The sequence below is a fragment of the Pseudomonas sp. GL-R-26 genome (genome assembly GCF_019947365.1).
In the GTDB taxonomy this organism is placed as follows: domain Bacteria; phylum Pseudomonadota; class Gammaproteobacteria; order Pseudomonadales; family Pseudomonadaceae; genus Aquipseudomonas.
Genome location: NZ_JAGYGI010000003.1, coordinates 228054 through 285375, shown reverse-complemented (window position 1 = coordinate 285375; position 57322 = coordinate 228054). Strand labels below are relative to the sequence as shown.

The following is a 57322-nucleotide window of genomic DNA, read 5'->3' as shown; positions in this document are numbered from 1 at the left end:
CGCCTCATTCCGAACTCCGTGGTAATTGTCCATGCGACTGACTACAAAAGGCCGATACGCCGTGACCGCCATGCTTGACCTGGCGTTGCACGCGCAGCACGGGCCCGTGTCCCTGGCCGATATCTCCGAGCGCCAAGGCATCTCCCTGTCCTACCTCGAACAGCTTTTCGCCAAGCTGCGCCGCAGCAACCTGGTGTCCAGCGTGCGCGGTCCGGGCGGTGGCTACCAATTGTCCCGCGACATGCAGGGCATCCAGGTCGCCCAGGTGATCGATGCGGTGAACGAATCGGTCGATGCAACCAAATGCCAGGGCCAGGGTGACTGCCACTCCGGTGACACTTGCCTGACTCACCACTTGTGGTGCGACCTGAGCCTGCAAATCCACGAATTTCTGAGCGGTATCAGCTTGGCTGACCTTGTGACTCGCCGTGAGGTGCAAGAAGTAGCCCAGCGCCAGGATCAACGCCGTTGCAACAGCAAGGCGCCACGCCTGGACAAGATTGAAGCGTCCGCCGTCGAATGACTGCCAGAGAGCTAGCGGCACGCCAGCCAGCCTGATTTAGGAGATAGTCCATGAAATTGCCGATTTACCTTGATTACTCTGCGACTACCCCGGTTGATCCGCGTGTCGCGCAAAAGATGAGTGAATGCCTGCTGGTCGACGGAAACTTCGGTAACCCGGCGTCCCGTTCCCACGTGTTTGGCTGGAAAGCCGAAGAGTCCGTCGAAAACGCTCGTCGTCAGGTGGCCGACCTGGTCAACGCCGACCCGCGTGAAATCGTCTGGACCTCCGGTGCCACCGAATCCGACAACCTGGCAATCAAGGGTGCGGCGCATTTCTATGCCACCAAAGGCAAGCACCTGATCACCACCAAGATTGAGCACAAGGCTGTCCTGGACACCATGCGCCAACTGGAGCGTGAAGGTTTCGAAGTGACCTACATCGAGCCTCGTACCGATGGCCTGGTGACCCCAGAGATGATCGAAGCCGAACTGCGCGACGACACCATCCTGGTTTCGGTCATGCACGTGAACAACGAAATCGGCACCATCAACGACATCGCAGCGATCGGCGAACTGCTCCGCTCCAAGGGCATCCTGTTCCACGTCGACGCCGCTCAGTCCACTGGCAAGGTCGAGATCGATCTTTCCAAGCTGAAAGTCGACATGATGTCGTTCTCCGCCCACAAGACCTACGGTCCTAAAGGCATCGGCGCCCTGTACGTAAGCCGCAAGCCGCGCGTACGTATCGAGGCGACCATGCACGGTGGTGGCCACGAACGCGGCATGCGTTCCGGCACCCTGGCGACCCACCAGATCGTCGGCATGGGTGAAGCCTTCCGCGTAGCCAAGGAAGACATGGCTGCCGAGAACGCACGCATCAAGGCGTTGAGCGACCGTTTCTACAAGCAGGTCGAGCATCTGGAAGAGCTGTACGTCAACGGCAGCATGGCCGCCCGCGTTCCGCACAACCTGAACCTGAGCTTCAACTACGTTGAAGGCGAGTCGCTGATCATGGCGCTCAAGGATCTGGCGGTTTCGTCCGGTTCGGCCTGCACCTCGGCGTCCCTTGAGCCTTCGTACGTACTGCGCGCCCTGGGCCGCAACGACGAACTGGCACACAGTTCGATCCGCTTCACCTTCGGCCGTTTCACTACCGAAGAAGAAATCGACTACGCCGCGCAGAAAGTCTGCGAGGCCGTTACCAAGCTGCGCGCTCTGTCGCCGCTGTGGGACATGTACAAAGACGGTGTCGACATTTCGAAAATCGAGTGGGCGGCACACTGATTTCAAGTCGCCGCAATCAGCCCTGTAAACTCAGGTTTCAGGGCTTCAAGAGCGACTCTCTGATGAGTGAGGATTAAGAATCATGGCTTACAGCGAAAAGGTCATCGACCACTACGAAAACCCGCGCAACGTCGGCAAGATGGACGCGGAAGACCCTGATGTCGGCACCGGCATGGTCGGCGCTCCGGCGTGCGGCGACGTGATGCGCCTGCAGATCAAGGTGAACGACGCCGGCATCATCGAAGATGCCAAGTTCAAGACCTACGGCTGCGGTTCGGCTATCGCTTCCAGCTCCCTCGCCACCGAGTGGATGAAGGGCAAGACCCTGGACGAAGCGGAAACCATCAAGAACACCCAGCTGGCTGAAGAACTGGCCCTGCCGCCAGTGAAAATTCACTGCTCGGTACTCGCTGAAGACGCCATCAAGGCCGCCGTTCGCGATTACAAGCAGAAGAAAGGCTTGATCTGATTTTCGAGTTTTGGCGACGAGTAAGGAGTCACCGATGGCTATCAGCATGACAGAAGCGGCTGCTCGACACGTGCGGCGCTCCCTCGACGGGCGCGGCAAAGGTGAAGGGATTCGTCTGGGTGTTCGCACCACGGGCTGTTCCGGCCTTGCCTACGTGCTGGAGTTTGTCGACGAGGTGGTTGCAGAGGACCAGGTGTTCGAAAGTCACGGCGAAAAAGTGATCATCGACCCGAAGAGCCTGGCCTACCTGGACGGCACCGAGCTCGATTTCGTCAAGGAAGGGTTGAACGAGGGCTTCAAGTTCAACAACCCCAACGTACGCGGTGAATGTGGCTGCGGCGAAAGCTTCAACATCTGAGGCTTGTCGTGGGTACTCCTTGTCATTTCGCTTTATTTGAGCTGCAACCGAGTTTCGATCTGGACCTCGATCAGCTGGCTACGCGCTACCGTGAGTTGGCGCGCAGTGTTCATCCGGACCGCTTTGCCGACGCTTCCGAGCGCGAGCAGCGGTTGGCGCTGGAGCAATCCGCGAGCCTCAACGAGGCCTACCAGACGCTCAAGAGTCCACCCAAGCGCGCGCGTTACCTGCTCGCCTTGAATGGTGGCGAGCTGCCGCTGGAGGTCACGGTGCATGATCCGGAGTTTCTGCTGCAGCAGATGGAGTTGCGTGAAGAGCTCGAAGACCTGCAGGACAGTGCCGACCTCAATGGCGTTGCCGTCTTCAAGCGTCGCCTGAAGGCTGCCCAGGATGAACTGAACCAAAGCTTCGCAGCTTGCTGGAACGATGCCGCGCACCGTGAACAGGCCGAACGCCTGATGCGGCGCATGCAGTTCCTCGACAAGCTCACCTACGAAGTGCGCCAGTTAGAAGAGCGCCTCGACGATTAACCCAGTGCCGCTCCGGTCGCACGCCTGATATACAGATAAGTCCTGATAACGATGGCCCTACTGCAGATCGCCGAACCCGGCCAAAGTCCTCAACCGCACCAGCGTCGTCTGGCTGTGGGGATCGACTTGGGCACTACCAATTCGCTGGTCGCTGCATTGCGCAGTGGTCTTTCCGAGCCACTTGCCGACGCAGAAGGGCGGGTCATCCTGCCGTCTGCCGTGCGCTACCACGCCGATCGCGTCGAGGTTGGCGAATCCGCCAAGCTGGCTGCCGCCACCGATCCGTTGAATACGGTGCTGTCGGTCAAGCGCTTGATGGGTCGTGGTCTGTCCGACGTCAAGCAGTTGGGCGATCAGTTGCCGTACCGCTTTGTCGATGGCGAGTCGCACATGCCGTTCATCGACACAATCCAGGGCCCGAAGAGCCCGGTCGAAGTCTCTGCCGACATCCTCAAGGTCCTGCGTCAACGCGCCGAAGCGACCCTGGGTGGTGAATTGGTCGGTGCGGTCATCACGGTTCCGGCCTATTTCGACGACGCTCAGCGTCAAGCCACCAAGGACGCGGCCAAGCTGGCTGGTCTGAACGTGCTGCGCTTGCTCAACGAGCCGACCGCGGCAGCCGTGGCTTACGGTCTGGACCAGCACGCCGAAGGCCTGGTCGCGATTTACGACCTGGGCGGCGGCACCTTCGATATTTCGATTCTGCGCCTGACCGGCGGTGTCTTCGAAGTTCTGGCCACTGGCGGCGACAGCGCCCTGGGCGGCGATGACTTCGACCACGCGATCGCCGGCTGGATCATCGAGAACGCTGGCCTGTCCGCCGACCTCGACCCGGGTACGCAACGCAATTTGCTGCAAACCGCCTGTGCAGCCAAGGAAGCCCTGACCAATGCTGCGGCCGTTGAGGTTGCCCATGGCGACTGGAAAGCCGAGCTGACCCGCGAAGCCTTCAATGCGCTGATCGAGCCGATGGTCGCTCGCAGCCTGAAAGCCTGTCGCCGCGCCGTGCGTGACTCCGGTATCGAGCTGGAAGACGTGCATGCCGTGGTCATGGTTGGTGGTTCGACTCGCGTGCCTCGCGTTCGTGACGCCGTCGCCGAAGCCTTCGGTCGTCAGCCGCTGACTGAAATCGACCCGGATCAAGTTGTAGCCATTGGTGCTGCGATCCAGGCCGATACCTTGGCCGGCAACAAGCGCGATGGCGGCGAACTGTTGCTGCTGGACGTGATTCCGTTGTCTTTGGGGCTGGAAACCATGGGCGGCCTGATGGAGAAGGTGATTCCGCGCAACACCACCATCCCCGTCGCTCGCGCCCAGGACTTCACCACTTACAAAGACGGCCAGTCGGCCATGGCCATTCACGTATTGCAGGGCGAGCGCGAGCTGATCAGCGACTGCCGCTCCCTGGCGCGCTTCGAGCTGCGCGGCATTCCGGCAATGGTGGCTGGCGCGGCGAAGATTCGCGTGACCTTCCAGGTCGATGCCGACGGTCTGCTCAGCGTTTCCGCCCGCGAACTGGGTTCGGGCGTTGAAGCCAGCATCCAGGTCAAGCCGTCCTACGGCCTGACCGACGGCGAAATCGCCAGGATGCTCAAGGACTCGTTCCAGCACGCCAATGACGACAAGGTTGCCCGCGTACTGCGCGAGCAGCAGGTCGACGCCCAGCGCCTGATCGAGGCGGTGCAGGCCGCTCTGGAGGCGGATGGCGAGCGCTTGCTCGACGCCGATGAGCGCATGGTCATCGACATGCAGGTGCAGGAGCTGACCGAACTGATGAAAGGTACCGATGGTTACGCCATCGAGCAGCAGACCAAGCGTCTGTCGCAAGTGACCGACGCCTTTGCTGCCCGCCGCCTGGACTCGACGGTGAAAGCCGCGCTGGCGGGGCGCAACCTGAATGAGATTGAGGAATAACGATGCCGCAGGTCATTTTTCTGCCACACGAGAAGTTCTGCCCCGAAGGCATGGTTGTAGAGGCTGAGACCGGTACGTCCATCCTCGAGCTGGCCCATGAGCACCATATCGAGATGGAAAGCGCTTGCGGCGGTGTCTGCGCCTGCACTACTTGCCACTGCATCATCCGCGAGGGTTTCGACTCGCTGGAAGAGGCTGACGAGCTGGAAGAGGACTATCTTGACAAGGCTTGGGGGCTGGAAGCTCAATCGCGCCTGGGTTGTCAGGCCAAGGTCGGTACCGAAGACCTGACCGTCGAAATTCCGAAGTACTCGCTCAACCACGCAGCCGAAGCAGCGCACTGATTCAAGGAATTGTCATGAAACTCAAGTGGACTGATGTGCTGGAGATCGCGATCCAGCTGGCTGAAAGCAAGCCCGACGTGGACCCTATGTCGGTCAACTTCGTCGATCTGCGTAAATGGGTGATGGAACTTCCCGATTTCGACGACATGCCTGAGCATTGTGGCGAAAAGATCCTGGAGGCCATTCAGGCCCACTGGATCGAAGAACGCGACTGAGCCACGCCGCAGGTTAGGCAATACCCGAGAACCCGCGTATAATTCGCGGGTTTAATTTTTCGTAAATTACCGTTTCTGGAGTTACACCATGGCTGTTCAACGTACTTTCTCCATCATCAAGCCTGACGCCGTTGCTAAAAACGTGATCGGCGAGATCACCACTCGTTTCGAAAAAGCTGGCCTGCGCGTTGTAGCTTCGAAACTGAAGCAACTGTCCAAAGCCGAAGCTGAAGGCTTCTACGCTGAGCACAGCGCTCGTGGTTTCTTCGGTGACCTGGTTGCTTTCATGATCTCCGGTCCGGTTGTCGTTCAGGTTCTGGAAGGCGAAAACGCTATCGCTCTGAACCGTGAGCTGATGGGCGCTACCAACCCTAAAGAAGCTGCTGCCGGCACCATCCGTGCTGACTTCGCTGACTCCATCGACGCCAACGCTGTACACGGTTCGGACTCCGAAGCCGCTGCCGCTCGCGAAATCTCGTACTTCTTCGCAGCTACTGAAGTAACCACTCGCTAAGCATTGGCTTAAGAGTGAAGGTGAATCCATGACTACATCGACTGTAAAAACTAACCTGCTGGGTCTGACTCAGCTGGAAATGGAAAAATTCTTCGACTCAATCGGGGAGAAGCGTTTCCGTGCCGGTCAGGTAATGAAATGGATTCACCACTTTGGTGTCGATGATTTCGATGCCATGACGAACGTCAGCAAGGCCTTGCGCGAAAAGCTCAAGGTTGTTGCTGAGGTCCGTGGTCCGGAAGTGGTCAGCGAGGACATCTCCAGCGACGGCACCCGCAAGTGGGTGGTGCGCGTGGCGTCCGGCAGCTGCGTCGAGACCGTGTACATTCCCCAGGGCAAGCGCGGCACCTTGTGCGTTTCGTCCCAGGCAGGCTGTGCCCTGGATTGCAGTTTCTGCTCCACCGGCAAGCAAGGCTTCAATAGCAACCTAACCGCCGCCGAAGTCATAGGCCAGGTGTGGATTGCCAACAAATCCTTTGGCAGCGTCCCGGCAACCGTCGACCGTGCCATCACCAACGTGGTGATGATGGGCATGGGTGAGCCGCTGCTGAACTTCGACAACGTCGTCGCGGCCATGCATTTGATGATGGACGACCTGGGCTACGGCATTTCCAAGCGCCGTGTGACCCTGTCGACCTCCGGCGTGGTGCCGATGATCGATGAGCTCTCCAAGCACATCGACGTCTCCCTGGCGTTGTCCCTGCACGCACCGAATGACGCATTGCGTAACCAATTGGTGCCGATCAACAAGAAGTATCCGCTTAAGATGCTGCTCGAGTCGTGCCAGCGCTACATGTCGAACCTCGGCGAAAAGCGCGTGCTGACCATCGAGTACACCTTGCTCAAAGACATCAATGACAAGGTCGAGCACGCGGTGGAAATGATCGAGCTTCTCAAAAACATCCCGTGCAAGATCAACCTGATCCCGTTCAACCCGTTCCCGCACTCCGGTTACGAGCGCCCGAGCAACAACGCCATTCGTCGTTTCCAGGATCAGCTTCATCATGCCGGCTTCAACGTCACCGTCCGCACCACCCGTGGTGAAGACATCGACGCGGCCTGTGGTCAATTGGTAGGGCAGGTGCTGGATCGCACCCGTCGCAGCGAACGTTATATCGCCGTGCGTGAACTCAACGCCGACAACGATGTAGCGCAAGACGCCGCGAAATAACCGAGAGAGGATCTCTATGTCCCTGCGCTTTGCGCTGCTTTTGCTGTTGGCCAGCCTGTGTGCTGGCTGCGTGCTTTCGGGCGACTACAACCCGATGAAGACCAGCAAGGGCCGTGATGAAGCGCGTGAGGCCTATGTGCAACTCGGTATCGGGTATTTGCAACAAGGCATGACCGAGCGCGCCAAGGTTCCGTTGAAGAAAGCGTTGGATCTGGATGGCTCCGACCCTGATGCCAACGCGGCGCTGGGGCTGGTGTTCCAGGCCGAGATGGAACCGGAACTGGCCGACGAGCACTTTCGCAAGGCGCTGTCTTCCCGTCCCGCCGATGCACGAATCCTCAATAACTACGGCAGTTTTTTGTTCGAGCAGAAACGTTACAACGAAGCCTACGAGCGCTTCGAACAAGCCGCTGCCGATACCCTGTATCCTGAGCGTTCGCGGGTGTTCGAAAACCTGGGCATGACCGCTGCGATGCTCGGTCAGCGGGATCTGGCCCAGCAACAACTGGAAAAAGCCCTGCGCCTGAACCACCAACAACCACGTGCATTGCTGGAAATGGCTGAGTTGTCTTACGAAGACAGGCATTATGTGCCCGCGCGTGACTATTACGACCGTTTTAGCCAGCTCTCCGAACAAAATGCACGTAGTCTATTGCTCGGCGTTCGGCTGGCAAAAGTGTTCGAAGACCGCGACAAGGCCGCAAGCAAAGGCCTGCAACTAAAAAGACTCTATCCCGGTACGCCGGAATATCAGCAATACCTGTCGGAGCAATGATGAAAGCGGCGCATCCCGAAGTTGTAGCAGCGAATCGCGTAAACCCCGGTGAGACTTTGCGCCAGGCCCGCGAAAGCAATGGCTGGTCGCTGGCCGAAGTGGCCCTCAAGCTCAACCTCACCACCACTTCCCTGAGCAATCTGGAAGCCGGCGCCTTCGACAAGCTGCCCGGGCATACGTTTGCCCGCGGTTACATTCGCGCCTATGCCAAATTGCTCGGCATGGACCAGGCCGTTCTGGTCCAGCAATTCGATCAATCCACCGGTACCGACTCTCAGGGCAGCAATGTTCACAGCCTGGGTCGTATTGAAGAGCCTGTGCGGGTTTCCCACACCATTTTGCGAATCGTCAGCCTGTTGTTGCTGGTCGCGGTGATCGGTGGCGGTTTCGTCTGGTGGCAGGATCAGACCTCGATGCGCACCAAGGACCTGATCGGTCTGGCACCGGAACACGTTGAAGTCGAAGGCGCCGACGGTACGACACAGATTCATCCGCTGGACGAGCCGGAAGACCAGGCCGTCGCGGAAGGTCAGGCCGAAGGCGGAACCGCCCTCGCGCTGCCACAGGCCGACGCTCCGGCTGAAGCACCAGAACAGGCTCAAGCGACTGCGCCAGTGGCCCCGGCAGCGCCGACCACGCCAGCCGCACCCGCGCACACTACCGCGCCTGTTGTCGCAGCGCCGGTTATCCCGGCAACTCCGGCTCCGGCAGCTCCAGTCGTTCCGGCTCCGGTGGCGACTGCACCGGCAGCCGCTCCGGCCCCTGCTCCAGTGGCAGCCGCGCCTTTGGCTGGTCAAGGCCAGGTTCAGGTGCAGTTCACCTTCGATTGCTGGACACAAGTGACCGACGGTAGTGGCAAGGTGCTTTTCAGCGGTCTCAAACGCAAAGGCGACAGTCTGGCAGTCAATGGCAAACCACCGTTTTCCGTGCGCCTGGGCTTTGCCCGCGGCGCTCAGGTCAGCTACAACGGCCAGCCGGTTGATGTCGCTCCGTTCACCAGTGGCGAGACTGCTCGCCTGAAGTTGGGTCAATAAGTCATGCACGGCGAATCTCCAATCAAACGTCGCGAATCCCGCAAGATCTGGGTCGGTAACGTGCCTGTTGGCGGCGATGCGCCTATCGCTGTGCAGAGCATGACCAACAGCGATACCAACGATGTCGCGGCCACTGTCGCGCAAATCAATCGCCTGGAAGCAGCTGGCGTCGATATCGTGCGGGTTTCCGTACCGGACATGGACGCCGCCGAAGCCTTCGGCAAGATCAAGCAGTTGGTCAAAGTACCTTTGGTTGCCGACATTCACTTCGACTACCGGATCGCTCTGCGCGTAGCCGAACTGGGTGTCGATTGCCTGCGGATCAACCCGGGCAACATCGGTCGCGAAGACCGCGTGCGTGCGGTGGTGGATGCCGCCCGTGACCGCGGGATCCCGATCCGTATCGGCGTGAACGCCGGTTCCCTGGAAAAAGACCTGCAGAAGAAATACGGCGAGCCGACCCCGGCGGCGCTGGTCGAGTCTGCCTTGCGCCACGTCGAGCACCTTGAGCGCCTGAACTTCCAGGACTTCAAGGTCAGCGTGAAAGCCTCCGACGTGTTCATGGCCGTCGAAGCCTACCGCTTGCTGGCCAAGGAAATCGTCCAGCCGCTGCACCTGGGCATCACCGAAGCCGGTGGTTTGCGTTCCGGCACGGTGAAATCTGCCGTGGGCCTCGGTATGCTGCTTGCCGAAGGGATTGGCGATACTATCCGCATCTCGTTGGCGGCCGACCCGGTCGAGGAAGTGAAAGTCGGCTACGACATTCTCAAGTCCCTGCACCTGCGTTCCCGTGGCATCAACTTCATCGCCTGCCCGAGCTGCTCGCGGCAGAACTTCGATGTGGTCAAGACCATGAACGAGCTGGAAGGGCGTCTCGAGGATTTGCTGGTGCCGCTGGATGTCGCGGTGATCGGTTGCGTGGTCAACGGCCCGGGTGAAGCCAAGGAAGCCCATATCGGCTTGACCGGCGGCACGCCGAACCTGATTTACATCGACGGTAAACCGTCGCAGAAGCTGACGAATGACAATCTGGTGGATGAGCTTGAACGCTTGATCCGCCAGAAAGCGGCCGAAAAGGTCGAAGCTGACGCTGCCGTTATTGCGCGCGGCTGAACCTGACTGAAGAGCCGAACGAATTTAAGGATTTAAAGTGAGCAAGTCATTGCAAGCCATTCGTGGCATGAACGACATCCTGCCCGAACAGACCCCTCTGTGGCGTCATTTCGAAGGCACCGTTTCGCGTCTGCTGGATAACTACGGTTACAAGCAGATCCGCATGCCGATCGTCGAGTTCACCGAACTGTTCAAGCGTTCCATCGGTGAAGTGACCGACATCGTCGAAAAAGAGATGTACACCTTCGATGATCGCAACGGCGACTCTCTGACCCTGCGCCCTGAAGGCACGGCGGCCTGTGTGCGCGCGGTGCTGGAACACGGCATCACCGGCGGCGGCCAGGTTCAGAAACTCTGGTACATCGGCCCGATGTTCCGCCACGAGCGTCCGCAGAAAGGCCGTTATCGCCAGTTCCACCAGATCGGTGTGGAGGTGTTCAACCTCGACGGTCCGGACATCGACGCCGAGCTGATCGTGCTGACCTGGCGCCTGTGGGGCGAATTGGGCATCCGCGATGCGGTCAAGCTCGAACTGAACAGCCTGGGCACCAGCGAATCCCGTGGTCGTTATCGCGAAGCACTGGTCGAGTTCTTGTCGCAACACCTGGACAAGCTGGACGAAGACAGCCAGCGCCGCCTGAAGACCAACCCGTTGCGCGTCCTGGACACCAAGAACGCCGAGACACAGGCGATTCTGGTCGATGCGCCGAAAATGGCCGACTACCTCGACGAAGAATCCCGCGTGCACTTCGAGGGCCTCAAGGCTCGCCTGGACGCCGCCGGCATTCCTTACGTGATCAACCCGAAGCTGGTTCGCGGGCTCGATTACTACAGCAAGACCGTTTTCGAATGGGTCACCGACAAACTCGGCGCCCAGGGCACCGTGTGTGCCGGTGGCCGTTACGACGGTCTGGTGGAGCAGATGGGCGGCAAGCCGACCGCCGGCGTTGGTTTTGCCATGGGCATCGAACGCCTGGTCCTGCTGCTGGAAACCCTGGAGCAGATCCCGCAAGAGATCTCCCGTCAGGTCGACGTCTACCTCTGCGCCTTCGGTGAAGCCGCCGAACTGGCCGGCCTGACCCTGGCGGAGCGCGTTCGTGACCAGTTGCCCAACCTGCGCCTGCAAGTGAATGCCGGTGCCGGCAGTTTCAAAAGCCAGTTCAAGAAGGCCGACAAGAGCGGCGCGCTGTATGCGCTGATCCTCGGTGACGACGAAATGGCCCAGCAAGTGGTAGGTTTCAAACCCCTGCGTGGCCAGGGCGAACAACAAAGCATTGCCTGGGATGCGCTTGCCGCTCACCTGGCCACCTGCGTCGTGCAGGGTTGAAGCTGTCTAAACAGCCGAATTAGCGATTAAGGAGTATTGGGGTGTCGAGTACCGAAGACGAACATGTGGCGGAATTGAAGGAATGGTGGTCACGCAACGGTAAGCCCCTGGTTACTGGCGGCCTATTGGCGCTGGTCATCGTGTTCGGCTGGCAGGCGTTCCACAAGTATCAGAGCAATCAGTCGCAAGGCGCCTCGATGCTCTATCAGCAATTGCTCGAAACCACGCTGACGCCTGATGGCAAGCCTGATGCGGCCCGTGTTTCGGACCTGGCCGGCAAGCTCAACAGCGAGTTCGGCGGCAGCGCCTACGCGCAGTACGGCAGCCTGTTCGTGGCCAAGGTTGCGGTTGACAGCGGCAAGCTGGACGACGCGGCCACCGAGCTCAAAGCAATTATCGCCAAACCGGCCAACCCGGCGCTGGGCGAAATCGCTCGTCAGCGTCTGGCCCAGGTACTCGGCGCGCAGAACAAGGCCGACGAAGCACTGAAGCTGCTCGAAGGCGATGCCGACAAGGCATTCCTGGCCACTCGCGAAGAGCTCAAGGGCGACCTGCTGGTGCAGTTGGGTCGTACCGACGAGGCGAGCGCGGCGTATCAAAAAGCCAAGGCGGCACTGTCGGATGAAGCGGCGGTCGGTGGCCTGCAAATCAAGCTGGACGACCTGGCCAAAGGGGATGCGTGACGTGATTCGTTGGAAACATGCAGCATTGCTGGCTCTGGCCATTTTGGCCGCGGGTTGCAGCAGCAACAGCAAAAAAGAACTGCCTCCGGCCGAACTGGTCGACTTCAAGGAAGAAGTGGTTCTGCACAAGCAGTGGAGTCGTTCGATCGGTGACGGTCAGGGCGAAACCTACAACATGCTGGTTCCGGCCATCGATGGCGATACCATCTATGCCGCCGACGTCACTGGCGTGTTGATGGCGATGGACCGCAACACCGGCGACGTCAAATGGAAGAAAGACCTCGAGCTGCCTGTCTCCGGCGCTGTTGGCGTAGGTTACGGTCTGGTCACCATTGGTACGATCAAGGGTGAAATCGTTGCCCTGGACGCGATCAACGGTGAAGAAAAGTGGCGCGCTCGCGTGTCCAGCGAAGTACTGGCACCGCCAGCCAACAACGGTGACGTTGTGGTGGTTCAGACCCAGGACGATCGTCTGATCGGCCTGGATGCCTCCACCGGTAACCGTCTCTGGATCTATGACAGCACGCCGGCGGTACTGACCCTGCGGGGTACCAGTGCGCCGATCGTGACCAACCGCCTCGCGGTGGCTGGCCTGTCGACCGGTAAAGTGGTTGCGGTGAACATCTCCAACGGTGTACCGGTGTGGGAACAGCGCGTAGCGATCCCGCAAGGTCGTTCGGAGCTGGAGCGCGTGGTCGATATCGATGGTGGCTTGCTGCTGTCGGGCGAGACGCTGTATGTCGCCAGCTATCAGGGGCGCGTTGCCGCTCTGGACCTGCAAAGCGGCCGTCAGCTCTGGCAGCGTGATGCTTCCAGCTATGCCGGTGTTGCCCAGGGTTTCGGTACCGTTTATGTGAGCCTGTCTTCGGGCACCGTTGAAGGCGTCGACGAGCGTTCCACCACAGCCTTGTGGAGCAACGACTCGCTGGCCCGCCGTCAACTGTCGGCTCCGGAAGTGTTCTCAAGCTACGTTGCAGTCGGTGACCTGGAAGGTTACCTGCACCTGATGAGTCAGGTGGACGGTCGTTTCGTCGGCCGCGAGCGCATCGACAGCGACGGCCTGCGTGCCCGTCCGCTGGTGATGGGTGACACGATTTATGTGTATGGCAACAGCGGCAAACTGGAAGCCCTGACCATCAAGTAACGACTATGCTTGGGGTTTAACCCCCAAGCGGCCCCGGTTTACTGGGGTTTGCAGCGCTTTCAAGCGTTGCCCCGAGCACCAGCCGCTGCCTCGCAGCGGCTTTTGTATTTTCTGAAATAACGAAGTGGAGAGCCGCATGGTTCCCGTAATCGCCCTGGTGGGCCGACCGAACGTCGGCAAGTCCACCTTGTTCAACCGCCTGACCAGGACTCGTGACGCCATCGTCGGCGACTTGTCCGGTCTGACCCGTGATCGCCAGTACGGTGAGGCCAAGTGGCAAGGGCGTTCCTACATTCTGATCGACACCGGCGGTATCTCCGGTGACGAGCACGGTATGGACGAAAAGATGGCCGAGCAGTCGCTGCTGGCCATCGAAGAAGCAGATGTCGTTCTGTTCCTGGTAGATGCCAAGGCCGGTTTCACCGCCGCCGACCAGATGATCGCCGAGCATTTGCGCAAACGTAACAAGCGTTCCTACGTGGTTGCCAACAAGGTCGACAACATCGACCCTGAAATGGCCCGCGCCGAATTCGCTCCGTTGGGCATGGGTCATGCGATTCCGATCGCCGGTGCTCACGGTCGTGGCATCACCCAGATGCTGGAAATCGCCCTGAGTGACTTCCCGAAAGACGACGACGAGTTGGAAGAAGGCGAGGAAGAAGACGTCGCCGAAGGCGAGGAAGCCAAGCGCATTCCTGGCCCAAGCGAAAAAGACGGGATCAAGATCGCGATCATCGGCCGGCCGAACGTCGGCAAGTCGACTCTGGTCAACCGTATGCTCGGGGAAGACCGGGTAATCGTCTACGACCAACCCGGCACCACCCGCGACAGTATCTACATCCCGTTCGAGCGTAACGACGAGAAGTACACGCTGATCGACACCGCCGGTGTGCGCAAGCGCGGCAAGATCCACGAAGAAGTTGAAAAGTTCTCCGTGGTCAAAACCCTGCAAGCGATCAAAGACGCCAACGTGGTGATCTTCGTGATGGACGCCCGCGAAGGCGTGGTAGACCACGACCTCAACCTGCTGGGCTTTGCCCTTGAGGCCGGTCGTGCGTTGGTCATCGCGATCAACAAGTGGGACGGCATGACGCCGAGCGAGCGCGACTTCGTCAAGATCGAGTTGCAGCGTCGTCTGTTCTTCGTCGAGTTTGCCGATATTCACTTTATCTCGGCACTGCACGGCACCGGCGTGGGCAACCTCTACGCCTCGGTACAGAACTCGTTCAAGTCCGCGGTTACCCGCTGGCCAACAAGCCGCCTGACCCAGATCCTGGAAGACGCGGTCAGCGAGCACCAGCCGCCGATGGTCAACAGCCGCCGGATCAAGCTGCGTTATGCCCACCTCGGTGGCGCGAACCCGCCGATCATCGTGATCCACGGCAACCAGATCGAGAAGGTGCCGAAGTCCTACGTGCGATACCTGGAAAACACGTATCGCCGTGTGCTGAAGCTGGTCGGTACGCCGATCCGCATCGAGTTCAAGGGTGGCGAGAACCCGTACGAAGGCAACAAGAACACGCTCACCGACCGTCAGGTCAACAAGAAGCGTCGTTTGATGTCGCACCACAAGAAGGCCGACAAGAAGCGTCGCGATAAGCGATAGAAGCAGCTGCAAGCTTCAAGCTTCAAGCTTCAAGTCAAAGCGAAAAGGGTCCTGTCCGGGCCCTTTTTTGCGTCTGGCGGTTTGACGCTTGACCACTTGTGGCTTGCAGCTTGAAACTTGCAGCTGCTCACCTGCAGGGAACCACCGATGATCACCAGCAAGCTGCCGAATGTCGGCATCACTATCTTCACTCAGATGTCTCAGCTCGCGGCACAGACCGGCGCGCTCAATCTGTCCCAGGGCTTTCCCGATTTCGCGGCCCCGCAGGCCCTGTGCGATGCGGTCGGCCGGCATATCGCCAGCGGCCATAATCAATATTCGCCAATGACCGGGCTGCCGGTGTTGCGTCAGCAGATCGCGGCGAAGATCGCCCGCAGTTATGGCGCACAGGTGGATGTCGATACTGAAGTGACGGTCACCCCCGGCGCGACCGAGGCGATTTTCTGTGCCATTCATGCGGTTATCCACAGCGGTGACGAAGTCATTGTGTTTGACCCGGCATACGACAGCTACGAGCCTTCGGTAGAGCTGGCCGGCGGTCGTTGCGTGCATGTGCAACTGGGCCTGAACGACTTCAGTATCGACTTCGAGAAGCTTGCCCAGGCACTCAGCCCGCGCACGCGGATGATCATTCTCAACACCCCGCACAACCCTAGTGGTGCGTTGATCAGCCGTGCCGAACTCGACCAGTTGGCAGCCTTGATCCGCGATCGCGACATTTATGTGATCAGCGACGAAGTCTACGAGCATCTGGTGTTTGACGGTGTGCCCCACGTCAGCGTGCTGGCCCATGAGGAGCTGTATCAGCGTGCATTCGTGGTCAGTTCGTTCGGCAAGACCTACCACGTCACCGGCTGGAAAACCGGCTATGTGGTCGCACCACCGGCCCTGACGGCGGAATTGCGCAAGGTGCACCAGTACGTCAATTTCTGTGGTGTGACACCGCTGCAATATGCCTTGGCCGATTTTATGGCCGAGCATCCTGAGCACGTGGAAGAGCTGCCGGGTTTCTATCAGGCCAAGCGCGATCTGTTCTGCGATCTGCTGGCGCCGTCGCGTTTCAGTTTCACCCGGGTGACCGGCACCTATTTCCAGTTGGTCGATTACTCGCAGATCCGTCCGGACCTCAATGACGTCGAGATGGCCCTGTGGATGACGCGCGAGCATGGTGTGGCGAGTATCCCGATCTCGGTGTTCTACCAGACACCACCGGTCGGCCAGCGCCTGGTGCGGCTGTGCTTTGCCAAGCGTGAGGAGACCCTGCGTGAAGCAGCGGAAAAACTATGCGTGATCTGAGTGCGTTGCCGAAGCTGACCGTTGCGCTGATCCAGACATCCCTGGCCTGGCACGACCGCCAGGCCAACCTCGAGCATTTCGAGCCGTTGCTGGAACAGGCTCGCGGCGCCGACCTGATCATTCTGCCGGAGATGTTCACCACCGGGTTCTCCATGGAGTCCGAGACCCTCGCCGAAGCGGAAAACGGTCCCACCAGCAAATGGCTGCGGGTTCAGGCGGCAAAGCTCGATGCGGTGATCACCGGCAGCGTGATCGTCCAGGCCGCCGACGGCAGTCATCGCAATCGCCTGCTGTGGGCACGCCCGGATGGCGAGGTGCTGCATTACGACAAGCGTCACCTGTTCCGCATGGCCGGTGAGCACAACCACTACACCCCCGGCGAGCGCCAGGTGCAGTTCGAGCTCAAGGGTTGGCGAGTGCGACCGTTGATCTGCTACGACCTGCGCTTCCCGGTGTGGAGCCGTGACGCTCAGGACACCGATCTGCTGCTGTACACCGCCAACTGGCCCGGCGCACGGCGCCAGCACTGGAACCGCTTGCTGCCGGCGCGGGCGATCGAGAACCTGTGCTATGTGGCGGCGGTCAATCGCATTGGCACGGATGGCAAAGGTTTTGCGTATACCGGTGACAGCCAGGTGCTGGATTTTCAGGGCGAGACGTTGCTCAGTGCGGGGGAGGCTGACGGGGTGTTCAAGGTGGTGCTGGATGCGGCAGAGCTGGCGGCGTATCGGCAGCGGTTTCCGGCGAATCTGGATGCCGATACCTTCGAGTTCACCTGAGATTTTTGTTGCCTGACAGACCGCTTTCGCGAGCAGGCTCGCTCCTACATTGGATCGGTGTGAACACGGTCACTGTAGGAGCGAGCCTGCTCGCGATGGGGCCGGGACAAACAACGCAAAAACACCGGCAAACAAAAAGGCCCCGAGGTTCACACCCCGGGGCCTTTTGCACTTCAGCGATGGCTTACGCCGCTTTAGCTTCCGGCTGGCTCAGCGAGCGGTTCAGTGCGCTGAACAAGGCCTTGAAGCTGGCGGTGGTGATGTTTTCGTCGATGCCGACGCCATGTACCGCACGTTCGCCGTTCACTCGCAGTTCAATGTAGGCGGCAGCCTTGGCATTGGTGCCCGCGCCGATGGCGTGCTCGTTGTAGTCCATGATTTCCACCGGTACCGGCAGGCCGGCCACCAGTGCTTCCAGGGCGCCGTTGCCCTTGCCGCGCCAGTGCAGGTTGGTCTCGCCCTGGCCTTGGCTGGCCACTTCCACTTCAACGGCGCTGTGACCGTTTTCTTCCTGCAGGCGATGGCTGACCAGCGCGTACGGGGTGTTGGCCTGCAAGTACTCGCTGTGCAGCAGCGCGTGAATTTGCTGGGCGGTCATCTCCAGGCCGAGGCGATCGGTTTCACGCTGTACAACCTGGCTGAACTCGATCTGCATGCGACGTGGCAGGCTGATGCCGTATTCCTGTTCCAACAGGTAGGCGATGCCGCCCTTGCCCGATTGGCTGTTGACGCGAATCACCGCCTCGTAGCTGCGACCGATGTCGGCCGGGTCGATTGGCAGGTAAGGCACTTCCCACATTGCATCGGGTTTCTGCTGGGCGAAGCCTTTGCGGATTGCGTCCTGGTGCGAGCCGGAGAACGCGGTGTGAACCAGGTCGCCGACGTACGGATGACGCGGGTGTACCTGGATCTGGTTGCACTCTTCGACGACTTTGCGCACACCGTCGATGTCCGAGAAGTCCAGCTCAGGGTGAACGCCCTGGGTGTAAAGGTTCAAGGCCACGGTCACGAGGTCGACGTTACCGGTGCGCTCGCCGTTGCCGAACAGGCAGCCTTCGACACGGTCGGCGCCAGCCATCAGGCCCAGCTCGGTGGCCGCAACGCCGGTGCCACGGTCGTTGTGGGTGTGCAGGCTGATGATCACGCTGTCACGACGGTTGATGTGACGGCCGAACCATTCGATTTGGTCGGCATAGATGTTCGGGGTCGCGCATTCCACTGTGGCCGGCAGGTTGAGGATCATCTTGTGCTCGGGCGTCGGGTTCCAGACTTCGATCACCGCGTCGCAGACTTCCTTGGCGAACTCCATTTCGGTGGCGCTGAAGGTTTCCGGCGAGTATTCGAAGGTCCACTCGGTGTCCGGCTGCATGGCCGCGTATTTGACGAACAGCTTGGCGGCGTTCACGGCGATGGCCTTGACCCCGTCCTTGTCCTGGTTGAAGACAATGCGGCGGAAGGAAGGGGAGGTCGCGTTGTACAAGTGAACGATGGCTTTCTTCGCGCCGCGCAGGGATTCGAATGTGCGCTCGATCAGGTCTTCACGGCCCTGGGTCAGCACCTGGATGGTGGTGTCGTCCGGGATGTGGTTGCCTTCGATCAGGGTGCGAACGAAGTCGAAGTCGGTTTGCGAGGCGGCCGGGAACGACGCTTCGATTTCCTTCACGCCGACCTGCACCAGGGTTTTCCAGAAGCGCAGCTTCTTGACGGCGTCCATCGGTTCGATCAGCGATTGGTTACCGTCACGCAGGTCGGAGCTGCACCAGATCGGCGCGGCGGTGATGGTTTTTGACGGCCAGGTGCGGTCCGGAATGTCGATGGTCGGGAACGCGCGGTATTTCGAAGACGGGTCTTTGAGCATGCTCATCAGGAAATCCTTATTGTGTTGGCCGAAAAAAGGCGGCCTGCCGGTGGATCAAAAGTTCTTGGGGTACGGCTTGGGACGAGACACCACGATTCAGCCCGGCAGTCGTGCACTGACGAGGCACAGGCTGCGGTGCTGGCGGAGCTGAATGAGGGTGTGAGAGGTTTTCATGCCTTCAACCCTAACCTTGGGGGGGAAGGTTGGCAAGCAGTCGAAAAAAATTGAGAGGAATACTCGTGAGCGGGTATTTATCGAGATTTTATTGCTGCAAATGATTGCGAAGATTGTGTTGTTTGCGCGAGGTTTGAGCAGTGCGCAATTGGTGTGGGGTGTGGCTGGACGACTTTCGGTGCCTGTGAAATTGCCATCGCGAGCAAGATCGCTCCCACAGGACAGCGCAATCCCTGTAGGAGCGAGCTTGCTCGCGATGAGGCCAGAGGCCTTATTCAGGGATCAGGGCTGAAACGCACCAATGAAGATAGCCGGATCGACCCGCGAATCGTTCAGGCTGATATTCCAGTGCATGTGCGGTCCGGTCGCGCGGCCGGTCGCGCCGACTTTGCCGACCACGTCACCGCGGGCCAATGGCTGCCCCACCTTCACGTCGATTTTCGACATGTGGCAGAACATGCTGATAAAGCCTTGGCCATGGTCGACGAACACCGTGTTGCCATTGAAGAAGTAGTTGCCGATCAGGATCACCTTGCCGGCGGCCGGGGTCTTGATCGGTGTACCGGCCGGCACGGCGAAGTCCAGTCCAGCGTGGGGGTTACGTTCTTCACCGTTGAAAAAACGGCGCACGCCGAACTTGCTCGATAGCGGCCCGCTCACCGGTTTGTCCAGTAGCAGGTTGCTCGGGGTGTTGGGGCTGAACGTGCGGTAAGCGGCAATCTGCTCGGCCAGTTCACGCTCGATGCGCTTGAGGTTTTCCGGGTCCGGATTGACCTGTTGGGTGTTCTTCAGGGTGATGCGCTGTTCCGGGTATTTTTTGTCGCCAACCGTAAAACTCAGATTACGACCGCCGCTGCTGACCGATTGAGCCCCCGGCTTGACCGTCAGCGGTAGGCCGACAATGGCCAGCCAGTTGTTCTGTTCCTTGACCACCAGCACTGGTTTGCCTTCATAAGTGGCTTTTGGCGCCTGGGCGGACGTGCCCAGGTTCAGCACGGCAACGCCGCCCGGGACCGGTTTGTTCAACTGGCGGGTGATGTAGCTGTCGGCATGGGCGTTGAAGGTCAGGAGCAGCAACAGCAACGGAGCAAAGAAACGCGGCATGGATCAATCCAGTAAAGAAAGGGTGACAGGCGTCAGGTGATTGTCTTCGACCCGCACTTGCAGTTCGCCTTCGCCCAGTTTGGCTTTCAGGCGCTGGCCGGTATGGGTTTGCGCGGCGTTGCGGATCGCGTTGCCGCGCTCGTCCAGCAAGATGCTGTAGCCACGGCCGAGGGTCGCCAGCGGGCTGACCACATGCAGTGTCTGCATCTGGCTGTGCAGTTGCAGGCGACGGTTCTTCAGCCCTTCGCGGATCGCGCGCGGCAGGCGTTCGGCCAGGCTGTCGAGGCGCTGGCGCAGCATTGCCAGTTGCCGGCCCGGATGTTGTGCGGCCAGACGGGTTTCCAGGCGGATCAAGCGTTCACGACGGGTGTTGAGGCTGCGCTCGAACGCGCGGCGCATGCGCATGTCCAGGTCATCCAGGCGTTGCGCTTGCTGTCGCAGACGCTCGCCGGGATGGCGCAGGCGCCGGGAAATGCCTTCCAGGCGCAGGCGGTCGCGCATCAAGCGGTCACGCATGCGCATCACCAGCCGTCGGTGCAGGCTTTCGACCCGACGCATCAGGTCGCTGGAGTCCGGTGCCAGCAATTCGGCGGCCGCGGAAGGGGTGGGCGCGCGAACATCAGCCACGAAGTCGCTGATCGACACGTCGGTTTCATGGCCGACCGCGCTGACAATCGGCGTCACACAAGCGTCTACGGCGCGGGCCACGGCTTCTTCGTTAAAGCACCAGAGGTCTTCCAGCGAACCTCCGCCTCGGGCCAGGATCAGTGCGTCGAAACCGCGGGCATCCGCCAGTTTCAGGGCGCGGACAATCTGCGCGGTGGCTTCGCGGCCCTGTACGGCGGTGGGGATCAGGGTCAACTGCACCTGCGGTGCGCGACGGCGGAACACGCTGATGATGTCGCGGATCACCGCCCCGGTGGGCGAACTGATGATGCCGATGCGTTGCGGATGCGCCGGCAGCGGCACCTTGCGTTCCGCACTGAACAGCCCTTCGGCGCTGAGCTTTTCCTTGAGTGCATCGAAGGCCAGGCGCAAGGCGCCATCGCCGGCCGGCTCCACGGTGTCGAGGATCAGCTGATAATCACCGCGCCCCTCGAACAGCGAGACCTTGCCACGAACCTTGACCGCCAGGCCGTCCTTCAAGGCCTGGCGAACCCGAGCGGCGTTCTGCCGGAACAGCGCGCAACGCACCTGGGCGCCGCTGTCCTTGAGGGTGAAATACACGTGGCCGGACGCCGGGCGGGCGAGGTTGGAGATTTCGCCTTCGACCCAGATGTTGCTGAACACGTCTTCGAGCAACACCCGCGCGCGGCCGTTGAGCTGGCTGACGGTCAGGACTTCGCGGTCCAGGCCGAGTCTTGCAAAGGGATCTTTAATCATGGGGCGCAGTTTAAAGGCATTCGGTGGTCAATCTCCATGTGTCAGCACAATTCCCTTGTAGGAGCGAGCCTGCTCGCGAATGCGTTGTGTCAGCTACATCAATTTTGAATGTTATGCCCATTCGCGAGCAGGCTCGCTCCTACAGGAGGTAAAGTCGTCGGCGGTATTCAAGGAAGATGGGAGAGTGAGTGTGTTCGAACTGTTGAACCAATGGCCCTTCGGCCCGCTGGACTGGCTGGTAATCGGTGCGGGCATCGCCCTGGCCTACATCGTGTTCGGCATCGCCGGTTTTGGCACCGCGCTGGTGGCGGGGCCGATTCTGATTCTGTTCATGCCGCTGTCGAAGATCGTGCCGTTGCTGGTGTTGCTCGATTTTGTCGCGGCATTCGGCAATCTGTTGCCCTCGCGGCGTGATGTGGCGAAACCGGAACTGCTGCGCTTGCTGCCGTGCATGGCTGTGGGGTGCACGCTGGGGGTGATTTTCCTGCTGAACCTCAAATCCGACCTGTTACTGCTGTTGATGGGGCTGTTTATCAGCGCCTATGCCATTTACAGCCTGTGGATCAAAACCCGACCAACACAGCTGTCCGCCCTGTGGGCGTTGCCGATGGGGACGTTGGGCGGAATGTTTGGCGCGTTGTTTGGCAGCGGCGGCTTTCTCTATGCGATCTATTTGAACAGCCGGTTGCCCAAGGAGGCGGCCCGGGCCACCCAGAGTGCGCTGATCAGTTGCAGTACGGTGGTGCGTCTGAGCCTGTTTGCAATCGCCGGTGTGTATGCCGATTTGCCGCTGTTGGTGCTGGCGGTTTGTCTGTTGCCGGCGATGGCGCTGGGGCTGTGGGTTGGCCGGAGGTTGACCATGCGTATGTCCCGCGAGGCGTTCGTGCGGCTGGTGACGTGGCTGGTGCTGGTCAGCGGGATTGCGTTGATCGGGCGTTACTTGAGCACTTAAAAATTCAACCTGTGGCGGGGAGTTGGTGTCAGAGAGCTATTTTGTGGCGAGGGAGCTTGCTCCCGCCCGGCTGCGCAGCAGACGCTTATTCATCCAGACCGGTTTAACTGACAGAAAGGCCAGGGCCGCTTCGCAGCCCAGCGGGAGCAAGCTCCCTCGCCACAATTATTTAGTCGTTGTACTGGCTCAACAACCGCTCCAGCCGTGCACTGAGGCGACGTTTGATTTCGGTCTCGATGTGCGGGGCGAAATCGTCGATCACGTCTTGCATGATCAACTGCGCGGCGGCGCGCAATTCGCTGTCCAGGTGCAGCAAGTCATCCGGGTTCTTGCTGGCGGCAGGCGCCGGCGTCGCCGCGGTGACGGGTTCAACGATAGGGGCAGGGGTTGTCGGTACGACGGGTGGCGAAGGCTCGCTCACGGTGTCGAACAACATCGGAATCTGTTCCTGGTCACCTTCCTCGACCGTATCGGTCAGCAGGGGCGGTTGCAGGTTGTCATCGCCGAGCAATTGGCGGATCGACTCAAGGTCGTCCAGCAGGTGCGCGGACTGTTGCAGCGGTTTTGGAGTGTCCATTGGAAGGCTCAGAGTCGCTGTAAACGGTGATCTTGCAGAGGATAGCCCTGTTCGCGGTAGAAACGGAAACTCTCCCGCGCGGCCGCTCTGATCGTCGGATCCTCCACCACCACTTCCGCCACCCGGGCGAACTTGTTGGCGAAGGCCGGGACTTTCAGGTCGAGATTGACCAGCAAATCCTGATGCTGACCGCAGTCATCGCCCAACCCCAGGACAATCAAACCCTCAGGTTCGCTGTCGGCGGGGCCGTGGGGCACGAAGCTTTCGCCCTTGAACGCCCACAGCCGCGCATCGAGATCGTCACGCTGGGCCGCGTCGCTGCAATGCAGGTAGATGCGGTGGCCCATGCGCCAGGCTTTCTCGGTGAGCTTGCAGGCAAAGTCCAGGCGTGCCGAAGGATCGGCGCTGGGCAGGATATAGAAGTCGACTTTGGTCATTGCGGTTCCAGAGCGGCAAGCGGCGTCACCGGAAAGTGACGCCGCCGCCCATCAACGGTTTCAGGCTTTGGCGCGGTCCAGCAAGTATTGGGTCAGCAGGGGAACCGGACGGCCAGTGGCACCCTTGTCCTTGCCGCCGCTGGTCCAGGCCGTGCCGGCGATGTCCAGGTGCGCCCAGTTCAGGTTCTTGGTGAAACGCGACAGGAAGCAGGCCGCAGTGATGGTGCCGGCCTTCGGACCGCCAATGTTGGCGATGTCGGCGAACGGGCTGTCCAGCTGTTCCTGGTACTCATCGAACAGCGGCAGTTGCCAGGCGCGGTCGTCGGCGGCCTTGCCGGCGCTCAGCAGTTGGTCGATCAGTTCGTCGTTGTTGCCCAGCAGGCCCGACGTGTGGGAACCCAGGGCAACCACGCAGGCGCCGGTCAGGGTCGCGATGTCGATGACTGCTTGCGGCTTGAAGCGCTCGGAGTAGGTCAGGGCGTCGCACAGCACCAGGCGGCCTTCGGCGTCGGTGTTGAGGATTTCCACGGTCTGGCCGCTCATGGTGGTGACGATGTCGCCCGGGCGCGAAGCGTTGCCGCTCGGCATGTTTTCGGCGCAGGCCAGAATGCACACCAGGTTGATCGGCAGCTTCAGTTCGAGCACGGCACGCAGGGTGCCGAACACGCTGGCGGCGCCGCCCATGTCGTACTTCATTTCATCCATGCCGGCGCCCGGCTTGAGGCTGATGCCGCCGGTGTCGAAGGTGATGCCCTTGCCGACCAGCGCGTACGGCTTCTCGGATTTCTTGCCGCCGTTGTATTGCATGACGATCAGGCGCGGAGGCTGGGCGCTGCCCTGGCCGACGGCGTAGAACGAACCCATGCCCAAGGCCTTGATCTTCTTCTCGTCGAGGACTTCGACTTTCAGGTCCTTGAATTCCTTGCCCAGGTTTTTCGCCTGCTCGCCGAGGAAGGTCGGGTGGCAGATGTTCGGCGGCAGGTTGCCCAGGTTGCGGGTGAAAGCCATGCCGTTGGCGATGGCAGTGGCGTGGGTCACGGCGCGTTGCACTTCGGCCTGGGCAGCCTTGATGGTCAGCAGGGTGATTTTTTTCAGGGCGCGGGGTTCGGCTTTCTGGCTCTTGAACTGGTCGAAGCTGTACTCGCCGTCCACCAGGGTTTCGGCCAGCAGGCGGGTCTTGCCGTAGCTGTCGCGGCCTTTTACGACCAGTTCATCCAGGGCCAGCACCGCATCGCTGCCGCCCAGGCCTTTGAGGGTATTGAGGATGCCGGCGATGATCTTGCGGAACGGGCGGTCACCCAGTTCGTCATCCTTGCCAACGCCCACCAGCAGCACGCGCTCGGCCTTGAGGTTCGGCAGGCTCTGCAGCAGCAGGCTCTGGCCAACCTTGCCGGCCAGGTCGCCGCGCTTGAGCACTGCGCTGATCGCGCCGCCGCTCAGTTCGTCGAGTTGTTTGGCAACAGCGCCGAGCTTGCGGCCTTCGCCAACGGAGACCACGAGAGTGGCGGTCTTCAACGTTTCGGGGTTGACGCTTTTTACAACCAGTTCCATGTCCGGGTCCCTGAATTGATGGTTATCACGCATGCGCCCGACACCTTATGTGCGTCGATTGCTTATAAACAGAAAGGCGCCAGGATCGACCGGCGACAAAGGCCGCAGTTTGAACCTCGCTACCGGCGGCTGACAACCCTCGGTTGTACGATCTTCAGCGCTTTCACAGGCTGCTTGAGCTTGCGCAGTGACAGGCGCACCCAATCACAGGATAATGCGCCATCTTTTTCGGCGGCTCTGCCTCGCGGGCTGTCCGATACGTTTGCTTGTTTGGCCGCCTTAGCCTGACAACCCTGGAGTGTCTGGTTTGATCGTCTTCCGTTATCTATCCCGCGAAGTCCTGTTGACCTTGAGCGCCGTCAGCGCCGTGCTGCTGGTCATCATCATGAGCGGTCGCTTCATCAAATACCTCGCCCAGGCGGCTTCGGGCCTGCTGGATCCGGGTTCGTTGTTCCTGATCATGGGCTATCGCCTGCCGGGTTTCCTCCAGCTGATCCTGCCGCTGGGGCTGTTTCTCGGAATCCTGTTGTCCTACGGGCGCCTGTACCTCGAAAGCGAAATGACCGTGCTCTCGGCCACTGGCATGAGCCAGCAGCGGCTGGTTTGCATGACGCTGTTCCCGGCCACCCTCGTTGCACTCATCGTGGCGTGGCTGAGCCTGAGCCTGGCGCCACAGGGGGCCAATCAGTTTCAGTTGCTGCTGAACAAACAGGATGCCCTGACCGAATTCGATACCCTGGAGCCTGGGCGCTTCCAGGCTTTGCGTGACGGTACCCGGGTCACCTATACCGAGCGCATGTCGGATGACCGCGTCAATCTGGGTGGTGTATTCATCTCGCAGAAAAACATCAGTTCCAATAACAAGGATCGCGGTATTTCCGTGTTGGTGGCGGAAAAGGGGCGCCAGGAAATTCGTCCGGACGGCAACCGCTACCTGATCCTTGATAACGGCTATCGCTATGACGGTAATCCGGGGCAGGCCGACTACCGGGCGATCAAGTACGACGAGTACGGTGTGTTGCTGCCAAAACCGGAAGTCAGCGACGAAGTCACCGACCGCGACGCGATGCCGACCAGTACGTTGATCGGCAGTGAAGACATTCGCATGCGCGCCGAGCTGCAATGGCGTATGTCTCTGCCGTTGCTGGTGTTCATCGTGACCTTGATGGCGGTGCCGCTGTCGCGGGTCAACCCGCGTCAGGGCCGATTCCTCAAATTACTGCCGGCGATTCTTCTTTATATGGCTTACCTGACCATTCTGATTGCCGCCCGCGGCGCCCTCGACAAGGGCAAGATCCCCGCGGTGATTGGCTTGTGGTGGGTGCACGGGATTTTCCTGTCCATCGGCCTGGGCTTGCTCTATTGGGAGCCCTTGCGCTTGAAGAGGGCGAGTCGCCGCAGCGCGCTGGAGGTGGCCCGTGGTTAAGCTGGATCGCTACATTGGTAGCAGTGTGTTCATGGCGATCCTGGCGGTGCTCGGGATCATTCTCGGTCTGGCGACCCTCTTTGCCTTCATCGACGAGATGGGTGAAGTCAGCGATACCTACACCTTGGTCGATGCGCTGAGTTATGTATTGTTGACCGCGCCGCGCCGGATGTACGAACTACTGCCGATGGCTGCGCTGATCGGCTGCCTGATCGGTCTGGGCAGCCTGGCCAGCAACAGTGAACTGACCATCATGCGTGCCGCTGGTGTGTCGATCGGCCGGATCGTCTGGGCGGTCATGAAGCCGATGCTGGTATTGATGCTCGCCGGTGTATTGGTCGGCGAGTACATCGCGCCACCTGCCGAAACCACCGCGCAGGCCAATCGCTCGCTGGCCCAGGGCAGCGGTGATGCACAGAGCGCCAAGCACGGTTTGTGGCACCGCCAGGGCGATGAATTCATACACGTCAACTCGGTGCAACCCAACGGCATTCTGTATGGCGTGACCCGCTATCGTTTCGACAACGAGCGGCACATGCTGTCGGCTAGCTTCGCCAAGCGTGCCGAGTTCGACACCGATCACTGGCAGCTGACGGATGTCACGACCACACTGTTCCACGAGCGCAACACCGAAGTGGTTTCGACCCCGCAAGAGCGCTGGGAAGTTGCGTTGAGCCCGCAGTTGCTGAATACCGTGGTCATGGTGCCCGAGTCGCTGTCGATCAGCGGCCTGTGGAGTTACATCCACTATCTGGCGGACCAGGGCCTGAACAATGGCCGCTACTGGCTGGCATTTTGGGTCAAGGTGTTGCAGCCGGTGGTGACTGCCGCTCTGGTATTGATGGCGATTTCCTTCATCTTTGGCCCTCTGCGTTCGGTGACCCTGGGTCAACGGGTGTTCACCGGCGTGCTGGTGGGCTTCACCTTCCGCATCGTTCAGGATCTGCTGGGGCCTTCGAGCCAGGTATTCGGCTTCCCGCCGTTGCTTTCGGTGCTGGTGCCGGCGGGTATTTGTGCCGTGGCGGGGCTCTGGCTGTTGCGTCGAGCAGGCTGACGGCAGGCATTTTCCGACCGCTTTGACGTTAAAAAACGCCCTTGTCGCAAGACCGGGGCGTTTTTGTAGGCGCCGTCTGACCTGCGAACGTGACGCTTGCGCCGCGGATCAGGTACAATTCCCGGCTATTTTTCGGCGGGCTATGCCTGCAGCCTTTTTGAGTGTTGATCCGTGAGTGATTTGAGTCATATCCGCAATTTCTCCATCATCGCCCACATTGACCATGGCAAGTCGACGCTGGCCGATCGCTTCATTCAGATGTGTGGCGGCCTCGCCGAGCGCGAAATGGAAGCCCAGGTCCTGGACTCCATGGACCTTGAGCGTGAACGCGGGATCACCATCAAGGCGCACAGCGTCACCCTGTATTACAAGGCTCGCGACGGTATCAACTACCAGCTGAACTTCATTGATACCCCCGGCCACGTTGACTTCACCTATGAGGTGAGCCGTTCGCTGGCTGCCTGTGAAGGCGCGCTGCTGGTGGTCGATGCCGGTCAAGGCGTTGAAGCGCAGTCGGTTGCCAACTGCTACACGGCAATCGAGCAGGGCCTGGAAGTGATGCCGGTGCTGAACAAGATCGACCTGCCACAGGCCGATCCGGACCGTGTTAAAGAAGAAATCGAAAAAATCATTGGCATCGATGCCACCGATGCGGTCACTTGCTCTGCCAAGACTGGCCTGGGCGTCGATGAAGTGCTCGAGCGCCTGGTCGCCACCATTCCTGCGCCGACCGGCAACTACGAAGATCCGCTGCAAGCGTTGATCATCGACTCCTGGTTCGACAACTACCTGGGCGTTGTTTCCTTGGTACGCGTGCGCCACGGTCGTGTGAAGAAGGGCGACAAGATCCTGGTCAAGTCCACCGGCAAGATCCACCTGGTAGACAGCGTCGGTGTGTTCAACCCGAAGCACACCCCTACCGCTGACCTCAAGGCCGGTGAAGTGGGCTTCATCATCGCCAGCATCAAGGACATTCACGGTGCGCCAGTGGGCGACACCCTGACCTTGAGCTCGACGCCGGACGTTGATGTACTGCCAGGCTTCAAACGTATTCAGCCGCAGGTCTACGCCGGTCTGTTCCCGGTCAGCTCCGACGACTTCGAAGACTTCCGCGAGGCGCTGCAAAAGCTCACCCTGAACGACTCGTCGCTGCAATACACGCCGGAAAGCTCCGACGCACTGGGCTTCGGCTTCCGTTGCGGCTTCCTCGGCATGCTGCACATGGAAATCATCCAGGAGCGCCTGGAGCGCGAGTACAACCTGGACCTGATCACCACGGCGCCGACGGTAATCTTCGAGCTGCTGCTCAAGACCGGCGAGACGATCTACGTCGATAACCCGTCGAAGCTGCCGGACCTGTCTTCCATCGAAGACATGCGCGAGCCGATCGTGCGTGCAAATATTCTTGTGCCGCAAGAGCACCTGGGCAACGTCATTACCCTGTGCATCGAAAAACGTGGTGTGCAGGTCGACATGCTGTTCCTCGGCACCCAGGTACAAGTGACCTACGACCTGCCGATGAACGAAGTGGTCCTGGACTTCTTCGATCGCCTGAAATCCACCAGCCGCGGCTATGCTTCGCTGGACTACCATTTCGATCGTTATCAATCGGCTAGTCTGGTGAAACTGGACGTGCTGATCAACGGTGACAAGGTCGATGCCCTGGCGCTGATCGTGCACCGTGACAACTCGCACTACAAAGGTCGCCAGCTGACCGAGAAGATGAAAGAACTGATTCCACGGCAGATGTTCGACGTGGCAATCCAGGCCGCCATTGGCGGGCAGATTGTTGCGCGGACAACCGTCAAGGCGCTCAGAAAGAACGTATTGGCCAAATGCTACGGTGGTGACGTCAGCCGTAAGAAGAAGCTGCTGGAAAAGCAAAAGGCCGGTAAGAAACGCATGAAGCAGGTCGGCAACGTGGAAATTCCACAGGAAGCCTTCCTTGCAGTGCTCAGGTTGGATAGTTAGGTCCTATGTCACTAAATTTCCCGCTGTTGCTGGTCATCGCCGTGTTCGTCTGCGGCCTGTTGGCGTTGCTCGATCTGTTGATCCTGGCCCCGCGTCGGCGTGCCGCCATCGCTTCCTATCAGGGCAGCGTCAGCCAGCCTGACATGGTCGTGGTCGAGAAGCTGAACAAAGAGCCGCTGCTGGTTGAATACGGCAAGTCGTTCTTCCCGGTGTTGTTCATCGTGCTGGTGCTGCGTTCGTTCCTGGTGGAACCGTTCCAGATTCCTTCCGGTTCGATGAAGCCAACCCTGGATGTCGGCGACTTCATCCTGGTGAGCAAGTTTTCCTACGGGATCCGCTTGCCGGTGATCGACAAGAAAGTCATCGAAGTCGGTGATCCGCAGCGCGGCGATGTGATGGTGTTCCGCTACCCGAGCGACCCGAACGTCAACTACATCAAGCGTGTGGTTGGTTTGCCGGGCGACACGGTTCGCTACACCGCCGACAAGCGCCTGTTCGTCAACGGTCAATCGATTGCCGAGCAACTGGTCGGCGCCGAGCCGGGCACGCTGGGCAGCGCTGAGCTCTACAAGGAAAAACTCGGTGCGGCCGAGCACATGATCCGCAAGGAAATGAGCCGCTACCGCGCAATGCCGGACCATTCGTGGACCGTGCCGGCCGGGCACTACTTCATGATGGGCGACAACCGCGACAACTCGAACGACAGTCGCTACTGGGATGATCCAAACATTCCCAAGGATCTGCTGGGCATGGTTCCCGACAAGAATATCGTCGGCAAGGCCTTCGCGGTCTGGATGAGCTGGCCGGAACCCAAACTCAGCCACCTGCCGAATTTCTCGCGGGTTGGCCTGATCAAGTAATCAAACACGGCGCTGTTGAACACAGCGCCGAATGCATTTCTGGAACCGGCAGATTCGGGGGCCAGAGGCATGAAAACAATGATATTCAGGACGTTATTTTTGAACACAGCGTTAATTGTCCCAAGCCTGCGCCGCCTCCTGGCAATGGCGGTGGAATCCAGCCACGAACTCAGCGTGGGTAAACCGTGAGCGTCTCCTTAAGCCGTCTAGAGCGTCAGCTCGGCTACACCTTCAAGGATCAGGAACTGATGGTCCTGGCCCTGACTCACCGCAGCTTTGCCGGGCGTAACAACGAACGCCTGGAGTTCCTCGGTGACGCCATTCTCAACTTCGTCGCCGGCGAGGCGCTGTTCGAGCGTTTCCCGCTGGCTCGCGAAGGCCAGTTGTCGCGTTTGCGCGCGCGACTGGTCAAAGGTGAGACCCTGGCCGTACTGGCCCGTGGTTTCGATCTGGGCGAATACCTGCGCCTGGGCTCGGGCGAGCTGAAAAGCGGCGGTTTCCGTCGCGAGTCGATTCTGGCCGATGCCCTCGAAGCGTTGATCGGTGCGATCTACCTCGATGCCGGCATGGAAATGGCCCGCGAGCGTGTGCTTGCCTGGCTGGCCGGCGAGTTCGAAGGCCTGACACTGGTCGACACCAACAAAGATCCAAAGACCCGCCTGCAAGAGTTCCTGCAGTCCCGTGGTTGTGAGCTGCCGCGTTACGAAGTGGTGGATATCCAGGGTGAGCCGCATTGCCGGACGTTCTTCGTCGAATGCGAAATCATCTTACTGAATGAAAAAAGCCGAGGTCAGGGTGTGAGTCGTCGTATTGCCGAACAGGTAGCGGCCGCCGCAGCACTGATTGCCCTGGGTGTGGAGAATGGCAATGACTGATACAAACGCAACTCGCTGTGGCTATGTTGCCATCGTCGGCCGTCCGAACGTGGGCAAGTCCACGCTGCTGAACCACATCCTGGGTCAGAAGCTGGCGATCACCTCGCGCAAACCGCAAACCACCCGTCACAACATGCTCGGTATCAAGACCGAGGGCGATGTGCAGGCGATCTACGTCGACACCCCCGGTATGCACAAGGGTGGCGAGAAGGCCCTGAACCGCTACATGAACAAGACCGCTTCGGCGGCGTTGAAAGACGTCGACGTGGTGATCTTCGTGGTCGACCGCACCAAGTGGACCGAAGAGGACCAGATGGTTCTCGAGCGCGTCCAGTACGTGACCGGCCCGCTGATCGTGGCGTTGAACAAGACCGATCGCATCGAAGACAAGGCCGAGCTGATGCCGCACCTGAGCTGGTTGCAGGAGCAGTTGCCGAATGCGCAGATCATCCCGATTTCCGCACAGCACGGGCACAACCTCGATGCACTGGAACGCGTAATCGCCGAGCACCTGCCGGAAAACGATCACTTCTTCCCGGAAGACCAGATCACCGATCGCAGCAGCCGTTTCCTCGCCGCCGAACTGGTGCGCGAGAAAATCATGCGCCAGATGGGCGCCGAGCTGCCGTACCAGATCACCGTTGAAATCGAAGAGTTCAAGCAGCAGGGCAAGACCCTGCATATCCATGCCTTGATCCTCGTCGAGCGCGATGGCCAGAAGAAAATCATCATTGGCGACAAGGGCGAGCGCATCAAGCGTATCGGCACCGAAGCGCGCAAGGACATGGAGTTGCTGTTCGACTCCAAGATCATGCTCAACCTGTGGGTCAAGGTTAAGGGTGGTTGGTCCGATGACGAGCGTGCATTGCGTTCGTTGGGTTATGGCGATCTGTAAAGCCGGACCCAAGTGATGTAACTGTAGGAGCGAGCCTGCTCGCGATAGCGGTCTGTCAGTCAACGAGTGTGTTGAATGTTAGTCCCTCATCGCGAGCAGGCTCGCTCCTACAGTGGTTTTGGGGTTGCCAGTAATATCTGCTTCTTCATCGAGATCTGCGATTTCCATGTCCCAGCCCATCGCCCAACCCGCCTACGTCCTGCACTCCCGCGCCTACCGTGAAAACAGCGCGCTGGTGGACTTCCTCACGCCGCAAGGTCGACTGCGGGCGGTGTTGCGCAGTGCGCGGGGCAAGGCCGGGACGTTGGCGCGGCCGTTCGTGCCACTGGAAGTCGAGTTCCGGGGCAAGGGCGAGCTGAAGAATGTCGGGCGCATGGAAAGTGCCGGGGTTTCCACCTGGCTCATTGGCGAGGCGCTGTTCAGTGGGCTTTATCTCAATGAGCTGCTGATTCGTCTGTTGCCCGCCGAAGATCCGCTCCCCTCGGTGTTCGATCATTACGCCGCCACCTTGCTGGCGCTGGCCGAAGGTCGCCCACTGGAGCCCTTGCTGCGCTCCTTCGAGTGGCGCTTGCTCGATGACCTCGGCTACGGGTTTTCCCTGACGACTGATATTCATGATCAGCCCATCGCGCCGGACGGTCTCTACCGTTTGCAAGTGGATGCGGGGCTGGAGCGGGTCTATCTGCTGCAACCGGGCCTGTTCAACGGCACCGAACTGTTGGCCATGGCCGAAGCCGACTGGTCCGCCCCCGGCGCCCTGTCTGCCGCCAAGCGCTTGATGCGCCAGGCGTTGGCCGTTCACCTGGGCGGCCGTCCACTTGTCAGTCGCGAGCTGTTTCGCAAGCCCTGATCACACCGTATGCTGTGCACCGAACTTTCTCTTCTACTGGAGCGCTTTCCGTGACCACCAGCACCCGTATTCTTCTTGGCGTGAACATCGACCACGTTGCCACTCTGCGTCAGGCCCGGGGCACCCGTTACCCGGACCCGGTCAAGGCAGCGCTGGACGCGGAAGAGGCGGGCGCCGACGGCATCACCGTGCACCTGCGCGAAGACCGTCGGCACATTCAGGAGCGCGACGTTCTGGTGCTCAAGGACGTGCTGCAAACCCGCATGAACTTCGAAATGGGCGTCACCGAAGAAATGATGCAGTTCGCCGAGCGCATCCGCCCGGCGCACATTTGCCTGGTGCCGGAAACCCGTCAGGAACTGACCACTGAAGGCGGCCTGGACGTGGCGGGGCAGGAAGCGCGGATCAAGGCCGCGGTCGAGCGCCTGTCGAAGATCGGCTCCGAAGTGTCGCTGTTCATTGACGCCGATGAGCGCCAGATCGAAGCCTCCCGCCGTGTCGGCGCGCCGGCCATCGAGCTGCACACCGGGCGTTATGCCGATGCCGAGACACCGACCGAAGTCGCCGAAGAACTCAAGCGTGTGGCCGATGGCGTGGCCTTCGGCCTGGCCCAGGGGCTGATCGTCAATGCCGGCCATGGCCTGCACTATCACAACGTTGAAGCCGTGGCGGCGATCAAGGGCATCAACGAGCTGAACATCGGCCATGCGCTGGTGGCCCATGCGCTGTTCGTTGGCTTCAAGTCGGCTGTTTCGGAGATGAAGGCGTTGATTCTGGCGGCTGCCAAAGCCTGAAGAACGACACCAAACCCTGTGGGAGCGGGCTTGCTCGCGAAAGCGGTTTATCATTCAACATCTCTGTTGGCTGGCACACTGCTTTCGCGAGCAAGTCGAATCGTCGCACCGCCGCTCCCACATTTGATCTCGGTTGTTCTGTTAGAGCGGTGAAGGCTCTTGAGCAGGCTTGGTCTTGTCGATCCCCGGAACAAGCAGTTTGCCCTCGGCGACCTGATCGCCTTCAAGCTGCGGCTGCGTGACCCAGGTCAGAATGTCGTAGTAGCGACGGATGTTCGCCACGAAATGCACCGGTTCGCCGCCACGGGCGTAGCCGTAACGGGTTTTGCTGTACCACTTCTTTTCCGACAGGCGCGGCAGGATCTTCTTCACGTCCAGCCATTTGTCCGGGTTCAAGCCTTCCTTGGCCGCCAGTTTACGCGCGTCATCCAGGTGGCCGCTGCCGACGTTGTAGGCTGCCAGGGCAAACCAGGTCCGGTCCGGTTCCTGAATCGAATCGTCGAGCTGGTCTTTCATGTAGGCCAGGTACTTGGCGCCGCCCATGATGCTCTGCTTGGGGTCCAGTCGGTTGGACACGCCCATGGCCTGTGCGGTGTTCTGGGTCAGCATCATCAGGCCGCGCACGCCGGTCTTGGATGTGACCGCCGGTTGCCACAACGACTCCTGGTACCCGATGGCCGCGAGCAGGCGCCAGTCGACTTTCTCTTTCTTGGCGTACGACTTGAAGTGCTGTTCGTACTTGGGCAGGCGTTGCTGCAAGTGTTGGGCAAACGTGGTGGCGCCCATGTAGCCGAGGACGTCGACATGCCCGTAGTAGCGGTCCTTGAGGCGTTGCAGGGTGCCGTTCTTCTTGACCTTGTCGAGGTAGTCGTTGATTTCGTTGAGCAGGCTGTTGTCGTCGCCCGGTGCGACGGCCCAGCTCTGGTTGCTGGCGTCACCGAGGTCGAAGGCGACCCGGATGTTGGTGAAGTACACCTGGTTCATTGCCACTTCGTTGGAGTCGACCAGTGTCAGGTCGATCTGACCTTCGTCCACCATGCGCAGGAGATCGACGACCTCGACCGCGTCAGACTCTTCGTATTCGATGCCGGGAAATTTCTGTTTCAGTTGCGCGAGCTGTTCGGCGTGGGTGCTGCCCTTGAGCACCATGATCTTCTTGCCCACCAGGTCTTTCGCATCGGTCGGTCGTGACTGACCGTTGCGGTAGATGATCTGTGGGGTGACTTCCAGGTAGGAGTGGGAGAAGCGCACCTGCTTCTTGCGTTCTTCGCTGCTGACCAGACCGGCCGCCGCCAGCACCGGGCCATTGGGCTTGCCGACCTGGTTGAACAGGTCATCGAGGTTGTCGGCGGTCTCGATCTTCAGCTCCACCCCCAGATCGTCGGCGAAGCGCTTCACCAGCTCGTATTCGAAGCCGGTTTCACCGTTGCGATCCTGAAAGTAGGTGGCAGGGCTGTTTCGGGTAACCACCCGCAGCACACCATCCTCCTTTACGCGCTCGAGCGTGTTGGGTTTATCAACACAGCCACCGAGCATCAGGAAGAGTCCGGTTGCGATCAGCCATTTGGCATACCGCGGACGCAAAGCCGTTGGGAAAAACATCTGCGCAGTATACGCAAAGGACCACGGGCGCCATATCTCGACAGTGAGGGGGTTGTCTGCTAGAGATCACAAAACCGGCAGAAACCCCGCAGGAATGGGCCTTTTCTGCATTTTGTTACAGTAAAAATAAGCTGTCGTCACACGCCCAATTAACCTGACTTTCGAGGCAGAAACACAGAACGACACCCGAGTGCAACCGTGCGTAGCGTTTCGGGTGATGTCGCGGGCTGTTTAGGCTAGAATGCACGGCCTCAAAGCACACCCCTTCCCGAGGCTGTCCCGAAGATGTTGATCCTGCGCGGCGCTCCTGCCCTTTCTGCCTTTCGCCACAGCAAACTCCTTGAGCAACTGAGCCAGAAGGTTCCGGCTGTCAGTGGCCTGTATGCTGAATTCGCTCACTTCGCCGAAGTTACGGGCGTCCTGACCGGCGACGAACAGCAGGTGCTTGCGCGCCTTCTGAAGTACGGTCCAAGCGTTCCGGTACAAGAACCGACCGGTCGTCTGTTTCTGGTGCTGCCGCGTTTCGGCACCATCTCTCCGTGGTCGAGCAAGGCCAGCGACATAGCCCGTAACTGTGGCCTGGCGAAAATCCAGCGCCTGGAGCGCGGTATCGCGTTCTACGTGGCCGGCCAGTTCAGCGACGCTGAAGCCCAGCTGATCGCCGACGGCCTGCACGACCGCATGACCCAGATCGTCCTGGGCAACCTCGAACAGGCCGCCGGCCTGTTCAGCCACGCCGAGCCAAAACCCCTGACCGCGATCGACGTGTTGGGTGGCGGCCGCGCCGCGCTGGAAAAAGCCAACACCGAGCTGGGCCTGGCCCTGGCCGAAGACGAGATCGACTACCTGGTCAACGCCTTCGTCGGCTTGAAGCGCAACCCGCACGACATCGAACTGATGATGTTCGCCCAGGCGAACTCCGAGCACTGCCGCCACAAGATCTTCAACGCCAGTTGGGACATCGACGGCCAGAGCCAGGAAAAAAGCCTGTTCGGCATGATCAAGAACACCTACGTGATGCACAGCGAAGGCGTTCTGTCGGCTTATAAGGACAACGCTTCGGTGATCGTCGGCTCCGTGGCCGGTCGTTTCTTCCCGGACCCTGAGACCCGCCAGTACGGCGCGGTGCAGGAACCGGTGCACATCCTGATGAAGGTCGAGACCCACAACCACCCGACCGCGATTGCCCCGTTCCCGGGCGCATCCACCGGTTCCGGCGGCGAAATCCGCGACGAAGGCGCGACCGGTCGCGGTGCCAAGCCGAAGGCTGGCCTGACCGGTTTCACCGTGTCGAACCTGCAGATCCCGGGCTTCGAACAGCCGTGGGAAGTGCCGTACGGCAAGCCTGAGCGCATCGTTACTGCGCTGGACATCATGATCGAAGGCCCGCTGGGCGGCGCTGCGTTCAACAACGAATTCGGTCGTCCGGCCCTGACCGGTTACTTCCGTACCTTCGAACAGTCGATCACCACCCCGCACGGTGACGAAGTTCGCGGTTACCACAAGCCGATCATGCTGGCTGGCGGCATGGGCAACATCCGTGAAGAACACGTCAAGAAAGGCGAGATCCTGGTCGGCTCCAAGCTGATCGTGCTCGGCGGCCCGGCGATGCTGATCGGCCTGGGCGGCGGCGCGGCTTCCTCCATGGCCACCGGCACCAGCTCGGCAGACCTGGACTTCGCGTCGGTACAGCGCGAAAACCCGGAAATGGAGCGTCGCTGCCAGGAAGTCATCGACCGTTGCTGGCAACTAGGCGACAAGAACCCGATCAGCTTCATCCACGACGTGGGTGCGGGCGGTCTGTCCAACGCCTTCCCGGAGCTGGTCAACGATGGCGACCGTGGTGGCCGTTTCGAACTGCGCAACATTCCAAACGACGAGCCGGGCATGGCCCCGCACGAAATCTGGTCCAACGAATCCCAGGAACGTTACGTTCTGGCGGTCGGCCCGGCTGACTTCGAGCGCTTCAAGGCGATTTGCGAACGTGAGCGTTGCCCGTTTGCCGTAGTCGGCGAAGCCACTGCTGAACCGCAGCTGACCGTGACCGACAGCCACTTCGGCAACAGCCCGGTGGACATGCCACTGGAAGTGCTGCTGGGCAAGGCTCCACGCATGCACCGTTCGGTGGTTCGTGAAAACGAACTGGGCGACGATTTCGATCCGTCGACCCTCGACATCGCCAACTGCGTCGAGCGCGTCCTGCATCACCCGGCCGTGGCCAGCAAGAGCTTCCTGATCACCATCGGCGACCGCACCATCACCGGCCTCGTGGCTCGTGACCAGATGGTCGGCCCGTGGCAGGTTCCGGTGGCCGACGTTGCCGTCACCGCCACCAGCTTCGACGTCTACACCGGTGAAGCCATGGCCATGGGCGAGCGTACTCCGCTGGCACTGCTGGACGCTCCGGCGTCGGGCCGCATGGCCATCGGCGAAACCCTGACTAACATCGCCGCTTCGCGCATCGGCAAGATCTCCGACATCAAGCTGTCGGCGAACTGGATGTCCGCTGCCGGTCACCCGGGTGAAGACGCACGCCTGTACGACACCGTGAAAGCGGTCGGCATGGAACTGTGCCCTGAGCTGGGCATCACCATTCCGGTGGGCAAGGACTCGATGTCCATGGCCACCCGCTGGAACGACGAAGGCGTGGACAAGTCCGTGACTTCGCCGATGTCCCTGATCGTGACCGGTTTCGCGCCAGTGACTGACATCCGTCAGACCCTGACCCCGCAACTGCGCATGGACAAGGGCACCACCGACCTGATCCTGATCGACCTGGGCCGCGGCCAGAACCGCATGGGTGCCTCGATCCTGGCACAGGTTCACGGCAAGCTCGGCAAGCAGGCTCCGGACGTCGATGACGCCGAAGACCTCAAAGCCTTCTTCGCGGTGATCCAGGGCCTCAACGCCGACGGTCACCTGCTGGCTTACCACGACCGTTCCGACGGTGGTCTGCTGACCAGCGTTGTCGAGATGGCGTTCGCCGGTCACTGCGGCCTGAGCCTGAACCTCGACGGTCTGGCAGAAACTTCGGCCGACATCGCCGCGATTCTGTTCAACGAAGAACTGGGCGCCGTGATCCAGGTTCGCCAGGACGCCACCCCGGACATCCTCGCGCAGTTCAGCGCTGCCGGTCTGGGTGATTGCGTATCGGTGGTCGGTCAGCCGATGAACAACGGCGAGATCAGCATCACCTTCAACGGCGAAACCGTGTTCGAAGGCCAGCGTCGTCTGCTGCAACGCCAGTGGGCCGAGACCAGCTACCAGATCCAGCGTCTGCGTGACAACGCCAACTGCGCCGAGCAAGAGTTCGACGTGCTGCTGGAAGAAGAGAACCCGGGCCTGAGCGTCAAGCTGAGCTACGACATCAACCAGGACATCGCCGCGCCTTACATCAAGAAAGGCATTCGCCCACAGGTTGCCGTACTGCGTGAGCAGGGCGTCAACGGTCAGGTGGAAATGGCGGCCGCGTTCGACCGCGCCGGGTTCAACGCGATCGACGTGCACATGAGCGACATTCTGGCCGGCCGTGTCGACCTGAACGAGTTCAAGGGCATGGTCGCTTGCGGCGGCTTCTCTTACGGCGACGTATTGGGTGCCGGTGAAGGCTGGGCGAAATCCGCGCTGTTCAACAGCCGTGCCCGCGATGCGTTCCAGGGCTTCTTCGAACGCAACGACAGCTTCACCCTCGGCGTGTGCAACGGTTGCCAGATGATGTCCAACCTGCACGAGCTGATCCCGGGCAGCGAGTTCTGGCCGCACTTCGTGCGCAACCGTTCCGAGCAGTTCGAAGCGCGTGTTGCCATGGTGCAGATCCAGGAGTCGAACTCGATCTTCCTGCAAGGCATGGCCGGTTCGCGCATGCCGATCGCCATTGCTCACGGCGAAGGTCATGCCGAGTTCTCCAGCGAAGAAGCACTACTGGAAGCCGATCTGTCCGGTTGCGTGGCGATGCGTTTCGTCGACAACCACGGCAAGGTCACCGAAAGCTACCCGGCCAACCCGAACGGCTCGCCGCGCGGGATCACCGGCCTGACCAGCCGCGACGGTCGCGTGACCATCATGATGCCGCACCCGGAGCGTGTGTTCCGTGCCGTGCAGAACTCGTGGCGTTCGGATGACTGGAACGAAGATGCACCGTTGATGCGCATGTTCCGTAATGCTCGGGTCTGGGTAAACTAAAAGCGGGTGAACTAAGCGCCGTGTACAAGCTCAGCTTTTTCGTTCCAACCAGTCACGTCGAAGACGTGAAGAGTGCCGTCTTCGCCGCCGGTGGCGGTCGAATCGGTGCTTACGACCACTGTGCATGGCAGGTGTTGGGCCTGGGTCAGTTTCGTCCACTGGACGGCAGTCAGCCGTTCATTGGCGAAGCGGGGCAGGTCGAGCAGGTCGAGGAATGGAAGGTTGAGCTGGTGGTGGCCGATGAGTTGATCCACTCGGTGGTGGCGGCTCTGAAACAGAGCCATCCCTACGAGACACCGGCTTATGAGGTGTGGCGGTTGGAGGATTTCTGATCTTCCTGGCTGCTGAAATGAGAAACCCGCTGAAAGAGATTTCAGCGGGTTTTTTGTTGCTCAGGATTCAGTGGTGTCAGTGAGGGCCTCATCGCGAGCAGGCTCGCTCCTACAGTGGTGCGGTGTACGCAGAGCAAATGTAGGAGTGAGCCTGCTCGCGATGGCGGCCTATCAGGCACCGAGGATCTAAACCTTGGCACTCACCTCACTGCGATTGACCAATGCTTCCAGCGCATCACTCAAGCTCGGCGCCTTGTCGCCAACCAACAGATGCCACACGCCACCTTCCAACTGGCTGACTCCCTGACAGCCCAGTGCTTTCAAATCACACTCCGACAACGCTTTGCCATTGGCCAGTTGCAGGCGAATTCGGGTCATGGCGATGCAATCGAGTTGCAGCACATTGTCACCACCGCCCAGGGCGCTGAGCCATTGCTGCGCCTCGGGTGTCACCACGGCGGCGGGTTTGGGTGCGTCGATTTCTGCCGCTGGTGACGACACCAAGGCCCGACCCAGCGCCGGCATCGCCAGGCGAATCTCATCGGCAATGGCATCGGCCATTGGCCCCACCACCACCTGCAAACTCCCGCCCTTGCCCGGACGCACCACGGCCATGGCGCCGAGAGCTTTCAGGTCGGTATCCGAGGCCTTGTTGCGATCCACCATGTCCAGGCGCAAGCGCGTAGTGCAGGCGCCGACGGTGATCAGGTTTTCGGCACCGCCCAAGGCCTTGATGTAAGCCCCGGCGCGCTCGTTGTCGGCAACTACAGTCTTCTCGACGGTGGCGGCATCTTCACGCCCCGGGGTTTTCAGGTCGAAGCGGCGGATACAGAAATCAAACACTACGTAATAGATCACGGCATACGCCAGGCCCACCGGGAACACCATCCAGCCGTTGGTGGACTTGCCCCAGCCAAGGATCATGTCGATGAAGCCGCCGGAGAAGGTGAAACCCAGGTGGATGTTCAGGGCATTGGTGATCGCCATCGACAGGCCGGTCAACAACGCATGCAGCAGATACAGCAGCGGCGCGAGGAACATGAAGGCGAATTCGATCGGCTCGGTGACGCCGGTCAGGAACGCGGTCAACGCCATCGACAGGAAGATCCCGCCCATCACCTTGCGCCGTTCCGGCAGGGCGTTGCGGTACATCGCCAGGCAGGCGGCGGGCAGGCCGAAGATCATCATCGGGAACATGCCGGTCATGAACTGGCCACCTTTCGGGTCGCCGGCGAAGTAGCGCGACAGATCGCCGGTCACCAGCGCGCCGGTGGTGGGGTCGGTGAAGTTGCCGAACACGAACCACGCCATGTTGTTGAGGATGTGGTGCAGGCCGGTGACGATCAGCAGGCGGTTGAACACGCCGAAGACGAACGCGCCGAAGCTGCCGCTTTCCATCATCAGCGTGCCGAAGCTGTTGATGCCGTGCTGGATCGGCGGCCAGATGTAGCCGAACACCACGCCCAGGCCCACGGCGGCGAACCCGGTGGCAATCGGCACAAAACGCCGGCCGCCGAAGAACGCCAGGTACTCCGGCAGCTTGATGTCCTTGAAGCGGTTGTACAGCGCGCCGGCCATCAGGCCGCTGACGATCCCGGCGAGCATGCCCATGTTGATGCTCGGGTCGAGCACCTTGAGGGTGGAGATCATCACCAGGTAGCCGATCACCCCGGCAAGCCCCGCCGTACCGTTGTTGTCCTTGGCGAAACCGACCGCGATGCCGATGGCGAAGATCATCGCCAGGTTGGCGAAGATCACCTGGCCGGCGTCGTGGATGATCGCGATGTTCAGCAGGTCGGTATCGCCCAGGCGCAGCAGCAGGCCGGCAATCGGCAGGATCGCGATCGGCAGCATCAGCGCGCGGCCGAGGCGTTGCAGGCCTTCGATGAAAAGTTGGTACATGGCGGTTCTCCGTGGATTCTTGTTGTTCTTTAGCTCAGAGGCCAATGCTGGTGACAGGCGTGACGCACCGCGCTGGCGCTGCTCAACTTGAGCAGGTCGTGGCTGATGCGCCGGCATTCGCTGGCGTCGAGATGACGCACGCGGTCCTTGATTTCACCGACCTGTACCGGGCTCACCGACAACTCACTGACGCCCAGGCCGATCAGCACCGGCGTGGCCAATGGATCGGACGCCAGTGCGCCGCACACGCCCACCCAACGGTTGTGCTGCGCCGCACCGGCGCAGGTCTGGGCGATCAGCCGCAACAGTGCCGGATGCAGCGCATCGACGCGCGCAGCGAGCCCAGCGTGGTCGCGGTCCATGGCCAGGGTGTATTGCGACAGGTCGTTGGTGCCGATGGACAGGAAGTCCGCGTGTTCGGCCAGTTGCTCGGCCAGCAGTGCGGCGGCCGGAACCTCGATCATCACCCCCAGCTCCGGGCGTTGCGCCAGGCCGAGTTCGCCGCACAAGGCATCGAGGCGCTGGCGGATGTGCAGCAGTTCATCGACTTCAGTGACCATTGGCAGCAGGATCCGGCAGCGTGACAACGGACGCAGGTGCAACAGCGCGCGCAGTTGCTGGTCGAGCAGTTCAGGACGAACCTGGGCCAGGCGAATGCCGCGCAGACCGAGCACCGGGTTGGCCTCAGCGGGCAGTGGCAGGTAGTCCAGTTGCTTGTCGCCGCCGACATCGATGGTGCGGATGATCACCGACTTGTCGCCCATGGCATCGAGCACCGCTTGATAGGCGTGGAGTTGTTCCTGTTCGTCCGGGGCGGTGTGGCGGTCGACGAAGAGAAACTCGGTACGCAGCAAGCCGACGCCGTCGGCGCCATTGGCCAATGCGTCTGCCGCTTCCGTGCTAGACGCCACATTGGCGGCGACTTCGATGCGCAGGCCATCGCTGGTCAGCGCAGGTGTGTGGGCCTGGGCCTGCTGTTCGGCCCGGCGTTGTTGCTGTTGCTGTTGCAGCTGGCGCACGTCGGTCAGGCGCTGTGTGCTGGGTGTCAGTTCGAGGCGGCCGCCGTCGGCGTCCAGCACCACCGGTTGCCCCTGTTGCTGATCGAGCAGCGTCGAACCCAGTGCGACCATGCACGGCAGACCTTTGCCCCGGGCCAGAATCGCGACGTGGGAGGTCGCGCCACCTTCGGCCATGCACAGCCCGGCGACGCCTTGCTGGCTCAGTTGCAGTAAATCGGAAGGCGTCAGTTCATGGGCCGCGACGATGGCGCCGGCCGGCACGTCGTAATGCCAGGTATCGCCGAGCAATGCGCGCAGTACCCGTTGCTTGAGGTCGCGCAGGTCGTTGGCGCGTTCGGCCAGCAGCGTGCTGCCGGTTTGCTGGAGGACTTCGCATTGCGCGTCGATGGCCTGGCTCCAGGCGTGGGTCGCGGCCGTGCCCTGGGCAATGGTTTGACTGGCGGCGTCCAGCAAGGCCGGGTCTTCGAGCAGCGCCAGGTGTGCGGCGAAAATCGCCTCCTCCGCGGTGTCCCTGTGTTTTTTCGCCAAGGCCAGCGTGTGTTCGATTTCGCTGCGCACCTGGCTCCGTGCCGCGTCCAGCACTTGCTGTTGTTGCAGCCGATCATGTTGGCCGGCATCCAGCGGCAGGCTGATCGCATTCAGGCGAAACAGAGGTCCGCCGACCAGGCCGGGTGCCGCGCAGACGCCGTGTAACACGCCGGCTTCGGCGGGACGATTGCGTTGGGCAATCGTTGCTGGCGCGGCAGCGTGGTGGTCTTCGGCCAGGGCTGTGGATAACGCGGTCAGCAAGGCTTGCAGCGCAGCTTCGGCATCCGGGCCATGGCAACTGACCTGGACCTCCGCCTGCTCGCCGATGGCCAGCCCCATCAGGCCGATCAGGCTGTCGCAGGTGGCCGACTTGCCGGCGAAATGCAGCTGCGATTTGCTTTTGAATCCTTGCGCGGTCTGACGGATCAACGCAGCCGGCCGCGCGTGCAGACCGCCACGGTGAGCAATGCGCACCAGACCGACAATCTCTGCGCCAGCAAACTCGGTATCCACCTGTGCGCTTGACGTCTGTCGACGAATAATGTGCAGCAGCGGCTCGCCGACCTTGACTGACTTGAGGGTGATGGGCCGTGCCTGAAAGTCCTGGCTGTTGGTGAGGATCAGCAGGCTGACCAGGCTTTTGCACTGTTGCGCGACCTTGTCGAGGTCGTAGCGCAGCAGCGGCTGGCCGTTGGCGACACGCGCGCCTTCCTTGACCAGCATCGAGAAGCCCTGGCCCTGCAACTCGACCGTGTCGAGCCCCAGGTGCAGGAGCAATTCCGCGCCGTTGTCGGCACGCAGGGTTACCGCGTGACCGGTGCGGGCGACATGCACCACCACGCCGGCGCAGGGGGCGTGGAGTGTGTCGTTGAGCGGATCGATGGCGATGCCGTCACCCATGGCGCCGCTGGCAAACACCGGGTCCGGGACTTTGGCGAGCGTGAGCACCGGGCCGCTGAGCGGGGCGCTTAAGGTCAGCTCTTTATTGTTGTTATGCATGGCTCGGTCTCATCAGGAAATCGTTTCGAGTCGGACTCAATGGGTGCGTGTCACTTTGCTCAGGTGTCGCGGCTGGTCCGGGTCCATTCCGCGGGCCACAGCCAGGCCGGCGGCCATCACGTAGAAACTCTGGATCGCGAGAATCGGGTCGAGGGCCGGGTGCTCGGCGCGGGTCAGGGTCAGGTCGCGTTCAAGCACGTCATCCGGCGCGGCCAGCAGGACACGGGCGCCGCGCTGGCGCATATCGGCGGCCAGGCTCAGCAAACCGGCCTGTTCGGCACCCCGTGGGGCAAACACCAGCAGCGGGTAGTTGTCGCCGATCAAGGCCATCGGACCGTGACGGACTTCGGCGCTGCTGAAGGCTTCGGCCTGGATCGCCGAGGTCTCCTTGAACTTGAGGGCCGCTTCCTGGGCGATGGCGAAACCGGCGCCACGGCCGATCACCATCAATCGCTGGCAATCGCGCAAGGCGTCGATGGCCGGGCTCCAGTCCTGTTGCGCGGCGTGGCGCAGGCCCTCGGGCAAGGCAGAACCGGCCTCGAGCAGTTCGGTGTCTTCTTTCCAGTGGCCAATCAATCGGGCGCTGGCGCTGAGGGTGGCGATGAAGCTCTTGGTCGCGGCGACGCTACTTTCGGTGCCGGCACACAGCGGCAGGCTGAATTCGCAGGCAGCTTCCAGCGGCGATTCTTCTGCGTTGACCATCGAAATGCTCAGGGCGCCGCGCTTGCGCAACAGGCGCAGGCTGTTGACCAGGTCCGGGCTTTGCCCCGATTGCGAAAAGGCGAATGCCACCTGGCCGCTGACCTTCAATGGCGCTTGCTGCATGGTCACCACCGACATCGGCAGCGATGCCACCGGGATGCCCAGCAGTTGCATGGTCAGGTAGGCGAAGTAGCTGGCGGCGTGGTCGGAGCTGCCGCGCGCCACGGTCATGGCCACTTGTGGCGGCTGACGACGCAGGCGCCCGGCGATCTCGATCATCTGCGGGTCGAGTTTTTGCAACTGGGCCTGCACGGCCTCGAACGAGGACAGCGCCTCTTCAAGCATTTTTGAAGTCAATGTCTTCTCCTTCGACCATCACGGCGGTCAGTTTCAGTGAGCGATCCAGCCGCACGCAGTCGGCCCAGGCCCCCGGTTGCAGGCGCCCGCGTTCGGTGATGCCGAGGTAGTCGGCGGGGAATTGCGACAGGCGCTGCGAGGCTTCGGCGATGGGCAGCCCGATCTTCACCAGGTTGCGCAGGGCCTGATCCATGGTCAGGGTGCTGCCGGCCAGGGTGCCGTCGGGCAGGCGCACGCCGCCCAGGCATTTGGTCACGGTGTGGCTGCCGAGCTTGTACTCGCCATCGGGCATGCCGGCGGCCGCAGTCGAGTCAGTGACGCAATACAGGCACGGAATCGAACGCAGGGCCACGCGGATGGCGCCGGGGTGCACGTGCAGCAAGTCCGGGATCAGTTCAGCGAATTTGGCGTGGGCCAACGCGGCGCCGACGATTCCCGGTTCGCGGTGATGCAGCGGGCTCATGGCGTTGTAGAGGTGGGTGAAACTGCTGGCACCGGCCTCCAGCGCGGCCACGCCTTCCTCGTAACTGCCCAGGGTGTGGCCGATCTGCATGCGAACGCCGCGGCTGCTGAGGTCGCGAATCAAGGCATCGTGACCGGCGATTTCCGGGGCAATGGTGATCACCCGGATAGGGGCGAGCGCCAGGTACGCTTCGACTTCGGCCATCAGCGCGGTGTGGGCGAAGTTGGGCTGCGCGCCGAGTTTGCCGGGGTTGATGTAGGGGCCTTCGAGGTGCACGCCGAGCACCCGGGCGCAGCCTTGGGGCCGCTGCTCACAGAATTCGCCGACGGCCTTGAGCACGCGCAAGATCTCTTCGTTCGGTGCGGTCATGGTGGTGGCCAGCAGCGACGTAGTGCCGAAGCGCACGTGGGTTCGGGTGATGGTTTCGAAGGCCGGCGTGCCCTCCATGATGTCTTTGCCGCCGCCTCCGTGAACGTGCAGGTCGATGAAACCCGGCAGCAGGTACGGCAGATCGTTGTCCGCCGGATCGCAGGGCTGGCCTTCGATCGACACGACTTTGCCGTGTTCGTGCACCAGTCGGCCGCGAACCCAGCCGTGGGCGGTGAGGATGTTGTCTTCGGACATGATCGGGATCTCGGTGTTTAGCGACACAGCTCTTTATCTACGGAGCTCTGCGACAAAGTCGTAGTAGTCGTTACGGCAATAGGTGTCGGTGACTTCGATGGGCGTGTTGTCCTCGAGGTAGCCGACCCGGGTCATCAGCAACATGGCGGTGCCGGGGGCGATGCCCACCAGTGCGGCGAACTCGTCCGAGGCGTTGATCGCCTGGATGTGCTGCAGGGCGCGGACAACCGGCTTGCCGATGCCGTCGAGGAACTCGTAGAGGGAATCGCCCACCGCCTGCGGTTTGGGAATGATCGAGGCGGGCAGGGTGCTCATCTCGATGGCCATCACCGTGTCGTCGGCCTTGCGCAGGCGTTTGAGGCGCGCAACCTTGTCGTTGGGCGACAGGCCGAGGCGGATCAGCTCTTCGTGGGTCGGCAGGGTAATTTCCCGCTCCAGCCATTGCGAGCCGGGCACGAAACCCTTGAGGCGGAGCATTTCACTGAAGCCGGAAAGGCGCGACAACGGTTGTTCGAGGCGCGGCGTGATGAAGGTGCCGGAACCCTGGTTGCGGCGGATCAGGCCTTGTTCGAACAACACTTCCAGCGCCTTGCGGGCGGTGACGCGGGAGATGCCCAGCGTCTCGCTCAGATTGCGTTCCGATGGCATCGCCTGCTCGGCTTTCCACTGGCCGGCGTGGATCGCCGCTTCCAGGTTGCGTGCCAGTTGCAGGTACAACGGCGTGGGTTGGGTGTCGTCGGGGCGCAGGGCCTGGAGATCGTTCATGGCGGGTGTCCGGGGCGGATATTGGAATGTTTTTGCCCGTGAATGGGCGAAAACTAATACCACTTGAATACCATGTCAACGTCAGGGTTTTGCTGTTTGTGTAGGAAAGCCTGCCTTGTCGGCCGATTGGAATGGGGGTTGGTTTGAAGTGGTATTAGTGGTGGGCTTTGAAGCGACAAAGATCGCAGCCTGCGGCAGCGCCTGCAGAGCGAAATGGTATTCACCCTGTGGGAGCTGCCGAAGGCTGCGATCTTTTGAATTTATTTTTTGCGGGCGACCAATGGTCGTGGGGGAATTACGGGCGGATTTCGATCATCGTGCCGTCCGGCACCAGGTTCCAGACTTCGCGCATGTCCATGTTGCGCATGGCGATGCAGCCGTCGGTCCAGTCCAGGGTATGGAACAGGTCTTCGGGGGTGTCTTCGCTGTCCGGGGTGCCGTGGATCATGATCATGCCACCGGGTTCGACGCCTTCACGACGGGCGCGGGCAGAGTCGCTGATGTTCGGATAGGAAATGTGCATCGCCAGGTTGAAGCGGTCGCTGACCTTGCGCCAGTCGACCCAGTAGAAACCTTCCGGGGTGCGCTTGTCGCCTTCCATCAGCTTGGGCCCCTTGGGGCGCTTGCCCAGGGAAATGCGATAGGTCTTGAGCGGCTTGCCGTCATTGATCAATTGCAATTGATGGGAAGACTTGAGAATCAGGATCTTCTCGATGACCTTGCCGTCCAGGGTTTCCACGGCAGAAGCCTGGGACACCGTGACGAACGACAAACAGAACAGGGCAAGCAACCAGCGCATTGAAACGATTCCCCAGGAGGTGTCGCGACTATTTATGTATAGAAGTTTTTGCAGGAGCTGCCGCAGGCTCGTGCCGCGTTCGGGCGGTCTTTCGGCGCCTTTGAGTGATGCCGAGATGACATCAGATAATGGCAGGCTGAGCAAGTGGCGGGATCGATTCAGACCGAACGGGATAGACCTCGGTCCGCCGGTCAGCGAAGAAGCATTCTAAGGTACGGCCCACCGTGCGGAAAGCCAGCTCATCCCATGGAATGTCCGCTTCGTCGAATAGTTGCACTTCCAGGCTCTCGGGGCCGGCAGAAAAGTCCAGGTCGGCCAGTTCGGCACGGAAGAACACATGCACCTGGCTGATGTGCGGCACGTCGATCAGGGTATAGATGCTCAGGTTGCGCACCCGGGCGCAGGCTTCCTCGGCGGTTTCGCGAATGGCGGCCTGTTCGATGGTCTCGCCGTTCTCCATGAAACCGGCGGGCAGGGTCCAGTAGCCGCGACGTGGCTCGATGGCCCGCCGGCACAGCAACACCTGGGTGCCCCAGGTCGCCACGCAGCCGGCGACGATGTTGGGGTTCTGGTAGTGAATGGCGTGACAGCTGTCGCAAACAAAACGCAGGCGCGAATCGCCTTCGGGAATGCGCTGGGTCACCGGGTTACCGCACTGGCTGCAAAATTTCATGCTGGGGTTCCTGAATGCTGCGCCTATCTTGGCGTGCGGCAGTGCCGGTCGGCAAGTTGTCGTTTCGCGACATGGGGCGGTTGCGGGGGTTGGGCGACCGCAGCGATTGGTGCATGATGCCGGGTAAGGCACAGATCGAGAACACTCATGCTGGATGAGCTACTGCATCGGGTTAGTAACCACACTCCACGCACACTGGAGACCGACCGTCGTTTTCCCGAGGCCGCGGTGCTGGTGCCCATCACTCGCAGTGACGAACCCGAGCTGGTGTTGACCCTGCGTGCCAGCGGCCTGTCGACCCATGGCGGCGAAGTCGCCTTTCCCGGCGGACGCCGTGACCCCGAAGACCCCGACCTGATTTTCACCGCCCTGCGTGAAGCCGAAGAAGAGATCGGCCTGCCGCCGGGGCTGGTCGAGGTGATCGGCCCGCTCAGCCCGCTGATCAGCCTGCATGGCATCAAGGTCACACCCTATGTCGGGGTGATCCCGGATTTTGTCGAATACCGGGCCAACGATGCCGAGATCGCTGCGGTGTTCAGCGTACCCCTGGAGTTCTTCCGCAAAGACCCCCGCGAACATACCCATCGTATCGATTATCAGGGCCGCAGCTGGTACGTGCCGAGCTATCGCTTTGGCGAATACAAGATCTGGGGGCTGACGGCGATCATGATCGTCGAGTTGATCAACCTGCTGTATGACGCCAAAATCAGCCTGCATCAGCCTCCCAAAAGCTTTATCAATATCTGACGCCATCGTTCGAATGGCCTGAATCCTGATTTCGCTGAAAAAAGCCTGCCTGAGCCTTGAGGAATACCACAATGAAATACCGCCTGGGCGACGCCCGCGTCGAAACCCATCCACAGAGCTGGGTCGCACCCAATGCCGTGCTGGTGGGCAAGGTCAAGCTGGATGAGGGCGCCAACGTCTGGTTCAACGCCGTATTGCGCGGCGACAACGAATTGATCCTGATCGGCAAGAACAGCAACGTCCAGGACGGCACCGTGATGCACACCGACATGGGCTACCCGCTGACCATCGGCACTGGCGTGACCATCGGCCACAACGCCATGCTCCACGGCTGCACCGTCGGCGACTACAGCCTGATCGGCATTAACGCGGTGATTCTCAATGGCGCGAAGATCGGCAAGAACTGCATCATCGGCGCCAATTCACTGATCGGCGAAGGCAAGGAGATTCCGGACGGATCGCTGGTCATGGGGTCGCCCGGCAAAGTGGTGCGCGAATTGACCGAGCCGCAAATCAGGATGCTGGAAGCCAGCGCTGCTCACTACGTGCACAACTCGCAGCGCTATGCCCGCGACCTGGCCGAGCAGGAAGAATGACTGCCACTGAACGTCCGGTAGCATCGCCCTGCGTGAACATTTGTGCGCTGGATGACGATGACATCTGCACCGGTTGCCAACGCACGGTGGAGGAGATTACCCGCTGGAGCCGCATGGACAACGACGAGCGGCGCAAGGTGCTGGGGTTGTGTCATGAGCGGGCCAAGTCCAGTGGGTTGATCTGGATGCTGCCTTCCAAATCCGATCGCTGAGTGGCGGAGCTTCTGTGGCGAGGGAGCTTGCTCCCGCTGGGTTGCGAAGCAACCCCAAAAATCTCAAGTGAATGTGCTGATTTCGGGGCCGCTACGCGACCCGACGGGAGCAAGCTCCCTCGCCACAGGTTATTTGTGTACCGAAGATGAAGTATCCTGTGCACAAAATTGACAGGTATTCCCACGCCTCATGCTCTTCCTGATCGCCTACATCAGCAGCGTCGTGCTGATCAACTACGCCTTTTCCACCGCGCCGCACCTGGACATCATCTGGTCGGCCTGGGGCGGGCTGGTGTTTGTGTTGCGCGACATGGTGCAAGCCCGATTCAGGCATGGCGCCCTCGCAGCGATGCTGGTGGCGCTGGTGTTGTCCTATGTCACCTCCGATCCGTCCATCGCCCTGGCCAGCGCCACGGCGTTCGCGGTTTCCGAGTGCATCGACTGGCTGGTGTTCAGCATTACCAAGCGTCCGCTGCATGATCGCCTGTGGATAAGTTCGGCCCTGAGCATTCCCCTCGATACCTTTATCTTTTTCGGCATGATCGACGCCCTGACGCCGGGGGTGATCCTCACCGCCCTGGGTTCGAAATTCGCCGGGGTCACCGCCGTGTGGCTGATCATGGCCTGGCGCCTGCGCAAACAGGCTGTCGTCGGCTGAAGTTCATGTAAAATGCCGCGCTTTCTCCCCATGGGAAGCGCGCATGGCGACGCGTCCCTCGATGATCCGCTCCTTGAGGACCTTCAGATGACCCGTATCGGAACTCCATTGTCGCCCACCGCGACCCGCGTATTGATGTGTGGCTGTGGCGAGTTGGGCAAGGAAGTGGTGATCGAGCTGCAACGCCTGGGCGTTGAAGTGATTGCCGTGGACCGCTACGCCAACGCGCCGGCCATGCAGGTGGCGCACCGCAGCCACGTGATCAACATGCTCGATGGTGCCGCCCTGCGCGCCGTGATCGAAGCCGAGAAGCCGCACTTCATCGTCCCGGAAATCGAAGCCATCGCCACCGCGACTCTGGTGGAGCTGGAAGCCGAAGGCTTCACCGTGATTCCGACCGCCCGCGCCGCGCAGCTGACCATGAACCGCGAAGGCATCCGTCGCCTGGCCGCTGAAGAGCTGGACCTGCCGACCTCGCCGTACCACTTTGCCGACACCTTCGAGGACTACAGCAAAGCCGTTGAAGACCTCGGGTTCCCATGCGTGGTCAAGCCGGTCATGAGTTCTTCGGGCAAGGGCCAGAGCCTGCTGCGCAGCGTCGATGACGTGCAGAAAGCCTGGGACTACGCCCAGGAAGGCGGCCGTGCCGGTAAAGGTAGGGTGATCATCGAAGGCTTCATCGATTTCGACTACGAAATCACCCTGCTGACGGTGCGCCACGTCGGCGGCACCACCTTCTGCGCGCCGGTCGGCCACCGTCAGGAGAAGGGCGACTACCAGGAATCCTGGCAGCCCCAAGCCATGAGCCCGGTTGCCCTGGCTGAATCCGAACGCGTCGCCAAGGCTGTGACCGAAGCCCTGGGTGGCCGTGGTCTGTTTGGCGTCGAGCTATTCATCAAAGGTGATCAGGTGTGGTTCAGCGAAGTCTCGCCACGCCCACACGACACCGGCCTGGTGACCCTGATCTCCCAGGACCTGTCGCAGTTCGCCCTGCACGCCCGCGCGATTCTGGGCCTGCCGATCCCGTTGATCCGTCAGTTCGGGCCTTCGGCCTCGGCGGTGATCCTGGTGGAAGGGCAGTCGACCCAGACCGCTTTCGCCAACCTGGGTGCCGCGCTGAGCGAACCGGATACCGCGTTGCGCCTGTTCGGCAAGCCTGAAGTCAACGGCCAGCGCCGCATGGGTGTGGCCCTGGCGCGCGACGAATCGATCGAAGCCGCCCGCGCCAAGGCGACCCGTGCTTCGCAGGCGGTTGTCGTAGAGCTGTAAAAACTTCGTGGGCCAGCCTGTATCCCCTGTGGGAGCGGGCTTGCTCGCGAATGCGATCTGACATTCAGCAATGTTTTCGACTGACACACCGCCTTCGCGGGCAAGCCCGCTCCTACAGGGTCGGTGCCAGGCATCAGGTCTGGGTCGACCTATAATTTGTGGATGCTCAAGTTCCTTCATCAAAGCTTCAGGCCTGTACCCATGAATTCCCAAAGCATCATCGTCCCGAAAATCTCCACCCTGCCGGTGCACGAACCCCGGGCCCGGGCCGTCGTGCGCTGGCTGGTGCGCAAGAATATCATCGAGGAAGAACTGACCACCTGTGGCCGCACCGGCAACCGCATGGCCCATGCCATCGCCGACGGTGCCCGCGCAGTGGTCCTGCACCCTGAAGCCCTGCCGTTCGGCGAGCCGATCAATGGCCTGGAGATCATCACCAAGCGCTGCATCTATACGCCAGCCAAGGGTTTCCTTGAAGAGGCGGGCTGCGCCGAGTGCCGCAAGGAAGTGGGTGAAGCCCTGTTCGAAAGCCTGGAAGACTGGATGCCGGGGCGTACCGACAACTTCACCTGCCCCGAATGCGGGCATGAAGACGACATCAACGGCTTCCTGTTTCTGCAGGAATGCGGCTTCTCCAACCTCGGTTTCATCTTCAACAACTGGGCTGAAGCCGGGTTCAAGCAGAGCTTTATCGATGAATTCGCCGATTGGCTCGATCAGCCGGTCAGTTGGGTGAAAGTCGAATTGTAGGCGGCGCCAATCTCCGTATGTCAGTAATGCCAATAATAGACAGAGTTTTACATTGAACCCGAGGGGGTGTCTGACTATAATGGCGCGCTTCCATTTTCCCGCTCGGGAGCCCCCGCGATGCTGCGTATCAGCCAAGAAGCTCTGACATTCGACGACATTCTCCTAGTGCCCGGTTATTCCGAGGTGCTTCCTAACGAAGTCAGTCTCAAGACCCGCCTTACCCGTGGCATCGAGCTGAATATTCCACTGGTTTCCGCCGCCATGGACACCGTCACTGAAGCCCGTCTGGCAATCGCCATGGCTCAGGAAGGTGGTATCGGTATCATCCACAAGAACATGACCATCGAGCAGCAAGCTGCCGAAGTCCGCAAGGTCAAGCGTTACGAAGCCGGTGTGGTCAAGGATCCGATCACCATTGAAGCCGACGCTACCGTGCGTGAGCTGTTCGAACTGACCCGCATGCACAATATCTCCGGCGTTCCGGTGCTGCACAATGGCGACCTGGTCGGCATTGTCACCTCCCGTGACGTGCGTTTCGAGAACCGTCTGGAAGCCACTGTCCGTGAAGTGATGACGCCTAAAGAGCGTCTGGTCACGGTCAAGGAAGGCGCCGACAAGAACGATGTGCGCGAACTGCTGCACAAGCACCGCATCGAACGCGTGCTGATCGTCGACGACAAATTCGCTCTCAAGGGCATGATGACCGTCAACGACATCGAAAAAGCCAAGGCTTACCCGCTGGCCAGCAAGGACGATCAAGGTCGTCTGCGTGTTGGCGCTGCAGTCGGCACCGGTAAAGACACCGGCGATCGCGTTGCCGCGCTGGTCGCTTCCGGCGTTGACGTGGTGGTGGTCGACACCGCTCACGGTCACTCCAAAGGCGTGATCGACCGCGTTCGCTGGGTCAAGCAGAACTTCCCTGAAGTGCAGGTTATCGGCGGCAACATCGCCACCGGTGCTGCCGCCAAGGCCCTGGCCGAAGCTGGCGCTGACGCAGTCAAGGTCGGTATCGGCCCTGGCTCGATCTGCACCACCCGCATCGTCGCCGGTGTCGGCGTCCCGCAAATCAGTGCCATCGCCAACGTTGCCGCTGCCCTTGAAGGCACTGGCGTTCCGTTGATCGCCGACGGCGGTATCCGTTTCTCCGGTGACCTGTCCAAGGCCATCGTGGCCGGTGCTTCCTGTGTGATGATGGGCTCGATGTTCGCCGGTACCGAAGAAGCGCCGGGCGAGATCGAACTGTTCCAGGGCCGTTCGTACAAGGCTTATCGCGGCATGGGTTCGCTGGGCGCCATGTCCCAGGCTCAAGGTTCCTCCGACCGTTACTTCCAGGATTCCTCGGCAGGCGCCGAGAAGCTGGTTCCGGAAGGCATCGAAGGGCGTGTGCCGTACAAGGGCACCCTGAGCGCGATCATCCACCAGTTGATGGGCGGCCTGCGTTCCTCGATGGGCTACACCGGCAGTGCCGACATCGAAGAGATGCGCACCAAGCCTGAGTTCGTGCGGATCACCGGCGCCGGCATGGCCGAATCCCACGTTCACGACGTGCAGATCACCAAGGAAGCGCCAAACTACCGCGTAGGTTGAGCCTTCAAGCAACAAGCTAAGCAACCGGGGCTGTTTTATTCAGCCCCGAGTTGTTTCTGAATCACGACTGTTTCCGAATTTTTTAGACGAGACTGAATCATGGCCCTCGACATTCACGCTCACCGCATCCTGATCCTCGACTTCGGTTCCCAGTACACCCAGCTGATCGCCCGCCGCGTGCGTGAAATCGGCGTGTACTGCGAACTGCACCCGTTCGACATGGACGAAGATGCGATCCGCGAATTCGCTCCTAAAGGCGTCATCCTCGCCGGCGGCCCGGAGTCGGTTCACGAAGCCAACAGCCCGCGCTGCCCACAAGCGGTTTTCGATCTGGGCGTGCCGGTCTTTGGTATCTGCTACGGCATGCAGACCATGGCCGAGCAACTGGGTGGCAAGGTTGAAGGTTCCGAACTGCGTGAGTTCGGTTATGCCCGCGTTGACGTGGTCGGCAAGAGCCGCCTGCTCGACGGCATCGAAGACCACATCGACGCCGACGGCCTGTTTGGCCTCGACGTGTGGATGAGCCACGGTGACAAGGTCACCCGCATGCCGGAAGACTTCCACATCCTGGCCAGCACCCCGAGCTGCCCGATTGCCGGTATGTTCAACGATGCTCGCGGCTACTACGGCGTGCAGTTCCACCCGGAAGTGACCCACACCAAGCAGGGCGGTCGCATCCTGTCGCGCTTCATCCTCGACATCTGCGAGTGTGAAGCCCTGTGGACCCCGTCGAAAATCGCTGAAGACGCCATCGCCCAGGTTCGCGCCCAGGTTGGCACCGACAACGTCCTGCTCGGCTTGTCCGGCGGTGTTGACTCCTCGGTAGTTGCCGCACTGCTGCACAAAGCCATTGGCGACCAGCTGACCTGCGTGTTCGTCGACAACGGCCTGCTGCGCTTGCACGAAGGCGAGCAAGTGATGGCCATGTTCGCCGAGAACATGGGCGTCAAGGTGATCCGCGCCAACGCCGAAGAGCAGTTCCTCGGCAACCTGGCCGGCGAAGCCGACCCGGAGAAGAAGCGCAAGATCATCGGCCGTACCTTCATCGACGTGTTCGATGCCGAATCCTGCAAGCTGGACAACATCAAGTACCTGGCCCAGGGCACCATCTACCCGGACGTGATCGAGTCGGCTGGCGCGAAAAGCGGCAAGGCCCACGTGATCAAGTCGCACCACAACGTGGGTGGCCTGCCGGAAGAAATGAACCTCAAGCTGGTTGAACCCCTGCGCGAGCTGTTCAAGGACGAAGTCCGTCGTCTGGGCCTGGAACTGGGCCTGCCGTACGACATGGTCTACCGTCACCCGTTCCCGGGCCCGGGCCTGGGCGTGCGCATCCTCGGTGAAGTGAAGAAGGAATACGCCGACCTGCTGCGTCGCGCCGACCACATCTTCATCGAAGAACTGCGCAAGGCCGACTGGTACCACAAGGTCAGCCAGGCATTCGTAGTGTTCCAGCCGGTGAAATCGGTTGGCGTGGTTGGCGATGGCCGCCGTTACGCCTGGGTCGTGGCCCTGCGTGCCGTGGAAACCATCGACTTCATGACCGCGCGTTGGGCACACCTGCCTTACGAACTGCTGGAAACCGTCAGCGGCCGCATCATCAATGAAATCGAAGGCATCTCCCGCGTCACCTATGACGTGTCGAGCAAGCCGCCAGCGACCATTGAGTGGGAATGATCGAATTGAACCTGTGAAACCAGGTTCAAACCGATAGTGCCAAGCGAAGCCCCGGGTCGAGAGACCCGGGGCTTTTTGCGTTTCAAGGGACGCGTGTGGGTTTCAAGCCATTGCGGCGCAGTGCATCCGAAAGGTCGGCCAGGCTGGCAAATTGCTTATTATTGATGCTGCCCCACTGTGGGCGCTCGATGCACACGCCTGTGGCGTCGGAGTGGATCAGTGTGCGCACCAGTGAGCCGTCCCGGGTGCGGTGAACCAATTCGAGCTGGTTGCCGTACTTCTCGATGCTGAACATGCCCGGTTGATTGAGTGCAGCCTCGAGTACCAGTTCCCTGGCAAGCTCTGGGGATTCCACTTGCAGGAGCAGGTCGTTCTTGATGATGAACTCGGTGTTGTCTGTACGGCTGGTTCCGGATTCTCCCGGATCTTGCTCAATGCTCGTGGGCTGGGCGACCTCGGCACTTTTTACCCGCAGTCCGATGCCTCCTTCCAGTTCACTGACGCCCGCGACGCCTTCCCAGGTATTGGAGTGGGTATTGCCAACCAAGGCAATCCAGCGATGAGGGCCTCTAGCGGCCTGGTCAGCTTCGATGATGATCTTGGCAAAGTAATTCATCATTTTGTGCCGGTGGGCGTGTGCTGCCTCGAACATGTTATCGACGCGATAGCTGGCGGCACAGTCGATCGCCTGCACGCGAATGTGGTTTTTCTGCGCGGCCTTGACCACTTTCATAAAGGTGAATCGGCCAGAGGGATCGGTGTGATGACCTGCATCGAGTTTCTTGAGATAACTTTTCAGGTTTTTCGACATTACGCCGCTCCTGTTGAAGACATCCAGGTCCGCCTGATGGAAGTCGTTGAGCAGGTGTTCCATGTACAAGGTCTTGACCTTTTGTTTGCTGAGTATTTCCATGTTCTCGATCAGGAACTGCTTGCTGCCAATACTGGAGTGGCTTTCGCCGACTACCAGGGCGGGTGACTCTTCGAGCAGCGTCTCGATGATGTCCTTGGTTCGGCTCACCGGGCCAAAGGTCGGAATGGTCGGCCTGGGAGGGAGT

General features: G+C 60.8%; 54 protein-coding genes (1 of these 54 running past the window's edge). 39 read left to right on the top strand and 15 right to left on the bottom strand.

All coding sequences use genetic code 11. The features are described from left to right. The first annotated feature begins 31 nt into the window (after positions 1-31). From iscR to KGA96_RS05890, 19 genes are all read left to right on the top strand, one after another. Positions 32-523: a Fe-S cluster assembly transcriptional regulator IscR gene (gene iscR / locus KGA96_RS05980; RefSeq protein WP_003227911.1), complete on the top strand. Its 492-nt coding sequence runs from the start codon at positions 32-34 to the stop codon at positions 521-523. A gap of 50 nt (positions 524-573) precedes the next feature. After that, positions 574-1788 carry an IscS subfamily cysteine desulfurase gene (locus KGA96_RS05975; protein WP_046040910.1) on the top strand — a complete coding sequence of 405 codons (1215 nt, stop codon included), beginning with the start codon at positions 574-576 and terminating at the stop codon, positions 1786-1788. An 82-nt stretch (positions 1789-1870) separates the two neighbouring features. Continuing rightward, complete coding sequence (iscU, locus tag KGA96_RS05970) at positions 1871-2257, top strand: Fe-S cluster assembly scaffold IscU (RefSeq protein ID WP_007974006.1); 387 nt, start codon at positions 1871-1873, stop codon at positions 2255-2257. A gap of 34 nt (positions 2258-2291) precedes the next feature. Continuing rightward, positions 2292-2615 carry an iron-sulfur cluster assembly protein IscA gene (gene iscA / locus KGA96_RS05965; protein ID WP_003227904.1) on the top strand — a complete coding sequence of 108 codons (324 nt, stop codon included), beginning with the start codon at positions 2292-2294 and terminating at the stop codon, positions 2613-2615. Positions 2616-2623: 8 nt separating this feature from the next. Then, complete coding sequence (gene hscB, locus KGA96_RS05960) at positions 2624-3145, top strand: co-chaperone HscB (protein WP_046040913.1); 522 nt, start codon at positions 2624-2626, stop codon at positions 3143-3145. Positions 3146-3196: 51 nt separating this feature from the next. Beyond that, positions 3197-5059 carry a Fe-S protein assembly chaperone HscA gene (gene hscA, locus KGA96_RS05955; protein ID WP_046040915.1) on the top strand — a complete coding sequence of 621 codons (1863 nt, stop codon included), beginning with the start codon at positions 3197-3199 and terminating at the stop codon, positions 5057-5059. Positions 5060-5061: 2 nt separating this feature from the next. Continuing rightward, positions 5062-5403 (top strand): ISC system 2Fe-2S type ferredoxin, encoded by a 342-nt coding sequence (fdx, locus tag KGA96_RS05950; protein ID WP_007982752.1) that lies wholly within the window; start codon positions 5062-5064, stop codon positions 5401-5403. 14 nt (positions 5404-5417) lie between these two features. Further along, entirely contained in the window at positions 5418-5618 is a 201-nt protein-coding gene (gene iscX / locus KGA96_RS05945; RefSeq protein WP_007973999.1) for a Fe-S cluster assembly protein IscX, read from the top strand. Between the two features lie 88 nt (positions 5619-5706). Continuing rightward, on the top strand, positions 5707-6132 hold the full coding sequence (gene ndk / locus KGA96_RS05940) for a nucleoside-diphosphate kinase (RefSeq protein ID WP_007916882.1): 426 nt from the start codon (positions 5707-5709) through the stop codon (positions 6130-6132). A 28-nt stretch (positions 6133-6160) separates the two neighbouring features. After that, entirely contained in the window at positions 6161-7303 is a 1143-nt protein-coding gene (gene rlmN / locus KGA96_RS05935; protein WP_046040918.1) for a 23S rRNA (adenine(2503)-C(2))-methyltransferase RlmN, read from the top strand. A 16-nt stretch (positions 7304-7319) separates the two neighbouring features. Next, on the top strand, positions 7320-8078 hold the full coding sequence (gene pilW / locus KGA96_RS05930; RefSeq protein ID WP_223512016.1) for a type IV pilus biogenesis/stability protein PilW: 759 nt from the start codon (positions 7320-7322) through the stop codon (positions 8076-8078). Continuing rightward, the gene (locus KGA96_RS05925; protein ID WP_223466635.1) at positions 8078-9112 is read left to right on the top strand and encodes a helix-turn-helix domain-containing protein; all 1035 of its coding nucleotides are present in this window, start codon (positions 8078-8080) and stop codon (positions 9110-9112) included. The genes pilW and KGA96_RS05925 overlap by 1 nt, the downstream gene beginning before the upstream one ends. Before the next feature lie 3 nt (positions 9113-9115). Continuing rightward, positions 9116-10225 (top strand): flavodoxin-dependent (E)-4-hydroxy-3-methylbut-2-enyl-diphosphate synthase, encoded by a 1110-nt coding sequence (gene ispG, locus KGA96_RS05920; RefSeq protein ID WP_003185136.1) that lies wholly within the window; start codon positions 9116-9118, stop codon positions 10223-10225. A 37-nt stretch (positions 10226-10262) separates the two neighbouring features. Further along, positions 10263-11552 carry a histidine--tRNA ligase gene (gene hisS / locus KGA96_RS05915; RefSeq protein WP_046040930.1) on the top strand — a complete coding sequence of 430 codons (1290 nt, stop codon included), beginning with the start codon at positions 10263-10265 and terminating at the stop codon, positions 11550-11552. A gap of 41 nt (positions 11553-11593) precedes the next feature. After that, positions 11594-12235, top strand: coding sequence for a tetratricopeptide repeat protein (locus tag KGA96_RS05910; protein WP_046040932.1), 642 nt, complete (start codon positions 11594-11596; stop codon positions 12233-12235). Continuing rightward, positions 12228-13379: an outer membrane protein assembly factor BamB gene (bamB, locus tag KGA96_RS05905; RefSeq protein ID WP_223512014.1), complete on the top strand. Its 1152-nt coding sequence runs from the start codon at positions 12228-12230 to the stop codon at positions 13377-13379. The genes KGA96_RS05910 and bamB overlap by 8 nt, the downstream gene beginning before the upstream one ends. Positions 13380-13515: 136 nt before the next feature. Next, a complete protein-coding gene (gene der / locus KGA96_RS05900) occupies positions 13516-14985 on the top strand; it encodes a ribosome biogenesis GTPase Der (RefSeq protein ID WP_046040936.1) in 1470 nt (489 codons plus the stop codon). 147 nt (positions 14986-15132) lie between these two features. Continuing rightward, entirely contained in the window at positions 15133-16281 is a 1149-nt protein-coding gene (locus KGA96_RS05895) for a pyridoxal phosphate-dependent aminotransferase (RefSeq protein WP_223512012.1), read from the top strand. Next, positions 16269-17060: an amidohydrolase gene (locus tag KGA96_RS05890; RefSeq protein ID WP_046040937.1), complete on the top strand. Its 792-nt coding sequence runs from the start codon at positions 16269-16271 to the stop codon at positions 17058-17060. The genes KGA96_RS05895 and KGA96_RS05890 overlap by 13 nt, the downstream gene beginning before the upstream one ends. Positions 17061-17244: 184 nt before the next feature. Here KGA96_RS05890 and leuA read toward each other — a convergent pair whose 3' ends face one another. The 3 genes from leuA to xseA all read right to left on the bottom strand — a co-directional run bounded on the left by leuA (position 17245) and on the right by xseA (position 21579). Continuing rightward, the gene (gene leuA, locus KGA96_RS05885) at positions 17245-18924 is read right to left on the bottom strand and encodes a 2-isopropylmalate synthase (RefSeq protein ID WP_046040940.1); all 1680 of its coding nucleotides are present in this window, start codon (positions 18922-18924) and stop codon (positions 17245-17247) included. Between the two features lie 450 nt (positions 18925-19374). Further along, complete coding sequence (locus KGA96_RS05880) at positions 19375-20196, bottom strand: peptidoglycan DD-metalloendopeptidase family protein (protein WP_223512010.1); 822 nt, start codon at positions 20194-20196, stop codon at positions 19375-19377. Positions 20197-20199: 3 nt separating this feature from the next. Continuing rightward, a complete protein-coding gene (xseA, locus tag KGA96_RS05875; RefSeq protein ID WP_223466630.1) occupies positions 20200-21579 on the bottom strand; it encodes an exodeoxyribonuclease VII large subunit in 1380 nt (459 codons plus the stop codon). A gap of 184 nt (positions 21580-21763) precedes the next feature. Between xseA and KGA96_RS05870 the strand changes: the two genes are divergently transcribed. Continuing rightward, positions 21764-22531 (top strand): sulfite exporter TauE/SafE family protein, encoded by a 768-nt coding sequence (locus KGA96_RS05870; protein ID WP_223512008.1) that lies wholly within the window; start codon positions 21764-21766, stop codon positions 22529-22531. Between the two features lie 169 nt (positions 22532-22700). On the opposite strand, the gene KGA96_RS05865 is transcribed toward KGA96_RS05870, so the two are convergent. From KGA96_RS05865 to KGA96_RS05855, 3 genes are read right to left on the bottom strand one after another with little or no spacing between them, the layout of a single operon-like run. Next, the gene (locus KGA96_RS05865) at positions 22701-23108 is read right to left on the bottom strand and encodes a DNA polymerase III subunit chi (protein WP_223466628.1); all 408 of its coding nucleotides are present in this window, start codon (positions 23106-23108) and stop codon (positions 22701-22703) included. 8 nt (positions 23109-23116) lie between these two features. After that, positions 23117-23545: a DNA polymerase III subunit chi gene (locus KGA96_RS05860; RefSeq protein ID WP_046040948.1), complete on the bottom strand. Its 429-nt coding sequence runs from the start codon at positions 23543-23545 to the stop codon at positions 23117-23119. Positions 23546-23605: 60 nt separating this feature from the next. Beyond that, a complete protein-coding gene (locus tag KGA96_RS05855) occupies positions 23606-25096 on the bottom strand; it encodes a leucyl aminopeptidase (RefSeq protein WP_223466641.1) in 1491 nt (496 codons plus the stop codon). 307 nt (positions 25097-25403) lie between these two features. Here KGA96_RS05855 and lptF point away from each other — a divergent pair, with 307 nt between their 5' ends. The 8 genes from lptF (at position 25404) to pdxJ (ending at position 33821) form a co-directional block, all read left to right on the top strand. Further along, positions 25404-26522 (top strand): LPS export ABC transporter permease LptF, encoded by a 1119-nt coding sequence (lptF, locus tag KGA96_RS05850; protein WP_046040950.1) that lies wholly within the window; start codon positions 25404-25406, stop codon positions 26520-26522. Next, on the top strand, positions 26515-27576 hold the full coding sequence (gene lptG / locus KGA96_RS05845; protein WP_046040952.1) for an LPS export ABC transporter permease LptG: 1062 nt from the start codon (positions 26515-26517) through the stop codon (positions 27574-27576). Before lptF ends, lptG begins: the two co-directional genes overlap by 8 nt. A gap of 171 nt (positions 27577-27747) precedes the next feature. Beyond that, complete coding sequence (gene lepA / locus KGA96_RS05840; protein ID WP_223512006.1) at positions 27748-29547, top strand: translation elongation factor 4; 1800 nt, start codon at positions 27748-27750, stop codon at positions 29545-29547. Positions 29548-29552: 5 nt separating this feature from the next. Then, a complete protein-coding gene (gene lepB / locus KGA96_RS05835) occupies positions 29553-30407 on the top strand; it encodes a signal peptidase I (protein WP_046040956.1) in 855 nt (284 codons plus the stop codon). Between the two features lie 185 nt (positions 30408-30592). Continuing rightward, a complete protein-coding gene (gene rnc, locus KGA96_RS05830; RefSeq protein WP_008053221.1) occupies positions 30593-31282 on the top strand; it encodes a ribonuclease III in 690 nt (229 codons plus the stop codon). Then, positions 31275-32177: a GTPase Era gene (gene era, locus KGA96_RS05825; RefSeq protein WP_007973959.1), complete on the top strand. Its 903-nt coding sequence runs from the start codon at positions 31275-31277 to the stop codon at positions 32175-32177. Before rnc ends, era begins: the two co-directional genes overlap by 8 nt. Positions 32178-32343: 166 nt before the next feature. Next, entirely contained in the window at positions 32344-33027 is a 684-nt protein-coding gene (gene recO / locus KGA96_RS05820; RefSeq protein ID WP_223511996.1) for a DNA repair protein RecO, read from the top strand. A 50-nt stretch (positions 33028-33077) separates the two neighbouring features. Continuing rightward, positions 33078-33821 (top strand): pyridoxine 5'-phosphate synthase, encoded by a 744-nt coding sequence (pdxJ, locus tag KGA96_RS05815; RefSeq protein ID WP_223466627.1) that lies wholly within the window; start codon positions 33078-33080, stop codon positions 33819-33821. Positions 33822-33962: 141 nt separating this feature from the next. On the opposite strand, the gene mltF is transcribed toward pdxJ, so the two are convergent. Further along, the gene (gene mltF, locus KGA96_RS05810; protein ID WP_046040963.1) at positions 33963-35423 is read right to left on the bottom strand and encodes a membrane-bound lytic murein transglycosylase MltF; all 1461 of its coding nucleotides are present in this window, start codon (positions 35421-35423) and stop codon (positions 33963-33965) included. A gap of 285 nt (positions 35424-35708) precedes the next feature. Between mltF and purL the strand changes: the two genes are divergently transcribed. Beyond that, positions 35709-39605, top strand: a complete 3897-nt coding sequence (gene purL, locus KGA96_RS05805) for a phosphoribosylformylglycinamidine synthase (protein WP_046040966.1) — start codon at positions 35709-35711, stop codon at positions 39603-39605. A gap of 20 nt (positions 39606-39625) precedes the next feature. Beyond that, the gene (locus tag KGA96_RS05800) at positions 39626-39937 is read left to right on the top strand and encodes a YqfO family protein (RefSeq protein ID WP_046040968.1); all 312 of its coding nucleotides are present in this window, start codon (positions 39626-39628) and stop codon (positions 39935-39937) included. A 186-nt stretch (positions 39938-40123) separates the two neighbouring features. Here the strand turns inward: KGA96_RS05800 and nagE are convergent, their stop codons facing one another. The 7 genes from nagE to KGA96_RS05765 form a co-directional block, all read right to left on the bottom strand. Next, the gene (gene nagE, locus KGA96_RS05795) at positions 40124-41839 is read right to left on the bottom strand and encodes an N-acetylglucosamine-specific PTS transporter subunit IIBC (RefSeq protein WP_046040971.1); all 1716 of its coding nucleotides are present in this window, start codon (positions 41837-41839) and stop codon (positions 40124-40126) included. A 29-nt stretch (positions 41840-41868) separates the two neighbouring features. Next, complete coding sequence (gene ptsP, locus KGA96_RS05790) at positions 41869-44385, bottom strand: phosphoenolpyruvate--protein phosphotransferase (protein WP_223511984.1); 2517 nt, start codon at positions 44383-44385, stop codon at positions 41869-41871. Between the two features lie 36 nt (positions 44386-44421). Then, on the bottom strand, positions 44422-45444 hold the full coding sequence (locus KGA96_RS05785; protein WP_223511982.1) for an SIS domain-containing protein: 1023 nt from the start codon (positions 45442-45444) through the stop codon (positions 44422-44424). Further along, positions 45425-46531, bottom strand: coding sequence for an N-acetylglucosamine-6-phosphate deacetylase (nagA, locus tag KGA96_RS05780; protein ID WP_046040976.1), 1107 nt, complete (start codon positions 46529-46531; stop codon positions 45425-45427). The genes KGA96_RS05785 and nagA overlap by 20 nt, the downstream gene beginning before the upstream one ends. 33 nt (positions 46532-46564) lie before the next feature. Beyond that, positions 46565-47296 carry a GntR family transcriptional regulator gene (locus tag KGA96_RS05775; RefSeq protein ID WP_046040977.1) on the bottom strand — a complete coding sequence of 244 codons (732 nt, stop codon included), beginning with the start codon at positions 47294-47296 and terminating at the stop codon, positions 46565-46567. A 295-nt stretch (positions 47297-47591) separates the two neighbouring features. Further along, positions 47592-48095 carry a murein L,D-transpeptidase family protein gene (locus KGA96_RS05770; RefSeq protein ID WP_046040978.1) on the bottom strand — a complete coding sequence of 168 codons (504 nt, stop codon included), beginning with the start codon at positions 48093-48095 and terminating at the stop codon, positions 47592-47594. A gap of 121 nt (positions 48096-48216) precedes the next feature. Next, entirely contained in the window at positions 48217-48768 is a 552-nt protein-coding gene (locus KGA96_RS05765) for an NUDIX hydrolase (RefSeq protein ID WP_046040979.1), read from the bottom strand. A 14-nt stretch (positions 48769-48782) separates the two neighbouring features. On the opposite strand from KGA96_RS05765, the gene KGA96_RS05760 reads away from it, so the two are divergent. The 9 genes from KGA96_RS05760 to guaA all read left to right on the top strand — a co-directional run bounded on the left by KGA96_RS05760 (position 48783) and on the right by guaA (position 56264). Continuing rightward, positions 48783-48926 carry a hypothetical protein gene (locus KGA96_RS05760; RefSeq protein WP_185754788.1) on the top strand — a complete coding sequence of 48 codons (144 nt, stop codon included), beginning with the start codon at positions 48783-48785 and terminating at the stop codon, positions 48924-48926. After that, positions 48916-49515, top strand: coding sequence for a CoA pyrophosphatase (locus KGA96_RS05755; RefSeq protein WP_046040980.1), 600 nt, complete (start codon positions 48916-48918; stop codon positions 49513-49515). The genes KGA96_RS05760 and KGA96_RS05755 overlap by 11 nt, the downstream gene beginning before the upstream one ends. 71 nt (positions 49516-49586) lie before the next feature. Next, positions 49587-50111, top strand: coding sequence for a gamma carbonic anhydrase family protein (locus KGA96_RS05750; protein ID WP_046040982.1), 525 nt, complete (start codon positions 49587-49589; stop codon positions 50109-50111). Further along, positions 50108-50323 (top strand): DUF1289 domain-containing protein, encoded by a 216-nt coding sequence (locus KGA96_RS05745; protein ID WP_046040984.1) that lies wholly within the window; start codon positions 50108-50110, stop codon positions 50321-50323. Before KGA96_RS05750 ends, KGA96_RS05745 begins: the two co-directional genes overlap by 4 nt. Before the next feature lie 190 nt (positions 50324-50513). After that, the gene (locus tag KGA96_RS05740; protein ID WP_223511973.1) at positions 50514-50981 is read left to right on the top strand and encodes a VUT family protein; all 468 of its coding nucleotides are present in this window, start codon (positions 50514-50516) and stop codon (positions 50979-50981) included. A gap of 87 nt (positions 50982-51068) precedes the next feature. Beyond that, positions 51069-52250 (top strand): formate-dependent phosphoribosylglycinamide formyltransferase, encoded by a 1182-nt coding sequence (gene purT / locus KGA96_RS05735; RefSeq protein ID WP_046040988.1) that lies wholly within the window; start codon positions 51069-51071, stop codon positions 52248-52250. Between the two features lie 201 nt (positions 52251-52451). Then, positions 52452-53000, top strand: a complete 549-nt coding sequence (locus KGA96_RS05730) for a hypothetical protein (RefSeq protein WP_046040989.1) — start codon at positions 52452-52454, stop codon at positions 52998-53000. Positions 53001-53117: 117 nt separating this feature from the next. Then, on the top strand, positions 53118-54587 hold the full coding sequence (gene guaB, locus KGA96_RS05725) for an IMP dehydrogenase (RefSeq protein ID WP_223466618.1): 1470 nt from the start codon (positions 53118-53120) through the stop codon (positions 54585-54587). A 99-nt stretch (positions 54588-54686) separates the two neighbouring features. After that, positions 54687-56264: a glutamine-hydrolyzing GMP synthase gene (gene guaA / locus KGA96_RS05720; protein WP_046040991.1), complete on the top strand. Its 1578-nt coding sequence runs from the start codon at positions 54687-54689 to the stop codon at positions 56262-56264. 82 nt (positions 56265-56346) lie between these two features. Here guaA and KGA96_RS05715 read toward each other — a convergent pair whose 3' ends face one another. Further along, positions 56347-57322, bottom strand: partial view of a membrane-targeted effector domain-containing toxin gene (locus tag KGA96_RS05715; RefSeq protein WP_223511971.1) — the 3' portion only. Its footprint extends 1982 nt past the window's final position; only the last 976 of its 2958 coding nucleotides appear in the window; the start codon falls outside the window, past its right edge; its stop codon occupies positions 56347-56349.

Excerpts from the sequence above, each read along its gene's own strand:
- iscR (WP_003227911.1), top strand. The coding sequence starts at position 32 with ATGCGACTGACTACAAAAGGCCGATACGCCGTGACCGCCATGCTTGAC.
- KGA96_RS05975 (WP_046040910.1), top strand. The coding sequence starts at position 574 with ATGAAATTGCCGATTTACCTTGATTACTCTGCGACTACCCCGGTTGAT.
- iscU (WP_007974006.1), top strand. The coding sequence starts at position 1,871 with ATGGCTTACAGCGAAAAGGTCATCGACCACTACGAAAACCCGCGCAAC.
- iscA (WP_003227904.1), top strand. The coding sequence starts at position 2,292 with ATGGCTATCAGCATGACAGAAGCGGCTGCTCGACACGTGCGGCGCTCC.
- hscA (WP_046040915.1), top strand. The coding sequence starts at position 3,197 with ATGGCCCTACTGCAGATCGCCGAACCCGGCCAAAGTCCTCAACCGCAC.
- fdx (WP_007982752.1), top strand. The coding sequence starts at position 5,062 with ATGCCGCAGGTCATTTTTCTGCCACACGAGAAGTTCTGCCCCGAAGGC.
- iscX (WP_007973999.1), top strand. The coding sequence starts at position 5,418 with ATGAAACTCAAGTGGACTGATGTGCTGGAGATCGCGATCCAGCTGGCT.
- ndk (WP_007916882.1), top strand. The coding sequence starts at position 5,707 with ATGGCTGTTCAACGTACTTTCTCCATCATCAAGCCTGACGCCGTTGCT.
- rlmN (WP_046040918.1), top strand. The coding sequence starts at position 6,161 with ATGACTACATCGACTGTAAAAACTAACCTGCTGGGTCTGACTCAGCTG.
- pilW (WP_223512016.1), top strand. The coding sequence starts at position 7,320 with ATGTCCCTGCGCTTTGCGCTGCTTTTGCTGTTGGCCAGCCTGTGTGCT.
- KGA96_RS05925 (WP_223466635.1), top strand. The coding sequence starts at position 8,078 with ATGAAAGCGGCGCATCCCGAAGTTGTAGCAGCGAATCGCGTAAACCCC.
- ispG (WP_003185136.1), top strand. The coding sequence starts at position 9,116 with ATGCACGGCGAATCTCCAATCAAACGTCGCGAATCCCGCAAGATCTGG.
- bamB (WP_223512014.1), top strand. The coding sequence starts at position 12,228 with ATGCGTGACGTGATTCGTTGGAAACATGCAGCATTGCTGGCTCTGGCC.
- der (WP_046040936.1), top strand. The coding sequence starts at position 13,516 with ATGGTTCCCGTAATCGCCCTGGTGGGCCGACCGAACGTCGGCAAGTCC.
- KGA96_RS05895 (WP_223512012.1), top strand. The coding sequence starts at position 15,133 with ATGATCACCAGCAAGCTGCCGAATGTCGGCATCACTATCTTCACTCAG.
- KGA96_RS05890 (WP_046040937.1), top strand. The coding sequence starts at position 16,269 with ATGCGTGATCTGAGTGCGTTGCCGAAGCTGACCGTTGCGCTGATCCAG.
- leuA (WP_046040940.1), bottom strand. The coding sequence starts at position 18,924 with ATGAGCATGCTCAAAGACCCGTCTTCGAAATACCGCGCGTTCCCGACC.
- KGA96_RS05880 (WP_223512010.1), bottom strand. The coding sequence starts at position 20,196 with ATGCCGCGTTTCTTTGCTCCGTTGCTGTTGCTGCTCCTGACCTTCAAC.
- xseA (WP_223466630.1), bottom strand. The coding sequence starts at position 21,579 with ATGATTAAAGATCCCTTTGCAAGACTCGGCCTGGACCGCGAAGTCCTG.
- KGA96_RS05865 (WP_223466628.1), bottom strand. The coding sequence starts at position 23,108 with ATGGACACTCCAAAACCGCTGCAACAGTCCGCGCACCTGCTGGACGAC.
- KGA96_RS05860 (WP_046040948.1), bottom strand. The coding sequence starts at position 23,545 with ATGACCAAAGTCGACTTCTATATCCTGCCCAGCGCCGATCCTTCGGCA.
- KGA96_RS05855 (WP_223466641.1), bottom strand. The coding sequence starts at position 25,096 with ATGGAACTGGTTGTAAAAAGCGTCAACCCCGAAACGTTGAAGACCGCC.
- lepB (WP_046040956.1), top strand. The coding sequence starts at position 29,553 with ATGTCACTAAATTTCCCGCTGTTGCTGGTCATCGCCGTGTTCGTCTGC.
- era (WP_007973959.1), top strand. The coding sequence starts at position 31,275 with ATGACTGATACAAACGCAACTCGCTGTGGCTATGTTGCCATCGTCGGC.
- recO (WP_223511996.1), top strand. The coding sequence starts at position 32,344 with ATGTCCCAGCCCATCGCCCAACCCGCCTACGTCCTGCACTCCCGCGCC.
- mltF (WP_046040963.1), bottom strand. The coding sequence starts at position 35,423 with ATGTTTTTCCCAACGGCTTTGCGTCCGCGGTATGCCAAATGGCTGATC.
- purL (WP_046040966.1), top strand. The coding sequence starts at position 35,709 with ATGTTGATCCTGCGCGGCGCTCCTGCCCTTTCTGCCTTTCGCCACAGC.
- nagE (WP_046040971.1), bottom strand. The coding sequence starts at position 41,839 with ATGTACCAACTTTTCATCGAAGGCCTGCAACGCCTCGGCCGCGCGCTG.
- ptsP (WP_223511984.1), bottom strand. The coding sequence starts at position 44,385 with ATGCATAACAACAATAAAGAGCTGACCTTAAGCGCCCCGCTCAGCGGC.
- nagA (WP_046040976.1), bottom strand. The coding sequence starts at position 46,531 with ATGTCCGAAGACAACATCCTCACCGCCCACGGCTGGGTTCGCGGCCGA.
- KGA96_RS05775 (WP_046040977.1), bottom strand. The coding sequence starts at position 47,296 with ATGAACGATCTCCAGGCCCTGCGCCCCGACGACACCCAACCCACGCCG.
- KGA96_RS05770 (WP_046040978.1), bottom strand. The coding sequence starts at position 48,095 with ATGCGCTGGTTGCTTGCCCTGTTCTGTTTGTCGTTCGTCACGGTGTCC.
- KGA96_RS05765 (WP_046040979.1), bottom strand. The coding sequence starts at position 48,768 with ATGAAATTTTGCAGCCAGTGCGGTAACCCGGTGACCCAGCGCATTCCC.
- KGA96_RS05760 (WP_185754788.1), top strand. The coding sequence starts at position 48,783 with ATGCTGCGCCTATCTTGGCGTGCGGCAGTGCCGGTCGGCAAGTTGTCG.
- KGA96_RS05755 (WP_046040980.1), top strand. The coding sequence starts at position 48,916 with ATGCTGGATGAGCTACTGCATCGGGTTAGTAACCACACTCCACGCACA.
- KGA96_RS05750 (WP_046040982.1), top strand. The coding sequence starts at position 49,587 with ATGAAATACCGCCTGGGCGACGCCCGCGTCGAAACCCATCCACAGAGC.
- KGA96_RS05745 (WP_046040984.1), top strand. The coding sequence starts at position 50,108 with ATGACTGCCACTGAACGTCCGGTAGCATCGCCCTGCGTGAACATTTGT.
- KGA96_RS05740 (WP_223511973.1), top strand. The coding sequence starts at position 50,514 with ATGCTCTTCCTGATCGCCTACATCAGCAGCGTCGTGCTGATCAACTAC.
- purT (WP_046040988.1), top strand. The coding sequence starts at position 51,069 with ATGACCCGTATCGGAACTCCATTGTCGCCCACCGCGACCCGCGTATTG.
- KGA96_RS05730 (WP_046040989.1), top strand. The coding sequence starts at position 52,452 with ATGAATTCCCAAAGCATCATCGTCCCGAAAATCTCCACCCTGCCGGTG.
- guaB (WP_223466618.1), top strand. The coding sequence starts at position 53,118 with ATGCTGCGTATCAGCCAAGAAGCTCTGACATTCGACGACATTCTCCTA.
- guaA (WP_046040991.1), top strand. The coding sequence starts at position 54,687 with ATGGCCCTCGACATTCACGCTCACCGCATCCTGATCCTCGACTTCGGT.